42 protein-coding genes are annotated in these 46,390 nt (G+C 60.4%); 11 read left to right on the forward strand and 31 right to left on the reverse strand.

Annotated features, from left to right (window positions below):
- The 8 genes from AB5Z54_RS07750 to tmk form a co-directional block, all read right to left on the reverse strand.
- A partial coding sequence (locus tag AB5Z54_RS07750; RefSeq protein ID WP_368161049.1) for a DegV family protein occupies nt 1–221 on the reverse strand: 221 nt, incomplete at its 3' end.
- Between the two features lie 79 nt (nt 222–300).
- Nucleotides 301–885: a ribosome hibernation-promoting factor, HPF/YfiA family gene (gene hpf / locus AB5Z54_RS07755; RefSeq protein ID WP_035137685.1), complete on the reverse strand. Its 585-nt coding sequence runs from the start codon at nt 883–885 to the stop codon at nt 301–303.
- A 317-nt stretch (nt 886–1,202) separates the two neighbouring features.
- A complete protein-coding gene (locus AB5Z54_RS07760) occupies nt 1,203–2,228 on the reverse strand; it encodes a substrate-binding periplasmic protein (protein ID WP_368161109.1) in 1,026 nt (341 codons plus the stop codon).
- Nucleotides 2,229–2,960: 732 nt separating this feature from the next.
- Entirely contained in the window at nt 2,961–4,070 is a 1,110-nt protein-coding gene (locus AB5Z54_RS07765; RefSeq protein WP_368161051.1) for a hypothetical protein, read from the reverse strand.
- An 11-nt stretch (nt 4,071–4,081) separates the two neighbouring features.
- Complete coding sequence (locus AB5Z54_RS07770) at nt 4,082–4,888, reverse strand: ComF family protein (protein ID WP_368161053.1); 807 nt, start codon at nt 4,886–4,888, stop codon at nt 4,082–4,084.
- A gap of 102 nt (nt 4,889–4,990) precedes the next feature.
- Complete coding sequence (locus AB5Z54_RS07775; protein ID WP_368161055.1) at nt 4,991–6,691, reverse strand: PSP1 domain-containing protein; 1,701 nt, start codon at nt 6,689–6,691, stop codon at nt 4,991–4,993.
- Nucleotides 6,682–7,809, reverse strand: a complete 1,128-nt coding sequence (locus AB5Z54_RS07780) for a DNA polymerase III subunit (RefSeq protein WP_368161057.1) — start codon at nt 7,807–7,809, stop codon at nt 6,682–6,684. Before AB5Z54_RS07780 ends, AB5Z54_RS07775 begins: the two co-directional genes overlap by 10 nt.
- 1 nt (nt 7,810) lies before the next feature.
- Nucleotides 7,811–8,494, reverse strand: a complete 684-nt coding sequence (gene tmk, locus AB5Z54_RS07785; protein ID WP_368161059.1) for a dTMP kinase — start codon at nt 8,492–8,494, stop codon at nt 7,811–7,813.
- Between the two features lie 240 nt (nt 8,495–8,734).
- Between tmk and AB5Z54_RS07790 the strand changes: the two genes are divergently transcribed.
- Nucleotides 8,735–9,718, forward strand: a complete 984-nt coding sequence (locus AB5Z54_RS07790) for a zinc-ribbon domain-containing protein (RefSeq protein ID WP_368161061.1) — start codon at nt 8,735–8,737, stop codon at nt 9,716–9,718.
- A 122-nt stretch (nt 9,719–9,840) separates the two neighbouring features.
- Here the strand turns inward: AB5Z54_RS07790 and AB5Z54_RS07795 are convergent, their stop codons facing one another.
- The 7 genes from AB5Z54_RS07795 to AB5Z54_RS07825 all read right to left on the reverse strand — a co-directional run bounded on the left by AB5Z54_RS07795 (nt 9,841) and on the right by AB5Z54_RS07825 (nt 16,806).
- Complete coding sequence (locus AB5Z54_RS07795; protein WP_368161063.1) at nt 9,841–12,435, reverse strand: DNA topoisomerase I; 2,595 nt, start codon at nt 12,433–12,435, stop codon at nt 9,841–9,843.
- Nucleotides 12,436–12,489: 54 nt separating this feature from the next.
- A complete protein-coding gene (gene hypB, locus AB5Z54_RS07800) occupies nt 12,490–13,173 on the reverse strand; it encodes a hydrogenase nickel incorporation protein HypB (protein WP_055310413.1) in 684 nt (227 codons plus the stop codon).
- A 55-nt stretch (nt 13,174–13,228) separates the two neighbouring features.
- On the reverse strand, nt 13,229–13,585 hold the full coding sequence (gene hypA / locus AB5Z54_RS07805) for a hydrogenase maturation nickel metallochaperone HypA (RefSeq protein ID WP_118256865.1): 357 nt from the start codon (nt 13,583–13,585) through the stop codon (nt 13,229–13,231).
- A 6-nt stretch (nt 13,586–13,591) separates the two neighbouring features.
- The gene (gene tatC / locus AB5Z54_RS07810) at nt 13,592–14,386 is read right to left on the reverse strand and encodes a twin-arginine translocase subunit TatC (RefSeq protein ID WP_250787271.1); all 795 of its coding nucleotides are present in this window, start codon (nt 14,384–14,386) and stop codon (nt 13,592–13,594) included.
- On the reverse strand, nt 14,386–14,967 hold the full coding sequence (locus AB5Z54_RS07815; RefSeq protein WP_368161065.1) for a twin-arginine translocase TatA/TatE family subunit: 582 nt from the start codon (nt 14,965–14,967) through the stop codon (nt 14,386–14,388). The genes tatC and AB5Z54_RS07815 overlap by 1 nt, the downstream gene beginning before the upstream one ends.
- Nucleotides 14,968–15,120: 153 nt before the next feature.
- Nucleotides 15,121–15,435: an STAS domain-containing protein gene (locus AB5Z54_RS07820; RefSeq protein WP_368161067.1), complete on the reverse strand. Its 315-nt coding sequence runs from the start codon at nt 15,433–15,435 to the stop codon at nt 15,121–15,123.
- Between the two features lie 66 nt (nt 15,436–15,501).
- Nucleotides 15,502–16,806 carry an aspartate aminotransferase type Ic gene (locus AB5Z54_RS07825; protein ID WP_368161068.1) on the reverse strand — a complete coding sequence of 435 codons (1,305 nt, stop codon included), beginning with the start codon at nt 16,804–16,806 and terminating at the stop codon, nt 15,502–15,504.
- Nucleotides 16,807–16,955: 149 nt separating this feature from the next.
- Between AB5Z54_RS07825 and AB5Z54_RS07830 the strand changes: the two genes are divergently transcribed.
- On the forward strand, nt 16,956–17,210 hold the full coding sequence (locus AB5Z54_RS07830; RefSeq protein WP_022093864.1) for a hypothetical protein: 255 nt from the start codon (nt 16,956–16,958) through the stop codon (nt 17,208–17,210).
- A gap of 331 nt (nt 17,211–17,541) precedes the next feature.
- Here the strand turns inward: AB5Z54_RS07830 and nhaA are convergent, their stop codons facing one another.
- The 3 genes from nhaA to AB5Z54_RS07845 all read right to left on the reverse strand — a co-directional run bounded on the left by nhaA (nt 17,542) and on the right by AB5Z54_RS07845 (nt 21,213).
- A complete protein-coding gene (gene nhaA, locus AB5Z54_RS07835) occupies nt 17,542–18,900 on the reverse strand; it encodes a Na+/H+ antiporter NhaA (RefSeq protein WP_368161070.1) in 1,359 nt (452 codons plus the stop codon).
- 267 nt (nt 18,901–19,167) lie between these two features.
- On the reverse strand, nt 19,168–20,091 hold the full coding sequence (locus tag AB5Z54_RS07840; protein WP_368161072.1) for a manganese-dependent inorganic pyrophosphatase: 924 nt from the start codon (nt 20,089–20,091) through the stop codon (nt 19,168–19,170).
- Nucleotides 20,092–20,259: 168 nt separating this feature from the next.
- On the reverse strand, nt 20,260–21,213 hold the full coding sequence (locus AB5Z54_RS07845; RefSeq protein ID WP_368161074.1) for an ROK family protein: 954 nt from the start codon (nt 21,211–21,213) through the stop codon (nt 20,260–20,262).
- Nucleotides 21,214–21,549: 336 nt separating this feature from the next.
- Between AB5Z54_RS07845 and AB5Z54_RS07850 the strand changes: the two genes are divergently transcribed.
- A complete protein-coding gene (locus tag AB5Z54_RS07850) occupies nt 21,550–22,269 on the forward strand; it encodes a GntR family transcriptional regulator (RefSeq protein WP_368161076.1) in 720 nt (239 codons plus the stop codon).
- 74 nt (nt 22,270–22,343) lie between these two features.
- Nucleotides 22,344–23,276, forward strand: a complete 933-nt coding sequence (locus tag AB5Z54_RS07855) for a type I phosphomannose isomerase catalytic subunit (protein WP_438265575.1) — start codon at nt 22,344–22,346, stop codon at nt 23,274–23,276.
- Nucleotides 23,277–23,557: 281 nt separating this feature from the next.
- Here AB5Z54_RS07855 and AB5Z54_RS07860 read toward each other — a convergent pair whose 3' ends face one another.
- Nucleotides 23,558–26,458 carry an ATP-dependent helicase gene (locus AB5Z54_RS07860; RefSeq protein ID WP_368161078.1) on the reverse strand — a complete coding sequence of 967 codons (2,901 nt, stop codon included), beginning with the start codon at nt 26,456–26,458 and terminating at the stop codon, nt 23,558–23,560.
- A 332-nt stretch (nt 26,459–26,790) separates the two neighbouring features.
- Nucleotides 26,791–27,771: an undecaprenyl-diphosphate phosphatase gene (locus tag AB5Z54_RS07865; RefSeq protein ID WP_055310402.1), complete on the reverse strand. Its 981-nt coding sequence runs from the start codon at nt 27,769–27,771 to the stop codon at nt 26,791–26,793.
- Between the two features lie 247 nt (nt 27,772–28,018).
- Here AB5Z54_RS07865 and AB5Z54_RS07870 point away from each other — a divergent pair, with 247 nt between their 5' ends.
- Nucleotides 28,019–28,456 carry a universal stress protein gene (locus AB5Z54_RS07870; RefSeq protein WP_006235921.1) on the forward strand — a complete coding sequence of 146 codons (438 nt, stop codon included), beginning with the start codon at nt 28,019–28,021 and terminating at the stop codon, nt 28,454–28,456.
- Between the two features lie 273 nt (nt 28,457–28,729).
- Here the strand turns inward: AB5Z54_RS07870 and AB5Z54_RS07875 are convergent, their stop codons facing one another.
- From AB5Z54_RS07875 to purH, 4 genes are all read right to left on the reverse strand, one after another.
- Nucleotides 28,730–29,773, reverse strand: coding sequence for a sensor histidine kinase (locus AB5Z54_RS07875; RefSeq protein WP_368161081.1), 1,044 nt, complete (start codon nt 29,771–29,773; stop codon nt 28,730–28,732).
- Nucleotides 29,774–29,782: 9 nt separating this feature from the next.
- Nucleotides 29,783–30,454 (reverse strand): response regulator transcription factor, encoded by a 672-nt coding sequence (locus AB5Z54_RS07880; RefSeq protein WP_217750588.1) that lies wholly within the window; start codon nt 30,452–30,454, stop codon nt 29,783–29,785.
- 173 nt (nt 30,455–30,627) lie between these two features.
- Entirely contained in the window at nt 30,628–31,359 is a 732-nt protein-coding gene (locus AB5Z54_RS07885; RefSeq protein ID WP_368161083.1) for a hypothetical protein, read from the reverse strand.
- Between the two features lie 81 nt (nt 31,360–31,440).
- On the reverse strand, nt 31,441–33,048 hold the full coding sequence (gene purH / locus AB5Z54_RS07890) for a bifunctional phosphoribosylaminoimidazolecarboxamide formyltransferase/IMP cyclohydrolase (RefSeq protein ID WP_368161085.1): 1,608 nt from the start codon (nt 33,046–33,048) through the stop codon (nt 31,441–31,443).
- A 277-nt stretch (nt 33,049–33,325) separates the two neighbouring features.
- Between purH and AB5Z54_RS07895 the strand changes: the two genes are divergently transcribed.
- The gene (locus AB5Z54_RS07895) at nt 33,326–33,967 is read left to right on the forward strand and encodes a GNAT family N-acetyltransferase (RefSeq protein WP_368161087.1); all 642 of its coding nucleotides are present in this window, start codon (nt 33,326–33,328) and stop codon (nt 33,965–33,967) included.
- Between the two features lie 138 nt (nt 33,968–34,105).
- Here the strand turns inward: AB5Z54_RS07895 and AB5Z54_RS07900 are convergent, their stop codons facing one another.
- Entirely contained in the window at nt 34,106–36,052 is a 1,947-nt protein-coding gene (locus tag AB5Z54_RS07900) for a DUF2207 family protein (RefSeq protein ID WP_368161089.1), read from the reverse strand.
- A 516-nt stretch (nt 36,053–36,568) separates the two neighbouring features.
- Here AB5Z54_RS07900 and gluQRS point away from each other — a divergent pair.
- Entirely contained in the window at nt 36,569–37,570 is a 1,002-nt protein-coding gene (gene gluQRS / locus AB5Z54_RS07905; RefSeq protein WP_368161091.1) for a tRNA glutamyl-Q(34) synthetase GluQRS, read from the forward strand.
- Nucleotides 37,571–37,584: 14 nt separating this feature from the next.
- On the opposite strand, the gene AB5Z54_RS07910 is transcribed toward gluQRS, so the two are convergent.
- Genes AB5Z54_RS07910 through AB5Z54_RS07920 form a run of 3 tightly spaced genes read right to left on the reverse strand, consistent with a single transcriptional unit; the run spans nt 37,585 to nt 39,225 of the window.
- Nucleotides 37,585–38,310 (reverse strand): metallophosphoesterase, encoded by a 726-nt coding sequence (locus AB5Z54_RS07910; RefSeq protein ID WP_368161093.1) that lies wholly within the window; start codon nt 38,308–38,310, stop codon nt 37,585–37,587.
- The gene (locus tag AB5Z54_RS07915; protein WP_368161095.1) at nt 38,307–38,945 is read right to left on the reverse strand and encodes a metallophosphoesterase; all 639 of its coding nucleotides are present in this window, start codon (nt 38,943–38,945) and stop codon (nt 38,307–38,309) included. Before AB5Z54_RS07915 ends, AB5Z54_RS07910 begins: the two co-directional genes overlap by 4 nt.
- Before the next feature lie 40 nt (nt 38,946–38,985).
- Entirely contained in the window at nt 38,986–39,225 is a 240-nt protein-coding gene (locus AB5Z54_RS07920) for a hypothetical protein (protein ID WP_368161096.1), read from the reverse strand.
- A 168-nt stretch (nt 39,226–39,393) separates the two neighbouring features.
- Between AB5Z54_RS07920 and AB5Z54_RS07925 the strand changes: the two genes are divergently transcribed.
- A complete protein-coding gene (locus AB5Z54_RS07925) occupies nt 39,394–39,705 on the forward strand; it encodes a DUF6788 family protein (RefSeq protein ID WP_368161098.1) in 312 nt (103 codons plus the stop codon).
- Nucleotides 39,706–40,748: 1,043 nt separating this feature from the next.
- On the opposite strand, the gene AB5Z54_RS07930 is transcribed toward AB5Z54_RS07925, so the two are convergent.
- From AB5Z54_RS07930 to AB5Z54_RS07940, 3 genes are all read right to left on the reverse strand, one after another.
- Nucleotides 40,749–41,960 carry a type II restriction endonuclease gene (locus AB5Z54_RS07930; RefSeq protein ID WP_368161100.1) on the reverse strand — a complete coding sequence of 404 codons (1,212 nt, stop codon included), beginning with the start codon at nt 41,958–41,960 and terminating at the stop codon, nt 40,749–40,751.
- Complete coding sequence (gene dcm, locus AB5Z54_RS07935) at nt 41,938–43,113, reverse strand: DNA (cytosine-5-)-methyltransferase (RefSeq protein ID WP_368161101.1); 1,176 nt, start codon at nt 43,111–43,113, stop codon at nt 41,938–41,940. Before dcm ends, AB5Z54_RS07930 begins: the two co-directional genes overlap by 23 nt.
- A 184-nt stretch (nt 43,114–43,297) precedes the next feature.
- A complete protein-coding gene (locus AB5Z54_RS07940) occupies nt 43,298–43,924 on the reverse strand; it encodes a type IV toxin-antitoxin system AbiEi family antitoxin domain-containing protein (RefSeq protein ID WP_368161103.1) in 627 nt (208 codons plus the stop codon).
- A 316-nt stretch (nt 43,925–44,240) separates the two neighbouring features.
- Between AB5Z54_RS07940 and AB5Z54_RS07945 the strand changes: the two genes are divergently transcribed.
- The 3 genes from AB5Z54_RS07945 to AB5Z54_RS07955 form a co-directional block, all read left to right on the forward strand.
- Nucleotides 44,241–44,783: a UBA domain-containing protein gene (locus AB5Z54_RS07945; RefSeq protein WP_215674708.1), complete on the forward strand. Its 543-nt coding sequence runs from the start codon at nt 44,241–44,243 to the stop codon at nt 44,781–44,783.
- Between the two features lie 18 nt (nt 44,784–44,801).
- A complete protein-coding gene (locus AB5Z54_RS07950) occupies nt 44,802–45,581 on the forward strand; it encodes a response regulator transcription factor (RefSeq protein WP_368161106.1) in 780 nt (259 codons plus the stop codon).
- The coding region (locus AB5Z54_RS07955; RefSeq protein WP_368161108.1) for a histidine kinase dimerization/phospho-acceptor domain-containing protein at nt 45,565–46,390 on the forward strand (826 nt) is incomplete at its 3' end. The genes AB5Z54_RS07950 and AB5Z54_RS07955, both read left to right, overlap by 17 nt.

A 46,390-nucleotide genomic window follows, 5' to 3' on the forward strand; every position in this document is an offset into this window, starting at 1 on the left:
GCCGAGGTGGACACGCGGGCACCGGCGCGCATGCGATCGTAAAACTCCTTGGGTGTGATGCTCGACCAGATGTCATCCGTGCGTTCCTCGCCATCGATAATGAAGGGGAAACCCAGGATATCGACATCGAGGTTCGCGGCGACCTCGGGGCTAAAGTCGCAGCAGGTATCGACGACGATGCGGCAACGGTCCGAATGACCGGCGGATGCGGCCTTGTCCATCAAAGCGACTCCTTACGTAAAAAGGCGGCCACCCGCATGGGATGGCCGCCAACCGTTAACTCATGCAAGTTAACGTATTTTACTCGTCAAGTGTTTCGATGCGGGGCTTGATGATGCCATATCCACCATTCTTACGGTGATACACCACATTGATGAGGCCAGTCGTCGCGTTCTCGAACACGTAGAAGTCGTGGCCCAGCAGATCTGTCTGCACCAGCGCCTGCTCCTCAGTCATCGGGGTAACGTCGATAACCTTCTCGCGGACGAGCAGGTCGTCCTCTTCCTCGGGCAGCAGCAGGTCGGCCAGATCCTCGACGCGCTCGACCGGTGCGACATCCGCGGCGCTGGCACCGCCCTGGCGGTTGTCCACAACCTTGGTCTTGAACTTGCGCAGCTGGCGGGTGACCTTATCGGCGGAGAGGTCGATGGCGGCGTACATATCTGCACCGTGCTCGGCAACGCGAATCACCGAACCGCGGGCACGAACCGTAACCTCGACGATTGCCGGGTTGGGGTTCGAGGGGTTCTTCTCATAGCGAAGTACAACGTCGACCGTCATGGGCTCGATATCGAAAACCTTGAGCGCCTCGCCGATCTTCTCATCCACATGCGCACGCAGAGCATCGGTTACCGTCGTCTTGCGTCCAGAAACCTTGATATCCATACGTGGCTCCAATCTGCCTCGGGGACTTACTGTACTGGCTATGTACCCATTGCCGTGCATTTAATCACGCGGATTCCTAAAGACCCGAATAACGATTGCTTGATACCGCATACCGATGTCTCGTACTTTTCCATGGCAAAGTGCGCTATAGGAGGGAGCCCACAGATTTGTATTTGGTCTCGAAAATTGGCTTTGACCTGCTGGTTTTATAGGGATGAAAAAGCCGGGCTCCCCTATTGGGGAAACCCGGCAGTGCGTGTTGAAACCGTGAAGAAGTGTCCTTTCCAACGTATAGGAGACACCACCCCTAGCAATAACTAGCTATTGAGTTTGTTAATGTCGTCGTCGGTGATGGCGCCTTCCTGGCTGGACGATTTGTCCTCGGAGGATGCGGTCTCATTGTTGGAATCGGAGGACTCGCTGCCGGAGGACGTGGTCTCACTGGACTCAGAGTCGCCCGGCTGCACGTTAGCGCCCGAAACCGTCTTAGTGGTGAGGTCGTAGGGCATACTGCCATACCAGACGCAGTGGACCGCCTCGAGCGTACCGTCGACCGTGATGCCGTCGAGGGCATCGCTCACGGCACGGCACAGTTCGTCATTGGATGAGAGGCCCGCAACACCAAGCGTCGAGGGTGCCTCGAGCGCACCGACATAGGAGATCTCGCTCATCAGACGTGCAAGGTAGCCGCCGGCCGTGGAGTCGCAGATCACATAGTCGACCTCGCCGGACTCGAGCGCCTCAAAGCACTCGTTGATGTTGGAGTAGGTCTTTTGGTTGGCGGCAATGCTCTGCTTGGCAAGCGCCTCCTGCGAGGCCGAGGACATCTGGACACCCAGGGTAGACGTGTTAAGGGTATCGGTGGAAACGCTTAGCGACCCACCATCGCTGGTTTTACCGAACACAGAAGCGGCATCGTACAGGCAGGTGCCGAGCGAGCTAACGTCCCCGTCTGTGGAGTTGATCTCGCCGATAAAGATATCAGCCTTTTTGTCGCCGAGCGCGGAACCTGCCGAGGACGCATCGACAAAGGCGACCTTAAGGCCCATGCGGCTTGCGAGGGCGCGGGCGGCGTCGACCGCATATCCCGTGAGCTCGCCGTCGGCGCCCTGCATGGCCTGCGGCGCATCGGAAGTATCGAGGGCAACCGTCAGGGTTCCGGGAGTGACCAGGGCATCGTCCGACACCGCCGGCGTGACCGTCTCGTACTCGATCTGGTCGATCGTGGGAGTCGTGAACGTAGACAGCGGGTTGAACGCGCATCCGCTCAGGCCCAAAACGGCGATGACCGCTGCGGTCCCAGCACCTAACCGAGCCGCGTGCATCAAGCTGCCCCTCACCATGTCCACTACCCTGCCTTCTGTGTCGTATACGATCCGTGCGTTGCGCGGAATATCAGGTTGTTCCCACCAGCTGACCTGGTATTTGACCCCACACTTGCGCACCGGGGTGTTTGCTCGGGAGGCCGCAGCCACCTTCACGACTGGCCCGCTCGCCCGCGAGGCGGTATTGCCCCAAAGAAAGTAGAACGGACGGTGCGGCTTACATCTAGGACGCGCCATGATCGCGCCGCGCGCACGCGGTCGCTTACGTGGATCCCTTTGACCGCGTCTGTCTTGGACTAGGACGGGCATTTCGTCCGCCCGCAACCACAGCCTGGCAGGAACGTAGCGCATTATAGCTAAGTTCAAGCTAAAGTTTAAGGTTAGGGGCGTTATTCGCATCGCGAGTACAGATTTCGCAGGTCAGGACGGGCCGCACGCGCTCTGATTGAGCCCGTCGCTCCCCTATGGAAAGCCCCAACACACCCGTCTTAGGGCGCCGTGGCCAAAAAATAGCAAATATGAGTACTGTTACCAATTTAGTAGCAGGAGTTTTTGGCTCTGCAAGCTGTTTTCACGCTCTATAACGTCAGATTGATGCCGGGATATTCCACATTTGTTTAATAACTTTCTAATTTACGCCATCTTCCAGTCCCAAAATCCCTGATTTTGCTGTTACTGAATTTATAGCAGTACTCATATTTGCTATATTTTGGCCAGAGCATATATCCAACCCCCTGTTTCAGAGCATTGTTAGGCGGGTTTAAGCCCAAAACACGCCCGCAGCGTGTTAAGCAGCGCCTCTTGCTTTTTCCTGCGGGCATCGACACGATTCCGGTACCGCTTTCGCATACGCTGGTGCATGCGCCATGCGAGCGCCTCCATCGCTTCCATGTCACAGAGCATTTCGTTGTTGACCGTCGCGACCTCGATTCCCATAGTAATCAAGCCCGTGTTGCGCTTTTCATCATGGATACGCCCCCTCCGAGAGGAATGGCCCAGCTCACCGTTGTATTCCAGGTCAAACCGGGCTGTTTCCTGATACGCATCGCAAACTGCATGCGGCATCCCCGAGATTGCCTGCGCGCGGTCATCGAACTCGATCTTGTAGTCGGTCTTAAAGGGACCGCAGGCAAATCCGCCATAGGAAAACGGAAGCGAAAACAGAGCGAGCATGATGCACTCCATGGGCGAGCGCAGATTTTCTGACAGGTAGGGACACAGGCGCAGCAGCTGTTTGGCCACATTCCCCTTGCATGCCGCGAGGTAATCTACCAGGCAATCGGGTGTCAGCACGGACTCGACCTCAAAGTAACCGACATCTGGCGGCTGGTCTTTGTCCTTTGCCAATTTGTTCACGACAGGCGATGTGTAGGGAGGTAGATACTGCCCGCGGTCACTCAGCGAAATCTTAGAGCACAGCTCCTGGGCCAGGGCAAATGCCTGGATACAGCCGACCTCGCGGGCGACGGCAACACAAAGGGCCTCGGGAGATAGACTGTACACCCCTGGTTCCACCTCTAGAATCGAGCCGGCGGGCAACTCGGAGCATACGGACCAGCCCACGCCAGGCATGCGGCGGCGCTGCGCCGCAGATCCCACCAGCAAGCAAAGATCTTCTTGCACCTCGCCGCTTGCGGCCCCAATCCGCACCAAGTCGGGAAGATAGATGTCCTCGATCGAGGGCGACGACGCGCGCAGCACACGGCACTCTTCATCGGGACTGAGGTCCCTCCAGCTGATGTAACCCATTTGTCGGCGCTCGGCGCGCATCATGCGTAGCGCCGAGGCGCCCGTCAGAATTACGGAAGCAGCCAGCTGCTCGCTTGCAGGCTTGCCACGCTGCCCGATCTTTATTGCCATCTGAACCACCCCTACCAAACGCGTGCGATAGCGAGGCCATCAACGGCCGTGGCACCGGCGCGCTTGAGTTCCGCCGAAGCCGCTGCCATCGTCGCACCCGTGGTGATAACGTCGTCGATAAGCAGCAGGCGGCGGCCGTGCACGTCCTCAACCGTCTCGTACATACCTCGGGCACGCTCGCGGCGCTCCTCACGACCGAGTTCGCGCTGGTCGCCATGCCCGTACTTGACGAGAGCATCGAGCAGAGGAACACCCGACAGCTCGCAAAATGGGCGCGCAATAGCCTCCATATGATCAAAACCACGCCGCCGAAACGCTGCCGCCGTCGCAGGCACAAACACCACCGCATCCGCACCGGAAAGCACGCCTCCGTAGCGATCGGGAGCTACGACCTGGGCATGCAGGGCGGTGTCGTAGAGCAGCTCCGCCAGATACGGAGCCAGACGTCGCTCGCCCGCATCCTTGTACGCTTTAATGATGCGCGGCAGCGGATGCGCATAGACGGCGCACGCCAGGCAGCGGTCGAGCGCCTCCGCCATTGCCGAGGACGTGCCCTCGACCGAACACTCAGTGCACAGCAAATCCCCAAACGGGGCGCCGCATCGGGTACAGCTATGACGTGGGTCGATGAGCGTGAGCGCGGCCAGGCAGTCTTGGCAAATAAGCGCATCGGCGCGTTCACAGCCGGCACATCGTGTTGGCGACAATGTCTCGAGCGCCTCGCGTGCCACCCGCTCGGCAAACGGTAGTAATTCGTCCGCAAACGGTAGGGCACCGGCACCCTGCAGACAGCTCAATATGTTCAGATGGCTCTTCAAGACACAACCCTCCCTACGTTCGGTCGCAGGGAGGGTTGTTGATTCGGCGCTATGATACCCCGATGTGCTCGGGGCAAGGCGGGCTAAATCCGCTCGCGGGCGTTATTCGCCGGCGGGCGGTTGTGGTGTGGACGAAGACGGGGTCGAGCCCTCGCCACCATCCTGGCGCGGCTTGCGGGAACGGCGACGGCGACGGCGCTTTTGACCCTGGTCGGCCGAGCCCTCGCCACCGCGATCCTCGCGCGGCTCGCGCTCGTCGCGAGCGGCGCCACGCGAAGCCTTGGCAGCCGCTCCCCCGCCATCTCCGGGACGACGGCGCGTGACCTTGACCTCGCCATCCGAGACCTGATCGGCCACGGAGGGCACTGAGGGCTTCTGTTGCGCGCCCGAGGAATGGCGACGGCGCGGACGCGGCGCGCGCTCCTCCTCGCCACGTGACTTGCCGCCCTTGTCGGCAGGCGCGTCGGAGGCCGAGGCGCCCTTGGAAGCGGCACCAGCCTCGCGAGCAGCTGCGGCGCGGAAGGCGTCCTCGCGCTCCTCGCTCGACAGATGACGGCGACGACGACGTGTGGGGTTCATGCCACCGCCGCGATTCTGCTGCTGGGGCTGCTGAACCTCGCGCTCGCGAGAGGCGTTCTTGCCCGCGGCTGCAGCCTCGCCGGCATCGGCAGAGCCCGCACGCTTGCGGCGGCGACGGCCATCAGCCGCCCCCTCGGCCTCGAGCGCCTCGGCCTTGCCACGGCCCTTTCCGCGGCCACGACCCTCGCCCTGACCCTGACCGGAGCGAGCATCGGATTCGGCATCGCGGCGACGGCGCTTGGGCATCGACGTACCGGCCAGACGGTCGGCACTCGACAGGCCATCGCCCACGTCGACGCCGTTCTCGCGATCGAGCTCCATGAGCGCCAGGCGCATCTCGGGCGATTCGATGCGCTCGAGCACGTCGCGCGTCACGCAGTCGGGGCGGCAGTTGCAGCCCTGCTCGGCGGCCTTCTTTTTGCAGCCCTCCGAGCACGTCATATCGGCCAGGTTGACCTTAAAGACTTTACCGTTCTCCAGGCGCAGCACCAGCTGCTCGCGCGGCGTGTCATATTCCTGGATACGCGCCTTGCCAAGCGGCGTATCGATGAGCGTCTTCTTTTTGGGCGCACGGCTCTTAAAGTCCTTGTACGCCTCGAACTCATAGCGCAGGCAGCACATCAGGCGGCCGCATACGCCGCTGATCTTGGACGAGTTGAGCGGTAGGTCCTGCTCTTTTGCCATGCGAATCGAGACGGGCTCAAACTGTCCGCCAAAGCGCGTGCAGCAGAGCTCCTGTCCGCACTGGGCATAGCCGCCCACCAAGCGGGTCTCGTCGCGCACGCCGATCTGGCGCATGTCGACGCGAATGTGCAGCGTCGAGGACAGGTCTTTGACGAGCTGACGAAAATCGACGCGCTCCTCGGCCGCAAAATAGAACACGGCCTTCTCGCCGCCAAACAGGTACTCGACGCCGACCGGCTTCATCTCGAGGTCGAGCTCCTTGACCAGGCGACGGAAATCGACCATGGCCTCGTCGCCTTGGATGGCCAGATCATCGGCAAGCTGCAGGTCGATGTCGCTCGCCACGCGCAGCACGGGCTTGAGCGGCTGGCCGATCTCGCCCTGCGGCACCTCGAAGGGGTCCGCCGTGACCAGGCCGATCTCGGTTCCGCGCTCGGTGGAGCAGATAGCATAATCGGCCTCGAGGATATCCAGATCCTGCGGGTCGAACCACAGGTCGCGCGAGGCGTAGGTAAACTTAACGGGTACGACTAACGGCATTTCAGTGCCTTCCTGATATCGAACAGCATGACCTCGATGGCCAGCTGGGGAGTAACGTTTCTGGCGATGTTGCGCTCGGCGGTTGCGACCGCTTCGAGCGCCTGGGTGGCACCCGCAACATTGGTCGCAGCGGTAAGCCGACCGATTGTGTCGCGCACATCCTCGTTCACGACGGCGGCCGCCTCATCTTGAAGCGTCAGCAGCACGTCGCGCATGAGCGTCCGCGCGCTCGCCAGCGCTTCCATGATACCCGAACGCTCGCGCGCGTTGAGTTCGCGCTTATTGCGGTCCTCAAGCTGCTTCAATGCTCCACGCGACAGGTAGTCGGCATTTTGCTCGAGCACCTTTTCCTGCGTGGACTTGACCTCGGCCAACGGCGCCTTGACGGCGACGATGAGTGACTTGGCGCGGCTGAGCACGTCAGCCTCGTCGGCGGCAATGAGTGAGTCGATGGCACGGACCATCTGACGGCGGGCGTCCTGGCGCTCGGCGCTCTTAAGGAACTCGATGCCGCGCGTGGGACTCCCCGCCACGGCGACCGCCATGCGACAACGCGTGAGATCCTGACCGGTGGCGCGGCTCACGGCCTGCGCGGCCACGGTGGGCGACACCAGCCGAAACGGCACGCACTGGCAGCGGCTCACGATGGTGGGCAGTATCACGTCTGCCGAGGTGCCCAGCAGGATGAACATAACGCCCTCGGGCGGCTCCTCGAGCGTTTTGAGCAGTGCGTTAGCGGTGTTAGCGCGCAGCTGCTCGGCACGGTCAATAATGTAGACCTTGGCCTTGGCGCGGATGGGCGCCAGGGGCACGTCGTCGAGTAGCTCGCGCGTCTGGGCGATGAGGTAGCCCGTAGCGCTTTCGGGCGTGTAATAGTGCACGTCGGGGTGCGTATGACGCGCGACGCGCACGCAGCTGTCGCACGATCCGCAGCCATCCTGCTCGCACAGGAATGCCTGGGCGAGCGCCCATGCGGCATCGAGCTTGCCGGCACCAGGCGCTCCCAAGAACAGATAGGCGTGCGATGCGCGGCCGCTGGCGACGGCGTTGGTCAAAAAGTCGCGCACGCGCTCTTGGGTATCGAGCTTGGCGAGCAAGCTTGTCTGCGCAGGGGCCATGCTACTCGGCCTCCTGGGCAAGCGCGGCGACGACGGCATCCTGCGGGATATCGAGGCCGTACGCGCGAACCTGCTCGACCGTCTGCGCGAAGACGTCCTCGATCGGCGCGGTGGCGTCGATGAGCTTTACGCGGGCGGGTTCCTCGGCAGCGATAGCGCAAAATCCCTGGTAGACGCGCTCTTGGAAGGCTATGCCCTTTGCCTCCATGCGGTCGGCCGCGCCACGGTCTACCATGCGCAGCGCCGCCTGCTCGGGCGTGATGTGGTAGACGAGCGTGAGCGCCGGATGCGTTCCCGCGACGGCCAGGTTGTTGGCGTCGCGCACCATCTGGCGATCAAGGCCGTCGGCAAACGCCTGGTAGCAAGTCGTGGAATCGTAGAAGCGATCGCACAGGACCACCTTGCCGGCCGCGAGGGCAGGCGCGATAACCTCGTGCACTAGCTGGGCGCGCGCGGCCTCGTAGAGCAACAGCTCGCAAGTATCGCCCATTGCCGTGTTGGCGGGGTCGAGCAGCAGAGCACGAATCTTTTCGCTGATGGCGGTGCCACCTGGCTCGCGCAGGGTCACAACCTGGTAACCGGCAAGGTCAAGCGCGCGGGCCAGCAGGCGCGCCTGCGTGGACTTGCCGGCGCCATCGACGCCCTCGAGCGTGATAAAGCTATGTTGAGCGGGCTCAAAAGCCATGGGCGCAGCCCCTTCCTACAAGGCGCGTAAATGCGAGTTATAGCAACCAAGCCATGATACCCCAGTGCTCGGTGCGTCCCCAATGGCTAAAGGTGCCTTTCCAAAGTTGCGGTGAAATAGGGACTGATTGAAGCTCCGAGACCGCCAAACAGTCCCTATTTCACCGCAACTTATGATGGGGAATTTTGGACGCTGGGTATAATCGTCGTATTGCATTGAAATGTGGCGAAAGGAGTGGCAATGTCTCGGTATTGCGCCTCGTGCGGCAAGCTTCTTGCAGATGATGCCAAGTTCTGCACCTCGTGCGGTGCACCCGTTGAGCAAACAACCGCGAGCGATAGCCAGCCCGCTTTTGAGCAGACCGGTTCCCTCGATACGCCGCAAGCCAAGGCGGACGACCCCCTCGCCCATCGCCCCGACCCCGCCGCAGGCCCCGCGGCCGTCGAGACCACGCAGCGCATACCCGTCGCGAGCGGCTCGCCCCAACAGCAGCCGGCTCCCGCATACGCGCCCGCTTCGCCACAGACCCCCGCTCCCAAAAAGAGCGGCACCGGGCCGCTTATCGCCGTTATCGTTGTGCTGGTGGCGATCATCATCGCCCTGGTCGTTTTCTTTGTGATCAAGCCTTTCGACAACGCCGCCACGCAGACGACTGCCGAGGTAGCTAAGCTGCACCATGACGTCGACGACGATGACCTAAAGCCTCTCGGCGATCCCAACAGCCTGTACGACGATGATGACGATGACGACGAGGATGGCGGCGAAGCAACGCTCTCCGAGCAGAACCTCTACCGTCGCCTGAGCGAATACTACGACCTGCTCGAAGACCTCGATAGCCAGGTCCGTGGCTGCGCGCAGAACTTCAACGGCAGCTATCTGGAAGAGGATCGAACCACCCGTCAAAATCTCGCCGACGTCGCCGAGCGCACGGAGGACACCATCGAGCAGTATTACGACATCGTCGAGGACCTAGACGTCCCGACGAGCTCCAAGAACTACAGCTCCTGGAAGGACATCATCGCCCTGTACGACGACCTGGATCACCGCATTGACGCAATCTGTGATGCCTGGGAGATCAGCCTGAAATACGACAAGCCTGCGGACCACAAGAATGAGATTGTGGCGCCGCTGTCGCGCGACAACGTGGCGGGCACCAATGACAATAAGTACCGCCTAGACTTTGAGGAGCGCTATCCCGGCGCCAAGCCTGTCGAGGTGAACTAGTCGCATGCGACGTTCTTAAACGACTAGTCATTAAAGACCGCCCCCAATGACTACGCAAAAAACGAGCGAGGATCATGAGATCCTCGCTCGTTTTTGTTTTGGGCAATGTTTCGACTGCGCCGTTACTTGTCGGCGGCTGCTTTCTTGGCAGTCGACTTCTTCGCGGTCGTCTTCTTGGCGGCAGTGGCTTTCTTAGCCGTCGTCTTCTTGGCCGCCGTTGTCTTCTTGGCCGTGCTCGCCTTGGTCGCAGTCTTGCGGCCGCGGGCGGGCTTCTTCTCCTTGGTCGGGCAGTCCATGTTCACGCAGATGCGCCACGGACCGCGCGCCGTGTTGACCACCACGATGGGGGCGCCGCACTCGGGACAGGTCTCGCCCGTCGCCTCGAGCTTACCGCGCGCCGGCAGAGGATAGCTCACACCGCAGTCATCGTAGTTGGTGCAGCGGATAAAGCGCTTGCCGCTCTTCTCACTCTTGTGCGCGATCAGGTCGCCATGGCGTCCGGCCTCGGCGCACACCTTGCACTCGCCCACCTTAAGGTCAGGCTCGTAGTTGGTGGGGCACGTAGGGTTCACGCAAATCTCGAAGGCCTTCTGGCGGAACGGCTGGCACTTAATGCGCGGCGCGCCGCACTCGGGGCACACGGCTGCCTCGCCCTCGAGCGGGCTTACCTTGACGCCGCTCGGCACCGGATAGGTCACGTCGCAGTCGGGCCAGCCCATGCAGCCGATAAAGCTGCCACGGGTCTTAGCACTCGTCTTCATAACCAGGTCCTTGCCGCACTTGGGGCAAGCGCCCACGCGCGCATCGGCCGTGACGGCGTCGCTGATGGCGTCGCCCAGCTCCTGCGTATGCTTGAGCAGCTCGTCGAGCACGCCAGCCAGCAGCGCGCGCGAGTGCGTCACGACATGCTCTTCGGTATCCTCGCCGCGCTCGACGCGGGTCATATCGCCATCAAGCTCCCTGGTCATATCGGGGCTCGTGATGCGCGGGGCAAATTGCGTCAGTGCGTCGATGATGGCGATGCCCAGCTGGCTCGGCTCAACGGGATCATTTTTGAGATAGCGCACGGCATACAGGCGCTCGATGATGCTCGCACGCGTGGACTTGGTACCCAGGCCGCGCTTTTCCATCTCCTGCACGAGCTTGCCCTGGCTGTAGCGCGCGGGCGGCTCGGTCTGCTTGGCCTCGAGTTTAATGTCGAACACGTCGACCGTATCGCCCTGCTCCAGCGGCGGCATCTGCTCATCGCGCTTAAGTCCATACGGATACGCCTCGCGGAAGCCCGGAGTCACGAGCACATCGCCCGAAGCCACGAACGGCTCACCGTTCACGTCGAGCTCGAGCTTGGTGTTCTCGATGGTCGCGGGACCCATAAGCGTCGCCAGGAAGCGACGGGCGATCAGGTCATAGAGCTTGCGCTGGCCGCCGTCGAGCGTGGACGGATCGCCCTCGCCCGTGGGGTAGATAGGCGGGTGGTCGGTGGTCTCGACTTTACCGCGCGTGGGCTTCATGGGACCAGCGAGTACCTTTTTGCACACGGGCGCCAGCGCCGGGTTGATCTTTGCCAGGTCGCGCACCACGGCGCCCAAATCGAGCGTCGCGGGATACACGGTGTTGTCGACACGCGGGTAGCTGATGAGGCCCGCCATGTAGAGGGACTCGGCGATGCGCATGGTACGCGCAGGCGAGATGCCCTCGGCCGCGGCGGCAGCCTGCAGCGAGGTGGTCGCAAACGGCGTGGGCGGCTGCTGCTTGCGCGAGCGCTTGGTCACCGCGGCGACGGTTGCCGTCCTGGCACCGTCAACGTGACCGTACGCCGTCTCAGCAGCATCCTTGTCAGTAAAGCGCGCCGTCTTGTGCGCAATCTTAAAGCGGTCGTCCTCGTCAGCACCCTGCGCGGCGCCCATGCCGCGGATCTGCCAATAGTCCTCGGGCACAAACGCCATGCGCTCGCGCTCGCGCTCGACCACCAGGGCGAGCGTCGGCGTCTGCACGCGACCGGCGGAACGCACGTTGCCAAAGCCGCCAAACTTGGCTAACGTCAGGTAGCGCGTGAGCACCGCGCCCCAAATGAGGTCGATGTGCTGGCGGCTCTCGCCGGCGTCAGCCAGATTCTGGTCGAGCGAGACGAGATTATCGAAGGCCTGCGTGATCTCGGCCTTGGTAAACGAAGAGTACTGGGCGCGGGCAACCGGCAAGTCCGGCGCAACCTCGCGCACCTTGTTGAGAGCGTCCGAGCCGATCAGCTCGCCCTCGCGATCGAAGTCCGTGGCGATGATGACGCTGTCGGACTTTTTAGCGAGGTTCTTGAGCGAACGAATGAGCTCCTTCTCGGCCGGTAGTTTAATGACGGGCGCCCAGGTGAGGTAAGGCAGACTCTCGAGCTTCCAGCCCTTGATGGAAATGCCATCGGCAAGGAACGGCTTACGCTTGGTGTCGTAAGGCGGACGAGCCAGGCCATCGGGCATATCGGCCGGCAGCATCTCACCGTCCTCGGTGACCGAATACCAGCCCAGCTTTTTATCGAACAGCACGCTGTCGCAAAAATCGGGCGCAAGGATGTGACCGGCAAGGCCGATCGTCACGCACTCCTCGCCCTTCCACTCAAAACGGTAGATGGCGGTGTTGTACACCTTGTCCTTTTTGGGCTTACCCGTGGACAGCCGCTCGGCAATCTGACGCGCGGCGTCGTTTTTCTCGGCGATGATGAGCTTCAAAAGAGGCTCCTATCTCGTATCTCTGCGGCTACGCCCGCCCGTATGGCGGCCGACTTACGCCCTTGCTTGCTCAATCTGCCCGATGAGCCAATCGCACCAGGCATCCATGCCCTCGCCCTTGCGCGCGCTCACGGCAAACCGCGGCGCCTGCGGATTGAGGTCATCGAGTGTCTTAGTATACCTATCCATGTCAAAATCGAAAGCCGGAGCCACGTCGACCTTGTTGAGCAGCTGCGCGCCGGCGTGTTGGAAGATGCCCGGGTACTTGATGGGCTTGTCGTCGCCCTCGGGCACCGAAAGAATCATGATGGACAGGTTCTCGCCCAGGTCAAAGTCGACCGGACAGACCAGATTACCCACGTTTTCGATAAAGATGACGTCGATGTTTTGAAGACCCACAGCCTGGTCGAAGGCGTCGACGGCCTCCATGATCATATTGCCCTCGAGGTGGCACAGGCCGCCCGTGTTGATCTGGATGGCGGGCATACCGGCTTCCTTCATAGTGATGGCGTCGACGTCCGAGGCGATATCGCCCTCGATGACGGCGCAACGCAGGCCCGCCTTGTCGCGCAGGCGCTCGTTGGTGCCCAAAATCGTGGTGGTCTTGCCCGAACCGGGGCTCGACAAGACGTTAATCACATAGGTGTTTGTCTCTTTAAATCGCTGACGCAGCTGATCTGCCAGGCGCTCATTGCGCGACAGAATCGGCGACGCGATATCAATCGTTTTCTCGGCCATACTCGGCACTCCTTACTTTGGCCCCTTTATACCCCATCACCAGATGGCTAGCGGGCTAATCGTCGGGGGTTTCGATTTCGATACTTGCGATGTCGAGCTCGCGACCGTGCAGCAGGCGCACGTTGGCGCCGCCACACTGGGGGCAGCGACAATGAAAGCGGTCGTGATCGAAGACCTCGCCGCAGTCCAAGCATTCACTTTGCGGATGGACCTCCTCCACGGCAAGCTCGCAGCCGCGCGTGAGCGGGTCCTCGTCGCGAAACGTCTCCCATGCAAAGTCGAGCGCCTCGCGCACGACCTCGGTCATATCCCCGATACGCAGCGTTACCAAAACGGCGCGCGAGGCCCCCGCCCCACGCGCCGCGCGAATCACTGTATCGAGCATGCCGTTGACAATGCCAACCTCGTGCATACCGATTTACTCCTCGCTGTCCTCTTCGTCGTCCGAGAACAGGTCCAGACGACTCACGAACAAGCCCTCCTTGCCCTCGCGCGCGGTAATGACCACGCGAGCGATGGCGAGCGAAATCTCGTAGAGCGAGAGCAGGGCGCCATACATGAGGCCCAGCGTAACGGGCGAGCCGTCGGGCGTAATCACAGCCGAGCCCACAAGCAGACCAACGTATACGTAACGCCAGGCACTGCGGAAGGCCGCATAGGACACGATATGGAAGACGGACAGATAAAAGATAATGAGCGGCAGCTCAAACGCCACACCAAAGCCGATCATAAAGAGCAGCTCCATGTTGACGTAGTTCTCCAGATCGGGCAGCGCCGTGGCGACGGCCGAGGTCTCGCCGATGAGCCACTCAAAGCCTGCAGGGATGATGATGAAGTAGCAAAAGATTGCGCCCAGGAAGAACAGCACCGTCGAGGCGAGCACCGTAGGCACGACCCACTTGCGCTCGTTAGGGCGAAGCGCCGGCAGGAAAAACGCCAGAATCTGCCAGATGATCATGGGCGTGCACATGACAACAGCCATCTTGATGGCCAACGAAAAGCGCAGACCAAAGCCGCCGAGCGTGGTGGTGATGTAGAACTTACCGTCCGGCACAAAGGAGCGGATGGGGTCTTCCAGGATATCGAGCACCACGGGCGTGGCGAAATACAGCACGATAGCGGCGGCAAAGACCGACACGACCACGATGGTCAGGCGGCGACGGAGCTCTCCCAGGTGATCGAAGAGCGGCATTCGCGCAGGTCCGATAGGCATTACTCATCGCCTCCCTTCGGGGCGTCAGCGGCAGCGGCGTCGTCCTCGGCCTCGAGCTCGCGAGCGAGCTGGTCGACGACGGCCTTGCGCTTGCGGGGACGACGGGCGTAGAGGTCAGCCGTCGTGGGCTCTGCCGGCTCGGGCTCGGGCTCCGGCTCTGCAGCAGGCTCGGGCTCGGCTGCGGCAGCAGCAGCGGCGGCAGGCTCTGCACCCTTGGCCTCCTCGGCAATACCTTCGCCCTCGGTGGCACCCTCGCTCGCGGCCTTCTCGGCGGCAAGGCGGGCACGGCGCTCGGCAAAGGTCTCCTTCTTTGCGGGAGCAGCCGTCCCGGCAGCATCCTCGTCCGCATCGGAATCGTCATCGACGGCAGCCTTCTTGGGCTTGACCGGGGCCGACGCGGCTTCGCTTACCGGATCGATGATCTCGGACTGAACAACGGCCGTCATCTTTTCCTGCGTCTCGCGGAACTGACGGATGGCACGGCCGATCGTGCGGCCCATCTGCGGGAGCTTATCCGGGCCAAACAGCAAAAAGCCGAAGACCACGATGATTGCCAGCTCACCCTCTCCAATACCAAACACACATACCTCCAAGGCTCGATGTGAGTCGAGCCCGCACCGCGCCATTCGGCCGGAACTCGTCTATTCATTCGGTCAAGTATAGCGCCCGGACGCCAAAACGTCCGAGCGCATCACAAACATATGCCAAACGGCACGCCCTTTTGGGGGCAAAGATTATGCCGCCGTGATCGAAATCTCCTGGTCGACGCCCAGCAGCTGAACCACGCGCATCACCTGGGGCTGCACATTGACGCAGCCAAAACGCTTACCGTGATCGGCTGCATGATGAGCGGCGCCCACAAGCACGCCAATGCCCGTCGAGTCGATATAGCTCACCTGGGCAAAGTCAAGCTCAACGGCCTCGGTGGGCTGCTCGAGTGCCAAGTCGATGGCATTACGCAGGCTATCGGCGTTAGAGATATCAATCTCGCCGGCCACCTTGATGGTGTAGAGCTCCGGCGTGGGGTTAGTGGAAATACCCAAATCCATGTATACGCTCCTTTACGTATCGAAAGTGCGGATAGTACTGGGCGCGGACTTGCGGGGTCCTACGCGTTAGGCGCGCTCGGCACGAGCAAGCTCGGCAGCGACCAGCTTCACAGCCAGCACCAGAACATCGAGCGCGGCCTCCAGGTCCTCGACCGTGGGATAGCTCGGCGCGATGCGGATGTTGGTGTCGCGCGGATCCTTGCCATAAGGCCAGGTAGCACCAGCCGGCGTGAGCTTGACGCCCAGGTCAGCACAAAGCGCGGCGACCTTTTGGGCCGAGCCCTCGGGACCATCGAAGCTCACAAAGTAGCCGCCGCGGGGATGCGTCCAAGTGGCGCAACCCGTATCGCCCAGGCCCTCGGTGAGCTTGCGCTCAACGGCCTCAAAGCGCGGGCGCAAGAACTCGGCATGCTTTTTCATATGCTCCTTGACCGCCTCGATGGTGGGAAGGAAACGCACGTGACGCAGCTGGTTGAGCTTGTCGGCGCTGATAAGGCCAGCCTTCAGGCACTTGGAGAACTCCGCGATAACCGCAGGGCTCGCACCGATAAAGCCGATGCCGGCGCCCGGGAAGGTGATCTTGGACGTCGATGCAAAGGCCACCACGCGGTCCTCGGTGCCCGCTGCGCGAGCGAGGTCAAAGATGTTGGCGAGCTCGTCGGTCTCGTCGTACAGGTCGTGCACGCAGTAGGCGTTGTCCCAGAAGATGCGGAAATCGGGTGCAGCCGTGGGCATCTCGACCAGGCGGCGCACGGTGTCCTCGCTAAAGGTGATGCCCGTGGGGTTGGAATACTTGGGCACGCACCAGATGCCCTTGATGGAATCGTCGGCGGCAACGAGGCGCTCGACCTCGTCCATGTCGGGGCCGTTGTCAGTCATCGCGACGGGGACGTTCTCGATACCCAGATCGGCGGTGATGCCAAAGTGGCGGTCGTAGCCGGGAACCGGGCACAGGAACTTGACCTTCTTGCCGTCGTGCGCGGCCTCGTAAGCCTCCCAGGGCTCGCTGCCGCACGATCCGCAGCGCCAGAACATGCCGGCGATGTCGTGCTCGATCAGCAAGCTCGACGAACCCAGCACGAGCGTTTGCTCGGCGGGGCAGCCCAGGAACTCCCCCGCCAGCTTGCGTGCCGAGGGAATGCCCTCAAAGCAGCCGTAGTTGGAACAGTCGACATTGCCGTCGTGCAGATCGGCATCGGCATTAAGGATATCGAGCATGGGTCGAGAGATGTCCACCTGGGAGGGCGACGGCTTGCCGCGGGCCATGTCGAGCGCCAGGCCCTTGGCCTTGACCTCGGCGACCTCGGCCTTGAGCGCCTCAATGGCGGCATCGAGTTCGGTGGTTTCCATCTTCTGGTAGATCGTCTGCATGGGTGCGACCTTTCACGAAGCGGTACGTTGCAATTCTTCTAAGTATAGACCGCCACCGTCGCAACGTTATGAAGCCGTGATAGATTAAGTCCATCGCAATGAATTACGAATCGCCGCGCATGCCGGCGTGGAGCGCTCAAGGAGGCACTATGGAGTACGGATCGTTCCAGGCCGAGGAATTCGGCGACCTGCAGCGCCTGGTCGACGGGCTGTTTTACGACCGCCACGCCATCGACCGCCTGGATCTGATCGTACAGGCCGAAATCTTGGACCTGGCGCCCGATCTCATGGAAATCGTCAACCTGCTACCGCCCGGCTATTACGACCGCCAGTCACTTTGCGACCAGCTCAACTCCGCCTTGGCCGCCCACGGCTGGGGCGCCGTCTACGGCACCGTAGAATAAACCTAGTCATTGGGGCCTGTGGTCAAAAAATAGCAAATATGAGTATTGTTACTTTTTTAGTAACAGCGATTTTGAATTAAAAAGGCCAGTCTTGGCCTTTTGTGTCCGGTTTTGGAAGGATGCATCGGCATTTTTCGTCCAGCCACACAATCGTTAATGCACAGACAAAATAGATTTGTACATTATTTTTCGCGCCTAAAATGAAACGCCGTTTGTGACAGTACTCACAAACGGCGTTTTTTGCCACTGGGGTGTCCGGCAGGTGGCAAGTACCACTCAAAACCGCATTTCACACGCGCTCGAGCAGGCTCTGGCGTCTGTTTCTACGCGCCTACTCGTCCTTGGGCGCCGGGTGCTTGCAGATCACACTCATGTAGATCATGCCAAGTACGGCCGCGGTGACAGAGCCGGCGAGAATAGCGGCCTTGGCAGCCAGAACCTCAAACTGGGCCGTCGGGAAGGCGAGGCCGCTGATGAGAATCGACATGGTAAAGCCGATACCGCCCAGAATGCCCACGCCGGCAATCATATGCCAGTTGACATTGTGCGGCAGCTCGCAGGCCTTGAGCTTGACCAAGGCGAACGTCATGCCAAAGATACCGATCGGCTTACCCAGCAGCATGCCAAAGTACACGCCGAGCGTCACCGGGTCGGTGAGCAGCGTGCTCATGTCCACGCCCACTAGGCGAACCTGTGCGTTGACGAACGCAAAGATCGGCAGGATCACAAAGTTGACCGGTGTGGAGATCAGACGCTCCATGCGGATGAGCGGCGGGGTCACGCGGTGCATGACGCGCTCGACCTTGGTGGTCGAGACGGTAAAGTCATGCTGGCCCAGGATGTGCGCCTCGTCGTCGTAGCGGTCATCGAGCAGCGGCAGGCACTCGCCCAACCAATCGGTGAGGCTATCGAGCTTGACGCCGCACTTGGCCGGGATGGTGAAGGCCAAGATGACGCCGGCAAGCGTAGCGTGCACGCCGCTCTTGAACATGCAGAACCACAGCAGCAGGCCCAGCACCGAATACGGGGCAAGGCGGTAGTGCTGCGTCTTGTTGAGCCACACGAGCGCGCACGTCACAAGCGCGGCGGCGCCCAACCAAAACGGATTGGGGCTCTGACCGTAGAAGATGGCGATGGCGGCGATGGAGATGAGGTCGTCGGCGATGGCGAGCGTCGAGAAGAACACACGCACGCCGTTGGGCACGCGATTGCCCAAAAGCGACAGCACGCCCAGCGCAAAGGCAATATCGGTTGCCATGGGAATGGCCCAGCCGTTGTGCGCGCCGGCATGGTTAAAGATCAGATAGATGCAGGCGGGAACGACGACGCCGCCCACGGCCGCCAGCATGGGAAGCATAGCCTGGCGCGGGTTTTTGAGCTCGCCGACCGTCATTTCATATTTGAGCTCAATGCCCACCAGCAAAAAGAAAATCGCCATGAGGAAGTCGTTGACGAAAAGCTCGACGGTGAGGCCAGCCGTCAAATGCCCCAGACCCACATACAGCGGGGTCTCCAAAAAGTGATGGATGGCCTCGTAGGCATCGGTATTAGCGCAAATGACGGCGGCGATGGCGGCGAAGACCATGACGGCGGCGGAAATCGTGCCGTTCTCGGCGATGCGCTCCCAGATGTCGTGACGTTCAAAGCGCTTGCGCTCGCGAACGTTGAACAGCTGCTCAGTTGCTGCCATGGGCGGCTCCTTTCACGGGATGGCTCCCGTCTTAAAAAAGCACGGCCCGCCCAAGTAGCGGCGCCGCGCTCTAACGTATTACGCTTGCATCTAGCCTACCCTGTACGACAAGCGCGCAAGCGTGGCCGAAAAGCGGAACCACAGGTTGAACATTATTTGCTCAACGGCACGGGCACGCCTGTCCAAGAGACGACGCGGCGCCGTGCACAAAAAACGACCGGAGCGCGGGGCTTCCGCGATCCGGTCGTGGCGTTTGGTCAACTAAACCTAGCAGGCGGCCATGATGGGGGCAGCGACCTGCTTCTTACGGGAGAGGACGCCCGGCATCCAGACGCCGTCGTGCTCGTCGGCAATGCCCAGGCCCTTCTGAGCAGCCTCGGTCTCGCCCTCGAGCAGGACCTGCGAGCCCTCCTCCATGATGTCAGTGATGCACAGGACGATGCCGTCGGCACCCTTCTCGGCGGCGTAGGCGCGCATGGCCTCGCGAATCTCGTCGATCATGCCGAGTGCGCGAGTCTTGTCGACAGTCTCGTACTGGCCGATGAGCAGCTTCTTGCCGGCAGGCTCGAACATCTTGATGTCGTTGCCGACCATCTCGGCTGCGGTGAAGGAGCCGGACGGGCGGGTGAGGAAGACCTCCATGCCAAACTTGACCGGGTCGACGCCCACCTGCTCGCCGAGCTTGGCGGCGACGGCGCGGTCGACATCGGTGGTAGTGGGGCTCTTGAGCATGAGCGTGTCGGTCATCATGGCCGAGAGCAGCAGCTTGGTCTGAACGTCGGAAAGCTCAACGCCGAGCACGCCGGCGAGCTTGGTGACGATGGTGCAGCTGGAGCCCCAGGGCAGGCAGATGTAGTGCAGCGGGCCGGCGGTCTCGAAGTCGCCGATGCGGTGGTGGTCGACGACGCCAAAGACCGTGGCGTCCTTAAGACCGGCGACGGACTGGGCAGACTCGTTGTGGTCGGTGAGGACGACGAGCTGACCGGCCTCGACGGACTCGATCACGCGGGGCTCGGCAATGCCGGCGTCGGCGAGCAGCTTGGCGGACTCGGCCGGAAGCTGACCAAGGGCGCAGGCCTCGTAGGTGTTGCCGGCATACTCAACCTGGTTGAGCAGCTGAGACAGGACGACGGCGCTCATGATGGCGTCGTTATCGGGGTTCTGGTGACCAAAGACAAGAACGTTTGCCATGGATATCCTCCACTTGATATGTGTGCTTGGACGTAGCTATGGTAGCACGCCGATGCCGAGCCTTCGCAGACGGAAGGGCCACGGCATATTTTGGGGCGCAGGCACGGGGGCCAAGGCTGTCCCTTTTGCACCATGTTGGTGCAATGTAACCTGTCCCCCTTGCACCAGCTATTTGCCGGCGGCGCGCAGGGCTACGTAGGCGGCACCGATAATGCCGGCGTCGTTTCCGAGCGAAGCGACCTTAATGGGCGTCTCGCGCGAGGCGGAAAGCGCGTACTGCTTAAAGTGCTCGCGAACCTTGTCGAGGTAGACATCGGCCGAGGCGGAGGCGCCGCCGCCGATGAGGAACATCTCGGGATCAACCACGTTGGCAATAAGCGCCAGTGCGCGGCCGAGATAGTCGGCCATGGTATCGGCCGCGGCCAGCGCGAGCTTGTCGCCCTCGCGACAAGCCTGGAACACGTCCTTGGAATCGGAGGGGCCGGTCAGCTCGATGGGCTCGACGCCCGCCTTCTTGCACTCGGCAAGGTAGTTGCTCACCACGCCGGTGGCGCTGGAATACTGCTCCAGGTGGCCATGGCCGCCGCAGCCGCAGGTGCGCTCCTCGGCCGGGTTCAGGCACATGTGGCCAATCTCGCCGCCAGCACCCATAACGCCCGATACCACGTCGCCGTTAACGATAACGCCGCCGCCCACGCCGGTACCGATGGTGACCATCACCACGTTCTGCACGCCCTTGGCAGAACCGAGCCAGGCCTCGCCCATAGCAGCGGCGTTAGCGTCGTTCTCGTACTTAACGACCGCGTCGGGGCAGTGCTCCTGGATGGCGATCTTGAGCTCGGGCAGGTTGATGGCGATGTTCGCCTTAACCTTGGCATCGCCCGATGCCGGGATGGGGCACGGAACGGCCAGGCCAATGCCCGACACAAAGGCACGCGGAATCTGGGCCTTGGCGACCACCTGGTCGATAGCCTCGGTCACCGCGGCAAAGCCCGCAGCGTCAACGATGGGAGGCGTGGGCACGCTGGCCTTGGCAAGCAGGTTTCCGTCCTCATCGAACAGACCCTCCTTGACCGAGGTGCCGCCGACGTCGATGCCGATGTAATACTGCTTAGGTTCCATGGGAGCCCGCCTTTCTCGTTTAAACATTGCCTGTATGGTACCGCTCCCAAGGCAAAAACCTACCAAAAAGGACAGGTTTGTTTTGGCAGGTTTTATCTGGGGAAGCGCAGAGTACGAGATTCGGTTCGCTGGGTGTTATATCGGTTCGGCCCCGTCCTCGGACCGATCATTTCTCAACACGACACTACTCAGATGTTTATCATTTAAAACGCTCTAATATTACAAGCGGGGCGACTTTTAATTTTATCTTTCTCGAACTTTTCAATAACTCAATAGAGATACTTAGGTGTTGACTATACTTTCTTTTATTCTCAATCAAGTTGGAAAGGAGGTTCCTTGATTCCCAAATACGAGGCGATAGCTGCAGATATTCGTCGAAGTATTGAGGGTGGCGCTCTTAAACCGGGCGACAAGCTTCCCACCGTCGTTGAGTTCTGCGAGCTCTATAACGTTTCCAAAATCACCGTCAAACGAGCTATTGAACAAATCACCGAGGAAGGCCTTATTACCAGCCGGCGCGGATCGGGCACCTACGTCAAGGACACGGCGGGGCTTCCCGGCCAGGTGTTTTTTCAAGGCAAAAACGACCGTGCCCAAGGCTTTTCGTACGAGCATCGCGGGGAGAAAGTGACCTCGGTGGTCTACGATTTCTCGATCGTCAATCCACCGGCAGAGGTTGCGACCCAGCTGGGAATGGCCGAGGATGACTTTGTCTATCACGTCGTGCGCGTGCGTCAGGCCGATGAGAAGCCCATCGTTATCGAGTACACCTACATGCCCCTCGAGCTGATTCCAGGCCTTAAAAAGAAGGACCTGTACGGATCGGTCTACCGCTTCATCCGCGAGCAATGTGGGCTGAAGATTTCGAGCTTCCACCGTACCATTCGCGCCGTGGCAGCAACCGAGGAAGAAGCCGAGCGTCTGGACACCAAACTTGGCTCTCCCCTGCTCGAGCTCACCCAGATTGGCTTTTTGGACAGCGGCGCCGCCTTTGAGTATTCGATCTCGCGCAACGTTGGCGATCGCTTTGAGTTGCACAACGTAACGTTGGCATAGGTTTTTGTAGTCACGCGGGCGCTCGTTTTGAGCCGTCTTACGCGGCACCCGCACAACCTTATGGGAGTATGCACATGTCCGATTTGATTAAACTCACGCCGATCTTCCACGAGAAGATCTGGGGCGGCCGCCAGTTGGAGACCGTGTTTGGCTACGACATTCCCGAGGGTCCCATCGGTGAGTGCTGGGCCATCTCGGCCCATCCCAACGGCGACTGCCAGATTGCGGAGGGACCGTACGCCGGCCACACGCTGTCGTGGCTGTGGGCCGAGCACCGCGAGCTCTTTGGCAACTGCGAGGGCAAGGAGTTCCCGCTGCTCATCAAGATTCTGGACGCCAAGGACGACCTTTCGATCCAGATTCATCCCAACGACGAGTACGCCGCCAAGCACGAGAACGGCAGCCTGGGCAAAACCGAGTGCTGGTATGTGCTGGACTGCGAACCCGGTGCCACGATTATCGTCGGCCAGCGCGCACACGACCGCGCCGAGGCTGCACAGATGATCGAGGAGGGCCGTTGGGACGACATGCTCAACGTGCTGCCGATTCACAAGGGAGACTTTTTCCAGATCGACTCCGGCACCGTTCACGCCATCAAGACCGGCACGCTGATTCTGGAGACGCAGCAGTCGAGCGACGTGACATATCGCCTGTACGACTACGACCGCCCCGGCACCGACGGAAAGCTGCGCCCGCTGCACATTAAGCAGAGCCTCGACTGCATCGACTTTGATGTTCAGGCTCCGACCGACGGCACGGTGAACGCGCCTGAGGTCGACGGTGTGACCGAGCTCGAGTCCAACCCCTGCTACACCGTCGATCGCGTGCGCGTCGACGGCAGCAAGACCTTGGAGCAGCGCTGGCCCTTCATGTGCCTGTCGGTCATCGACGGCGAAGGCACCGTCTGCGGCGACCCCGTCCACAAGGGAAGCCATCTGCTGGCCCCCAGCACCGTCAGCTCCATCGACCTCGAAGGCAAGATGGAACTGATCATCAGCCACCTCTAGTTCGCACCAACAACCCAAACGCAACAAGGGGCTCCCCCGTCCACCAACGGAGGAGCCCCTACTCGTATCTACATATCAGCCCACCCGGTTCTCCAAATCAAAAAGCGGACGAGCGGAGCGGCGTTCGCAAGCAACGTTACCCAAGGACCTGGGCGGGCGTATGGGACAACATCGATCGCGAGTTCCGCACGCAAAGGAGAGCACTTAATGTGCTCTCCGTCTTGCGCAGGACTGCCCGAGCAGGCGATGTTGCCCCATACGCCCGCCCAGGTCCGCCGGGATCACGACAGCTTGACGATCGGTGCAAAACCTTTCATTAGCTTTTTGGTCTGGCCGGTCTTTTCGAATTGAACCTCGATCATGTCTCCGGCGACCGAGATCACGGTACCCGTACCAAAGGTCTTGTGGCTCACGGTATCGCCCGCGGCAAAGTCCTGCGATGCGCTGGCGCGATCGACCTTGCGTTCCACCGTTGGCGACACCTTAGATGACGGCTTTTTGGCTCGCGGCGCGCCCGAGCCAAAAGTCGAGGCAACACGGCCGGCGTCGGGCGAGACCCCACGATGGCGCTCGGTCCCGTAGCTGCTGCCGCCAAAGAAATCGTCGAAGCTCGATCCACCACGTGAACCAGAACCGCCGGTCGAGCGCGTATGCGAACCAAACACCTTGCCGCCGTACATATCCGAGCCCATGCCCGAACCAAAGGTGCCGCGACGGTCGCCGCGCTTCTCCCAGCCCGTGCCCTCAAAACCGGCAGAACCGATACCGCTAAACTCGATATCCTCAAACGGAATCTCGTTGAGGAAGCGCGAGCGCGGGTTGGCAGAAGTCGAGCCGTAGGTGCGACGCGTGGCCGCATAGGTCAAGAACAGGCGCTTACGGGCGCGCGTGATGGCAACGTAGGCCAGGCGACGCTCCTCCTCGAGCTTGCCCGGGTCATCGCTGCCGCCAAAGTCGTGTACGTGCGGGAAGATGCCCTCCTCCATGCCGGCCACGAACACCGCCGGGAACTCCAGGCCCTTGGCGGAGTGGATGGTCATCATGGTAATGGCATGCGTCTCGCCGGCCAGGGAATCCAAGTCGGAGCGCAGGGCCAGCCACTCCATGAGTGCCGGCAGCGCCTTACAGGTGAGCGGACCGTAGGTGCGCTCGATCTCGTCGGCATGCACGGCACCCGCCGGCATCTCCGTCGGCGCGGCATACGCGTTGCCCGCGATGGCGGCGGCCAGGGCATCCTGCGGCGAGAGCGCCGGGGCGGTTAGGCTATCGAGCGGATTGGAACCTGCGGCATCGCGCGCGCCGACGAGCGCCTCAAACGAGGATGCCGGGGCAGATGGCCCCGGTTCGGGCGCGGGCGCGCTCACCACGACGGACTCGGGCTCGGCGCCGGCAGGCACATCGGCAACACCGGCTGCGCGCAGCTCTTCCAAGCTCTCGAGCGTACCCTCGATGTCCTCGTGCGTCTCCTCAAATTCGGCAGCGACGCCCAGGAATTCCTGGATGTTCTCGGCGCGGCTCTCGGACTCCATGGTACCCTCGGCGCGGAAAGCCTGCAGCAGGCCCGTCTTATCGACGATCATCTCGACGACGTCCTTGAGTTCGCCGTCCATGCGGCGACCCTCGCGCACTAGCGAGACAAAGCTCGACAGGCCATTGCGCACCTTGGCGCTAAACATGCCCGTCTCGGCTGTTGCGATCTCGCAGGCTTGGAAGAACGAGCAGCGGTTGTCGCGCGCCAGTTGCTCGATCTTTTGGATCGAGGTGGAGCCGATGCCGCGGCGAGGTGTGTTGATGACGCGCTTGACGCTCATCTCGTCGGCCGGGTTCACAATCATCTTAAGATAGGCCATGACGTCGCGGATCTCGGCACGGTCGAAGAATCGCGTGCCACCCACGATCTTGTAGGGCACGCCTGCGCGCAGGAACATATCTTCGAGAATACGCGACTGAGCGTTGGTGCGGTAGAACACGGCGATGTCGTCGTAACTCGTGCCCTTGGAGTGCAGCTTCTCAATCTCGCCGGCAATCCAGCGGCCCTCGTCGCGCTCATCGCTTGCCTGGAAGGCCTGGATCTTCTCGCCATCGCCCTCGGCCGTAAACAGGCGCTTGTCCTTGCGCTGCGAGTTGTGACGCACCACGGCGTTGGCGGCGCTCAGGATATGGCCCGTGGAGCGGTAGTTCTGCTCCAGCTTAACGGTCTTGCAGTTTTTAAAGTCCTGCTCAAAGTCCAGGATGTTGGTGATGTCGGCGCCACGCCAGCTATAAATGGACTGGTCATCGTCGCCCACGACCATGAGGTTTTGGTACTTGGCGGCCAGCAGGTTGGCGATCTCGTACTGGACGTGGTTGGTGTCCTGATACTCGTCGACGCTAATGTAGCGGAAACGCTCTTGGTACTTGTCGAGCACCTCGGGGCGGGTGCGCAGCAGCTCGAGCGTGCGCACGAGCAGGTCGTCGAAGTCCATCGCGTTGGCGGCGCGCAGGCGGCGTTCCAGCTCCAGGTAGACCTGTGCGGCCTTTTTGTCGTTGGGGCTGTCGGCGGATTTGAGCATGTCCTCGGGGCCGATCATGGCGTTTTTGGCCGAGCTGATCTTGCTGCGGATCATGTTGATGGGGAACTGCTTTTGCTCGATACCGAGCGCCTGCATAATGTCGCGCACCATGCGCTTTGAGTCATCGTCATCGTAGATGGTGAACTGACCGGTGTATCCCAACAGGTCAGCGTCCTCGCGCAGTATGCGCACGCACATGGCATGGAAGGTGCACACCCACATGCCGCGGGTACCGCTGGGAATGAGTGCCGCCAGACGCTCACGCATCTCGGCCGCAGCCTTGTTGGTAAACGTGATGGCAAGGATCTGCCAGGGCTTAACGCCCAGGTCGCCGAGCATATGTGCGATGCGGAAGGTCAAGACGCGGGTCTTGCCCGAGCCGGCGCCGGCGAGCACCAGCAGCGGGCCCTCAGTGGTCAGGACCGCCTCGCGCTGAGCGGGATTAAGGCTGTCGATGTCGACGAGCGGCTTGGCGGGCTTGGGCGCCGGCGCGGGAGCGTCGTAGATGTCAAGCGGGACGAGCTCGGGCTCCGGCACTGCAGGGGCAACATATGCATCGAGCGGCACGGGTTCCGGCGCGGGCGGCACGGGCACCGCGGCGTTCTTTTCCCAGGGCAAGGGCTGGGTCATGGGCGACTCCTCATCTGACGGACGGCGCGCCTGCGGGCGGCGCCATAGTTTGAGCCGTACCAGTATACCGAGCCGCGCGGACACCGACGCAAATCACACCACGACTCCGTGCGCCACCGTCAGGCCCGCCCAGCGGATTTGGCGCAATGGGGTCAGGTTACTTTGCACCAATCTATTGGCAATCACGAAACCGCCGATGTCATGGCAGCAGCAGCGAGCGACGGTCAGGGCGAACAAATTGGCATGAAAGGGGGGCGGCATAGACCTTTTGGTCATGCCGCCCCCTTCGAATGACAAGTTGTCGCTCTGGCCGCCGCGCAGCGTCAACCAAGTTACAGGCCGAGCATAGGCTCCAGAACAAAGAAGTATGCGAGCACTACGATGCCCAGGATAATGCGGTAAACACCGAAGCACTTAAAGTCGTGACGGCGGACGAAGCCCATGAGCCACTTGATGGCGATGAGCGAAACCACAAAGGCCACAACGCAGCCCACACCCAAGATAGCGACCTCGTTGGCGCCGAACGTGCCGCCCTTGATGAAGTACTTGACCAGCTTGAGCGCACTCGCGCCAAACATGACAGGGATGGCCAGGAAGAACGTAAACTTGGACGCCACCGAACGCGTGCAGCCCAAAAGCAGGCCGCCGATGATGGTAGAACCGGAGCGAGACGTACCAGGCACCAGCGAAAGAACCTGGAAGCAGCCGATACCCAGTGCAGTCTTCCAGCTCAGGTCCTCGAGCGTGGCGATGGAGCCAAAGTCCAGATTCTCGTCATCGTCCTCATCCTCAGCGGTAGCCGCGGCGGGCGCTGCAAAGTGCGCACCGGCGGGACGTCCACCCGACACCACAGCACGCGAACCAAACGAACCGGCAACGGCCATTTCCTCTCGCTTGCTCGCGCGCCAGTTCTCGATCACGATAAACAGCACGCCGTACACAATGAGCGCCAGCGCCACGACGGGAGCGTTGTAGAAATGCTCCTCCATCCAGTCGTTGAGTGGCAGGCCGATTGCCGCGGCGGGAATGCAACCGAGCACAATCTTGCCCCACAGCACCCAGGTGTCGCGACGGCCCTCCTTGCCCTTGCTGGGCGAGAACGGATTGAGCTCATGGAAGAACAGCACACAGACGGCCAGAATGGCGCCGAGCTGAATCACGACCAGGAACATATTCCAGAACGTCTCGCTCACGTTCATCTTGACGAACTCGTCCACCAAGATCATGTGACCGGTCGACGAAACAGGCAGCCATTCGGTGATGCCCTCGACCAGGCCCATGAAGGCAGATTTTAGAAGCTCGATAATATCCAAAGGGACCCCCTCATTAGACACCCGCCGATATTGTTCTGCGGACGGTGCGGGCGATGTCCCATTATCAACCGTTCGAGCGCGTCTGCGCCTACCCTTACCAAAAAACTCGTCCGTTCACAGAATTGCGAGCGGTCAAACCGAAATCCTTGGGTATAACTGCAACAAGATAAAGTGTCCGGCGGCCAACGCGCCCGCGCCCGCCCGATGCACGAGCCCCGCGCCCGTGCGATAGACCAAGGAGGAAACCATGAACGAGGGCTACACCAAGGTATTTGTTTCACTCGATGGTACTGAGCAGCAGGATTTTGTGCTCGCACGCGCCATCAAGGTCGCCGCGAACAACGGCGCCAAGCTGATTATCGGCCACGTTATCGATTCCACGGCACTCGAGAGCGCCGGTTCCTATCCGGTCGATCTGGTCAACGGCCTAGAGGAGGCATTTAAGAACTCCATTGCCAAGCAGCTCGAGGAGGCCAAGGCCAATCCTGACATTCCCGAGGTCGAGGTCATGATTCGTGCTGGCCGTATTCGCGAGACGCTCAAGGACGAGATGCTCGACGTAGTCAAGCCCGACCTGGTGCTCTGCGGCGCACGCGGCCTGTCCTCGATCAAGTATGCGCTGCTGGGTTCGATTTCGACGTTCCTGCTGCGCAATACGGACTGCGACATTTTGGTCGTGAAGTAGGTTCCTTCCCGCCGGCGCAAGGCCTGCGGGGTTATCACGCCGACGTCCTCGCCGCTTCGCGGCTGCGGGATGTCGGCTTTGATAACCCCTCCCGGCCTTGCGCCTTCGTCACCGTACTTCAGCGAGTTATCTGAATAGAGGAATGGCGTGCCGCCCTGGTTGGGGCGGCACGTTTTGTTTGGGCTGCACGTTTTTGTTATGGGAGATTCATTTGAGCCCCATGGCTATGTTTACGTTCGGGAACATAGCCGTCCGCACCGCCATACGGGCTAACTACTCAAAGTATTGAAACTTGTTGGTTGAGAAGGCAAACGTGACGACGAAGCCTTCGCCGGAGTCGGATGCCGCGGTGACGTCGATGCCCATCTTGGAGCACAGGCGCGCCACCAGGTAGAGGCCGATGCCCGTTGCACGCTTGGTGGTGCGGCCGTTGTCGCCGGTAAAGCCCTTCTCGAACACGCGCGGTAGGTCTGCCGCACACACGCCGCAGCCGTTGTCCGCGACGGTAAGCTCGATGCGCTCGCTTGCCAGACCCTCGTCCAGCAACGCACCCGAAAACACAATCTTTGCGCCGTCCTCACGCGCATATTTAATGCTGTTCTGAATGAGCTGACCCAGAATAAACTCGAGCCACTTCTCGTCGGTAAAGACCTCAAAGTCGAGGTTCTCGCACACCGGAGCCACGTGCGCCGCGATGAGCTCACGCGCGTTGGCCTTAATGGCACCCGTCACCAAGGTCTTGAGGCTCCAACGACGGATCAGGTAATCGCGCTCCACAACCTCCGAGCGCGCATAGTAGAGCGCCTGGTCGATATAGCGCTCCACGCGGGCAAGTTCGCGTGCCAGGTCGTCCACGCGCGACAGGTCGTCTTCGCCGCTGTCTAGGTTTTCCAAAATCAGGTGAGCCGCCGCCAGGGGCAGCTTGGCCTCGTGGACCCAGCTCTCGATATAGTCGCGATAGTCATCGGTCTGACGCCGGCCTTCCGCCACTTCATCGCAAGCGGCTTTGCCCACCCGGCGCAAGACCTCGTATTCGAGCTCGCCCTCGGCATAGGTCGGGCATTGCACCATCTCCTGCGCCCATGCGGGACTCTCGAGCTCCTCGGCCGCACGCTCCAGCTGGCGCAGAAAACGACGACGGCGCGCGTACTCGATCACGATGCCGAGCATACCAAAGATAAAGGACACGCCGACCGCCACGACCACGATAGAGACGGGTGCGCCGGCGACCGTCAGCACAAAGCAGCTCAGCAGCACGCCGCACGTCCACACGGCGACGGGAAGCAGCGCATCTTTGAAGAATTTGGCGAACGACATAGCCGGCCCCTAGACCGAATAGCCTTGGCCGCGGTGCGTCGTCAAATACCCCTTGATGCCGATTTTTTCGAGCGTGGTGCGCAGGCGGTTGATGTTGACGGTCAGCGTATTGTCGTCCACGAAGGCGTCGGAGTCCCACAGGTCCTGCATGATGGCCGAGCGCGAGACGATCTTGCCCGCGCGGCTCAGAAGCAGCGAGAGGATACGCAGCTCGTTTTTGGTGAGCTCGGTGCTGGTGCCCGTTTGCGTGTTGGTGACCATGGAGCGTGCGAGGTCAAGCTCCAGTCCTTTGTGGACGAGCGTGCTGCGCTCGCCCGCCGCCGCGGTGCGACGCAGCAAGGCATTGATGCGCGCCACGAGCACACGGGCGCTATAGGGCTTGGGAACAAAGTCGTCCGCGCCGAGCGTCATGGCCATGACCTCGTCAATCTCGGTCGCGCGCGACGTGAGGACGATGATGGGAACCTCGGATTCGCGGCGAACCTCATGGCAGATATGCTGGCCGTCCTTGACGGGAAGCGTCAGGTCGAGCAGCACCAGGTCGGGCGCGGCGGCGAGAATATCGCGCGAAACATGCTCGAACGATTCGCAGGCCTCGACCTCAAAACCGGCACGGGCAAGGATGTCGGCAAGCTCGCGACGAATGGGCTCGTCATCCTCAACGATATAGATTAGCGCCATGGATTCCGCCCCCCTCTTGGTTGTCTTGCCCCATTATGACCGCGGATCCGCAGATACGCGCCTCACGCGGCACCAAAGTGACAGAACTGTTCGCGAGTGGCAGAGGCTTGCCTCTCGCTCGCGACGAGCACGGGAATTAAATGAGTTTTTAATCCCCGTCCCAGAAACATCATTTAGCGGCGGGCACGGAGCTTTTCGTAGCCTTCGGCGAAGAAGGCGACCGTGGCGGCGTCGGCCTCGGCGGCGTCGGCCTCGGTTGCGGGGACCACGCCGTGCTCGTCGCTCACCAGGAACAAGGCGCCCTTGAGCTGTGCGGGAATATCTACGCGCGTGACCGGGATGCCCTTGGTCTGGGCCAGCTGCTCAATGAGCGTCGCCGTGCCACACAGGCACTCGTCCGCCGGCGCCACAAAGGCAAGCTCGCCGTTATCGACGGCGGCGAGCAGCTCGGGCGCCACGCCGGTTTCGTCGGCCTCGGAGCGGGCCTCGGCGGAGCGGGCACGCAGCGCCTTGGCCGACGTATCGGCGAGCGGTTCGTACTCCCCCACCGTCATGGCGGCGTTGCCGTTAACGTCGATCACCAGCATGAGCACGCCGTCGTGCGCAGTGTAATCACCCTCGGCAAGCGACCACTCAACGTGCTGCTTGGCCCAGCTGAGCATGTTATGGGTAAGCGGCTCGCCCTGCACCAGGCGCTCGGACAGCGCGCGAATGTGGCGGTTGAGCATGGGCACCTTTTTATTGGACATGCGCCAACGGCAGACAAGCGCGGGCTTGTCGAGCGTAAACTTCTCGACCGCCTCCTGATTGGCGCAAAAGTCCTCGTACGCACGCTGATCCTCGGCATTGCCAAACAGCTCGGCATCATCAATCTGGGGCATGGTCATACCTTTCGTGTTAGTCATTCCGTCCTCTTATACCAAAAAGACGGCCCTCCAAACGGAGCAGCCGTCTTTTGCGGAGATTATTTTGTCCCAAGGCGGAACTTAGTGGCGGAAGTGGCGAGCGCCCGTAAACACCATAGCAATATTGTGCGCATTGCAGGCCTGGATGCTCTCATCGTCGCGCTTGGAGCCGCCGGGCTGGATGATGCAGGTCACACCATGCTCGGCAAGCACGTCGACGTTGTCGCGGAACGGGAAGAATGCGTCACTTGCGCAGGCAAAGCCGCCCTTCTCCACGCCCTCGCGCTCGCAGAAGTCCTCGGCGCGTTCGCAGGCAAGCAGTGCGGAGTCAACGCGGTTGGGCTGACCCGGGCCCATGCCAATGCCGGCCTTGCCCTTGGAGACCAGGATGGCGTTGGACTTAACGCCCTTGCAGACCTTCCAGGCAAACTCGAGCTCGGCCATCTCGGCGTCGGTGGGCTTGCGGTCGGTGGGGAACGTAAAGGTCGCGGGATCCTCGGTCACGTGGTCGACTTCCTGCACCAGCATGCCGCCGTCGATGGAGCGCAGCTCCACCTGGGCACCGTGGTCCACGCCACCGGTCGCCAACACGCGCAGGTTGGGGCGCTTGGCCATGCGCTCGAGCGCCTCGTCGGTGTAGCTCGGGGCGATGATAACCTCGACGAACTGCTTGTTCTGATCGGCAAAGTGCTCGACCAGCTCATAGGGAACCTCGCGGTTGCAGGCGATGATGCCGCCGAAGGCGCTCTTGGGATCGCAGGCGAAGGCGCGGTCGTAAGCAGACGTAATGTCCTCGGCAACGGCGGAGCCGCAGGGGTTCTGGTGCTTGAGAATCACGCAGGCCGGCTCGTCGAACTCGCGGACCAGGTTCCAAGCGGCGTCGGCATCCAGATAGTTGTTGTAGCTGAGCGGCTTGCCCTGGATCTGCTCGGAGCCAACGAGCGGGAACTGCGAGCTCGCGGTGTTCTCGCAGCCCTCGGCAAAGCGGTAGACCGTAGCCTTCTGCTGCGGGTTCTCGCCATAGCGCAGGTCGTCGACCTTCTCCAGCGAGATCTCGAGCTTGGCAGAGGTGTCCGCCACGTCGCTTGCCTGGGCGGCAAGCCAACGGGAGATAGCCGTGTCGTAGGCGGCGGTGGTCTGGTAGACCTTCACCTGCAGGCGACGACGGGTGGAAAGCGTGGTGCAGCCACCGGTCTCGTGCATCTCGGCCAGGACGGCATCATAGTCGGCCGGGTCGGAAATGACGGTAACGCTCGTGGCGTTCTTGGCAGCAGAGCGCAGCATGGAAGGACCGCCGATGTCAATGTGCTCGATGGCGTCCGCGAAGGTGACCTCGGGATTGGCGACGGTCTTCTCGAACTCGTACAGGTTGACGACGACCAGGTCGATCAGCTTAATGCCGTGCTGAGCGGCCTCCTGCATGTGCTGCTCGGAATCGCGGCGGGCCAGCAGCGCGCCGTGAACCTTGGGGTGCAGGGTCTTAACGCGGCCGTCCATCATCTCGGGGTAGCCCGTGAACTCCTCGATGGGGGTTACGGGAACGCCCGCGTCCTCGATGGCACGAGCCGTGCCGCCCGTAGAGATGATCTCGACGCCAAAGTCATCGACCAGCGTCCGTGCGAAATCGACGACGCCCGTCTTATCGGTAACCGAGATCAACGCGCGTGCGATCTTCACATCAGATCCCATGCAGTCCTCCTGTCTGGTACGCCGCCGTGCTCTGTGAGTCGGTGATACGTCGATCTGCAGCGCTCGCGCAGCGGCATTGAAAATACTGATTCAATGTAGCGCATCGAGCGCATCGATGCACCCCGCAACGGGCGCATGTGCAGAAAAAGTTTGCGAGCGGAGGGGATGGGCACGGCACCGGGCACGGTGAGTTCATGGAACACAGGGGCACCATAATTAGATGCCAATGGCGTGGTAGAACTGTGCTCGATATGCATCCGCAAAAGAAAGAGGCACCATGGTCTCGCGGGTTCTCTACCGACCGTTTGATACCGAAGACTTCGACGCCATCGCGCTGATTCTGCAGCAGCTTTGGCATAATAATTCGGATAACGATGAGTACAACCGCCTTGAAGCCGCGTGCGACCTCGCCTATTGCCTTTCGTCATCGACGTTTTCACAGGTTGCCGTAATCGACGGTCAGGCGCGTGGCATTTCGCTCGCGCGTGCGGGACAGAGCTCCGGCGCCACTATCAACGAGCATTGGATGGATACCGAACGCGCGCTGCTATCGCAGATGCGTGAGCTAGAGCCCGATGCCTGCGCCGAGTACCTCTCGTTTGTGCGCGCAACCATTCGAACCAACAACCGCCTGCTCGAGAGCAGCCCGTTGCCGCACGACAACGAGGTCACGCTGCTTGCCGTGGATTGCGATGTCCATGGCCTGGGCGTTGGCACGGTTCTGCTCGATGCCGCCGTCTCGCACCTGTCCTCGCTTGGAGCGACGAGGGCGCACCTGTACACCGACTCCAACTGCTCGTGGCAGTTCTACGAACTGCACGGCTTTAAGCGCACGGCCACGCACCGCGCCAACCGCGAAGAGCGCCGCCACGACATGCCGCGCGAAAGCTTCCTCTACGAACTCGACCTAACAGCCTAAACCTGGCAGCCATACCTAGTCATTTAGGAACGTTCCCAGTGACTAGTCGTTGGGGACAGTCTTCGTAGGTAGCGCATAAAAATGGGATGGATCCGTCGGCAGTCGCCGGAGAAGATCCATCCCAAAAATCAGAACTCGCTAGAACGTTCCGCCGCCGCCTCCGCCGACGCCGCCACCGCCGCCACCGGAAAAGCCGCCGCCGCTGCCGCCGCTCGAGCTATCGGAACTCGAAGCCAGCTCGCGGATGGTCTCGTGGTACACGTCGTTGAACGAATCGAGCGGAGACTCGTTGCCGTAGTGATGGTAATACCACCAGTAGCAGGGGTAGTTGTCGTAGAAATCGTCGCTGTTGCGCAGGTCCGCAGGCACGGCCTCGGCCAGCTGTCGCAGCACTTCTTTCGAAACGCCCAGGGCAACGCCCATCACCAGCAGCTTGTTCCACAAGATCAGGTCGCCGGGGACGGCCTCCTTCAGTCGCGTAAAGTCCTCGAGCCAATGCTTGAGCGCCTTGCAGCGAGCAGCCACCTCGGCGCCCTCCGGCGTGTAGCGACGGAAGGTGCAGCTCAGAACAAAGCCCGCGATCGTAACGGGGATCGAGATCATAGCGGCACCGACGTTGGCGTCCGCAAAGTCGGTATAAAACAGAGAGCCCAAAATGCCAAAGACAATGATGATGCCGAGAACCAGGCCGGCCACCATCGCGATAGTGCCGTCCGATGCGATAAACTCGCGCTCCTCCAGCTTGCCCTTAACTGTGCTCTGATAGTCCTCGAGCTTGTCGCCAACAGATGTGGTGCGCTCGCTAGCGTACTCCTCCAGTTCGCTAAACGTGCGCGAACGGACTCCGTCCTTATCGGGCTTAACGCCGGCGAAGAAGACCTTGAGCACATCGCGATCGATGCCGTCCTTCTTGGCAGCCTTCCAGGCCTCGTCGGTCACTGTGATGCGATACGTCTGCTCCTCTTTTTCGCGACGGAGCAGACCCTTCTTCTTGGTCTCGGTCGCTTCTTCCAGCTTGATCACGCGGTCGTCGGTCAGCTTCATCAGTGTGGCGATATATGCCTGATCGGGCACGTCGTTCCAGCTCATAAGAGCTGCAAGCACCGCGGGATGGTCGGCGGAGGGTACATCGCGGAAGTACTCGTCCTGGAAGAGCGGCTTGGGCTTGGGCCTGCGCAGCTTGAGCATCACGATCACACCGGTATAGGCAACCGCCACAACAACACACACCACGGCAATCGCGCTGGCAATCGCACGCGCGTGCTCACGGCGGGCGTTAGCTTCGTCGGCCCATTCCTTCTCTTCGCTCAGGATCGTTGACATGCGCTCTTCGACCGAGGCGGCAAGCTGCGGCACCCAGTCGCTGGGGAAGGCGATGCGTGCCTCAGCGAATTCGCCCTGATGCACGCAGGGAATGGTATAGGTGACCATGGGTTCGTCCGCATCGAGCGATACGTCGCCCGTCAGCGGGCCGTGGCCCCATGCGCGGAAGTTCTCACCCTTGACGGCCGCCGTCCCGGCAGCGGCATTTGCGAAGTACACTTCCATCTCGACATCGTCGGAATCCGCGGACCAGCCGTCGCCCACGAACTTCCAGTAGAGCTCGGCGGTATCGGCCCAGTTCATAACCGCACCGGTCATGGTGTAGCTCACGTAATAGATCGCGCTGTCGCCGCTCTCGTGGGGGCTGAAAACCTTGATCTTTACGCCGCCGTCGGACTGCTCAACCGTATAGACGCCAGAGTCGCCCTTGTTCGCGCTATCGACTTTGTTAAACGCGGTGTCCTCTTCCTCGACACTCTGCACATCGACGCCCGCCGTGCCGCCCTGCTGGTTGGCTCCCGTATTGATCTCCCAAAACACGCCGTTGATGTCGTCATCGAAATCAAACTGGCGCCCCTCGACAACGGTCAGCGATCCATCGGCTTCAACCGTGGCACCGATATAGGTTTGGGTCATGGAATACCCGTCGGCACGTGCAACGGCGGGCAACAGCAGCAGCGCGCACGCGACGAGCGCGCAAATGGAAGCAAATCGCGCAAACGGGCGGCGCTGCCGACAGGCATTGGCAACGGGGGCGTTCATAGGCACATCCTTTGTCTGTAAAACCAACATCGCCATTGTCCCACGTTTGCGGGCACACATGACGAACATCTAGGCGACCGGAGCGTCAAACGGGATGAAAGTCACGCCCGCACCCCGGTAGCTAGTCATTGGGGACGTTCTTAAATGACTAGTCATTAGGGACACCCTTGGCATGGCCTGCGCCGGCAATAGATACCACTTCATAGCTCCGTCACAGGTGTAGCGGCTTTGTGTTGCCGCGGCACGCGCTGATTGAGCCGCCAGCCGAGGGGCATAAAGCAGTTGAGCGAAAACGGTTTGCCCCTTTGCCGTTCGCTCGAGGATCATGTCCCCCTTTTCCGCGGAAACCCCGGCAGTTGCGAAGAGCTGCCGGGGTTTCTGTCGTTTGAGGGGTTGGGCTGGCGGGCGGCGATCGAGCTGTCGAGCCGGTGGTCCGGCACGCGCAACGCGCGGCCACGGCAACTTGCAGGCCACGGCAGCGTCTCCCCCACCGCACCCCGCGCTATACTCGTCCGCATGGATATCAACGCACGCAACATAGCAACACACGCCGCGGGCGCACCAGCAGCGGCCGCTCCCGTGCCCGTCGTGGGCCGCTTTGCCCCGTCGCCCTCGGGCCGTATGCACCTGGGCAACGTGTTCAGCTGCCTGTGCGCGTGGCTTTCGGCCCGCAGCCAGGGCGGCAGCATCGTGTTGCGCATCGAGGACCTGGACGATCGCTGTAAGCGCCCGGAACTTGCCGCTCAATTGATTGACGACCTGGCTTGGCTGGGGCTTGAGTGGGACGAAGGCCCCTACTACCAGCACGATCGTCTAGATCTGTACGAGAGCGCCTTGCACCAGCTACAAGACGCCGGCCTCACCTATCCCTGCTTTTGCACGCGCGCCGAGCTCCACGCTGCGAGCGCGCCGCACGCCAGCGACGGCACGCCCATATACCGCGGCGCCTGCCGAGGCCTTTCTCCCGAGGAGGTTGCCCGCCGCAGCATCCTGCGCGCTCCGGCCACGCGCCTGCGCGTGCCCACCGTCGACGACCTCGCCAGCGACGTGATCGAATTCGTGGACCGCACGTACGGAGCCCAATGCGAAGCACTCGCCACCGAATGCGGTGACTTTTTGGTGCGCCGCAGCGACGGCGTGTTTGCCTATCAGCTGGCCGTGGTGGTCGACGACGCTGCCATGGGCGTCACCGAGGTCGTGCGCGGATGCGATCTGCTGGGCTCCACACCCCGCCAAATCTACCTGCAGCATCTGCTGGGACTTCCCACGCCGCGCTACGCGCACATTCCACTGCTCATGTCGCCGGACGGCCGCCGCCTTTCCAAGCGCGACCGCGATCTGGACCTGGGCGAACTACGCGCCCGCTTTGGCACGCCCGAGGCACTGCTGGGATGGCTCGCCGGGCAAACGGGCATCGCACCGGACACCACGCCGCGCACCGCCGAGCAACTGGTCGAGCACTTTAGCTGGGACGTCATCCGCGCGCACCGCGAGAACATCACTGTAACGGTCGAGTAGCCAGCCGCCCGCCTCTACGCAACATCCCAGGGCTGGAGTTCGTCGCCCAAGCGAACGATGCAGTCGTAGAGCACGGTGTGGCGCTCGGCCGGGTTGGCGTCGCGATGAAAATGCCCGTAGTACCAGCGCTTGTAGTCCAGGCGGTCCTCCAGCTCGTCGAAAAACGTGGTGAGTCGATCGACATCGGGATAATTCCAGCCGGGCGCCGGATAGAGCGTGGGCGATAACATGCGCGTGGAGCAGGTATGGGTGATCACGTAGTCGACCTTCCAACCCACATTGTCGAGCTTTGTCCGCGCCTCCTCAAAGTTGCGCTCGTCCGGCAGCTCCTGCGGCCACCAGCTGGAATACGGAATGCGGTATTCCTTGTCCACGCTCGCGGCGCCGCCCATGGTAAAGATCGTTGAGCCGTCGAGTTCAAAAACCTCGCCGCGCGTCAGGCGCCGTATGGGCGAGGTGTCCGACAGGCGCTGCGTCAGCCCACCGTGCCACAACTCCATGGGTCGCTCCGCCCAGTGATCGAAACGCTCGTGATTGCCGTCGACAAACAGCACGATATAGGGGCGCGACTCCAGCCAGGCGATGTCGGCGCACTCCTCGGCAGAGAAATCCCACGGAAAGCCAAAGTCGCCGGCGACGATGAGATAGTCGTCGCTCGTCAGACTATCCCCAAGCTCCCAGTCGCGAAGCTTTTGCATGTCGGCACCGCCGTGAATATCGCCCGTCACATAGACCGTCATCGGATCACCACTTCCCTCTTGTAAGCTTCGAGCTCGTGCTCGATCTGTTCGTCGCCCGTAGCATTGACCCACCGCGGCCACTTAACGCAGCACACCGGATCGTCTACCTGTGCAAACCACGTCTTAAATTCCTCCAAGCTCACCGGCGCGTAGTCGTTGGCGTCAACACCCACGTCATAGCGCAGGAGCCCCTGCCTGCGGTTAAACTCGTTGTACGCACCACCGCAGCTGTGGATATGTCCGTGAAGATGCCGGCCGCCGTGCGACATACCCTGCCAGTCGACCATGGGATAGTGACTCAGCACGATTTTCTGCCGATTGATTTTGAGAACGCAAATGGGCGGCTCAACGATAAAAGCGCCCGCTACCGCAGGCTGCGTCCAGTCTTTGTCGTGGTTGCCGGGGAGCAGATGAACGCGCTTGCAGGCAATCCTTTTGCGCAGATCGTAGGCATCTTGGACCGTCATTTTAAAGCTAAAGTCGCCCAAGATGTAGAGCTCGTCATCCACAGCAACCTTGCTATTAATGCTGGCGACCATGGCATCGTTCATCTGCGCAACAGTCGACCAGGGCCTATCGCAAAGTCGTAGCATGCTCTCGTGCCCAAAGTGCGTATCGCTGGTAAACCAGATCACGGGGACCTCCTGTTGCTGCGGGGTATCCATCCCTTAGGGCTTACCCCTCGTTCTTCCATCCAAACGGGTCGAGCACCCAAAAGATCAAATCGAGCGCGCCACCGGTCATCATGGCGCCGGCAAGGGCCATGCAAACGTGCAGGGAACTGGCACTTCGGAGCACGTCGAATGGCCCCAGAACAGCCAACAGCGCGACCGCTGCACCGGCTACGCACAGCGCAAGGCACGGCCCCGCGTCCTTGGCGCACTTCTTTGCGAGATGCTTGGTGTTATCGCTCATTGGTATCGAACTCCTTAGAGGATTGTTGTTCAGACTCTTGCCGCCGCGACAGGGTGAGCGGCAGGTTAAGTGTCACATGTCGTGCGGACACGTGCGGACACCGCCGAGTTACCCTACATTTTTAAGATTTTGATATGTTGTTGGGCAACTACTCAGAAGGGAGGCATCGTGTCCGTCTTAGAAGATGTCCTGGAAGAGGAATACGCACGTTCGAGGCGCCTCCTCAACCTCATGGAGCAGGAGATTTGCCTCCTTCCAAAGGGCAGCATCCGCATGCGAAACATAAAGGGCCACGAATACTGTTATCTCAACTATCGAGTTGGCGACAAGGTCAAAAGTGACTATGTCCCTGCTAAAGAGGTTGATGAGCTGCGAGCCAAAATCGAACGCCGAAGGGCTCTTGCGGCCGCCATCAGAGAACAGAAGCAATCTCAAAAGCAAATCATACGTGCGTTGGGGAGGGTGCCGAATGTTGACTGAGCAGCAACGAGCCTTCTTAAAAGTACTCGACCTAGTCGAGGAAGCAGGGTGCATCGACCACGTTATCCTCATCGGGTCCTGGGCGGAATTTGCCTACAGGCAGGCAATTTCGCTGCCAAAGTGTCCATAAACCCACAGAACACCCTAAGCTCAAAGCCTACCCATCAAGAAGTCGACTGCAGAGACGATTTTAATGCCGTCGATGTCGGTCGGATGGCTCCCCCGGCGAACGATAATGATCTTCTCATAACCACCGGTGATCTTCTCGAGCGACCTGAGCTCAAATGGACGCAGCTCGCGCTTGCGCGTCGCCTCCTCGTCAGTCGACTCTGTAACTTGGATGTCACGAAAGGCAATCAGCTTCTCGAGATATCTCGATTTTCAAGAACCGTCCAGCCGTTCATCACTCGCCCCAATTTGCAAGTTTTTCTCATGGGATGATAAGAACTTGCGATTCTTGCAAGTTTTTCTCACGTTATGGCACGATCTTGCATGCTCACCGCGGTCCATTTGCAGCCGGATTCTAATGAGGCAGCAGCCAGCAGCAGGCAACGTAATTGACGGCACAGACCGGCTCTTCGTAGTCACCCCTCCAGAGGCGCCAGACGAACTGTCGTGAAGCATCTCGTTTACAAAAGGAGAGTCGGAGAGTTCAAGAACGCAAGGCTAGTCTCTTTGGTAAAGATGGGGATGTTGGTAAGCGGGCGAATAAGAGACTGCTTAAGCATCGGAAAATGTAGGGTGAGTTATTTCATAAAACATGGCAGCCGTATGGCGAAGTGGGAATCCTAAAGGGAGGCGCGACAAGGCACGACTCAAATGTCGCAACTGCGAATGCGGGCGCACTAACACGCTCGCGGCGGAATAGATATCGACGATGAAGGCCAACGCCGGCGCGCACTCCAGCACCTCGCCAACATAGAACAAAACCAAGTTCGAGCTCACTCACTTCAGCAGAGCGACGGCAAGGTGGCCTATTTTATTAATGCAACTCGATCAAATAATCAATGCCCAAAAGAAGTAGAACCTCAGTATAGAATTGCCTACCGACGTTCTTTCTCGACCAACAGTTGACAAAACTCGCCGACATCCATCAGCCAGTTTTGCTGTTCAGTGGTATATGAGCCAAATACAGGACGAGGCACAACCAGTTGAAGATTATGTTCACGCATCGAGTCTGTATATTCGGTGCTCACCGCCACATCGAGCGTGATTAAATGCTTATTCTCAATTCTATTCGCCTCTTCCAATACTTGACGCCAGCGTTCTTTTACAGTCGTCTTTGCACCAAGCATAGTCAGTTTTTCGACAGGATATAGCGGATTTTTATAGGCATCAATCGACGGCATAATGAAATCCGGCCTTGATTTGCCCTCAGTATACGGCTGAGCAGAATAGCTTATGCCCCATCCCTTAAACAAGTACTCAAGCTGATGCTCGAACGCAGTCCCCGCACGCGATTTCCTTCGCTGGAAAGCCGACATCGTAGTCCGCAACACGCCATCAACATCAAGGTCGTTCCCTAAATAGGGAGCCAAATCACGCTCAAGGAGATGCCTCTCGAAGACCTTAAAAAGAACTTCTTCTCGCTCATAACAATCAAGAAGGCACTTATCGGGTTCGTTTATCCAATCAAGCTCACCCAAAGTCAAAATTGAATACCTCGTAAATTCAATCCCTTTGGGGAAAGAGTCTCCGAACTTTTCGACCATTTCGTCCAAATACGCAACAGCCGATGTGGGAAGCGAAACCTCGATGCCGATCGCTTCAAGAATAGACGCGGCGATTGCATCTATGCGCCTATCATCCGCAGTTGATCGCGAAAAGCCGCTATCTTCAACATCGTTCAAGCCGAAAAGCCATCTCAACTGGCACTCAGCATTTGACCCCTGTCTAGCAAATACGATCAAAAGGCCATGCTCGTCTGAAGGCGCAATGACCATCAGATCGCCTACCCTTGAGGCTCGTATCGCTTCGCTATCGTTGTAATAGAGCCTGTATTCCGTCCTAGTCGGATGCTTCCTGCGCGCGTCGTACCAAGTCGTAAACCCGTGATCAAACAAAGGGTCTGCATCGTCGCAAAGAAATACGAAGGTCGTCGGTATATTTCTTATATCATCGTCGCCAAACAGGGAACGGAGCTCCGCAGTTCCGTTGAATTCATGCTGGTTGCTGCGTTTTCTATCAATATCAACAGCAACGAGTTTCTTCGCAACCGCGCCGTCAAAATAGCTACTCAGAACTCCGTAGTCCATCGAAATACGCTCCCATCATCAGCTTGGCCACTGCTCGCACAGCCGGTACGGTGACAGAATTACCAAATTGATGATATGCCTGCGTATCCGAAACCGGAATAATGAATTGATCGGGGAACCCTTGAAGTCGGGCGCATTCACGCGGAGTCAGCTTGCGAGGGTTCTTCCCCTCGCCACGTGAAACAAGAATCTCACTTCCGTCCTTGTGATAGCGTGCTGAAAGCGTCCTTGTCGTGTCATTGGGGCCAACCGTGCTATAGCCAAAGCCATTGCCTGCCGCCTGATGCTTTTCCTTATATGCACGCAAATAAGCCCACAGTTTGTCGGAAAGAACGTATCGATCATCAGGAGCATCTTCAAGAATCTCCCCGACGGTGTGCCCACCGCCCCCAAGCTCTAGTTGGTCCCAATCAAAATTAGTTTTTTTCTTAAAGCCAACAATGTAAATGCGCTCACGATGCTGGCAAGTCCAATTCTTACTATCAAGAACCTTGTAGTGCACATCGTAACCAAGCTCGTCCTTAAGGGTCTGCATAATAATCCTGAAGGTCTTGCCGCGATCGTGACTCGTTAGGTTTTTAACGTTTTCCAGCAGGAAAGCATCAGGTTTTTTGTCGCGAATAATACGAGCTACTTCGAAAAATAATGTCCCCTGCGTCTTGTCTTCAAAGCCAGTAGCACGTCCCATCGATTTTTTCTTTGAGACACCCGCGAGCGAGAACGGCTGACATGGGAAGCCCGCTAACAAAACGTTAAATTTAGGGATATCCTCCGAACGAACATTGTGAATATCTCCAGCAGGCTGGTCACCGTAATTCATGCGATACGTCTTCTGCGCATATTTATCCCACTCACAAGAAAAAACGCATTCGCCGCCAAGCTCTTGAAACGGCAAGCGAATTCCACCGATGCCGGCAAATAGGTCAATGTAAGTAAAGGGAGCGTCCTTTCGATCACCCTGTGCAAATGGCGCTTGATAACCCAAAGATCGTATAAAAGCGAGTTCCGTAGCAGAAGGACTGGTCTCACCAGTCTCCCAACGCCGGACAGTTCTATCGCCATTGGGCCCCATCCCAAGAGCAGCGGCGAACTCCTTCTGAGTAAGCGCGAGCTCCTTACGTTTGGAGGTTATCTCTTCCTTTACGTCTTTCATGCTATCCAATCGGAACAAACTACGGACGAACTGTCCGCTAATTGACACAGCGACATCAAGCTTAAATGCGAATCGCACCGGTTGCAATACTTCGATGCAGGCCTTCAATAGTCACTTAGATTAAAGAACCGTGCGGACAAACAATTGTCTCGACTTGCAGTTAGCCAACATCAGGCCTGCGCACTCAGGTACAACCCAGCGCAACCAGCAATGGCGTCATCAGTTCACGTCGTTTGGCAGTTTTAGAGTTCTCCTTTATAAGATCCTTCAGCCGTTGCGCATCGAGCCCACGTCCAAGCGCGTCGTGATAGGCATCGATAATTAATGAGGGGTCCTCGCAATCGAGGCAAAGATCGACAAGCGTGCGCTCGGGTTTAGTTACCGGCAGGCCGTCGAACCAAACGATGTCCTGCTCAGCGATCTCGCGCTTTGCAAAAGAAAGGGATTCGTTTCTTGTATTGATGCGCATGGGCGCGGTCATCCTGTAGGGGGACAGATAGAAATCGCCCATTTGCTGCAGGTTCGCCGCAGTCGTACCGCTCACGGCGATGCCATCCCACTGGCGTTTTCTCTCCCACGCGCAAAGGGAGGGATTGGTGAGCTTCCAAAAAGCGTTGAGCTCGTCGGTGTCTCGGCGCTGCGTTCCAGACATCCGGTAGGCGCCGTGGCATATCCGTTCAAGACGCCCCGCACGACATGAATGTGCCAGTGCGTCTCGAGAGATATCCATGCGAGCCGCCTGGGCTGTGGTAAACACGCCCTCACTCTCGGAAAGCTCGCTTATCGCCGCTATGTTGCTAAAGTACTTCATGTTGCAATTGTAGGATATATTCATACTTTTGCAACGTGATTTTGATCTTATATGATCGGTGTGCTTGCTTGTCCCATTTCTGCCGCCACTTTACTACCGGCTCGCCATCCCCTGCTATCGAGGTCTAATACTTTTCCCACCGCCACCCAAAAACTCATCCAACGTTAATCTTGGCTCAAGAATCGCTTAATCTATAACCTGCACTATAGAGTTCGACCAAGGGCGGGGCGGCGCCGCGCAACGCAGACCGCCGAACGCAACGCTCGCGCCCGGGCAAATCGCCCGGCGTCGCGCCCATCGAACGAAAGGACAGGTCATGGACGACCTCGAAAAAGTTGAAACCATCCGCACCAAGTGCAACGTGAGCTACACCGATGCCAAGGCCGCGCTCGACGCCGCCGACGGCAACGTTTTGGACGCCATCATTTGGCTCGAGTCGCAGGGCAAGACGCAGACCACGTCGGCGCACGCCGCCACCGAGTCCGTGCCGGTCGATGAGCCCTCGGCCGAGATGGTCGCCGCGCAGGCAGCCTACGAGAAGTCGAGCGAAAAGACCGACTTCTCCAAGAAGATGGACAGCGTGTGGGAGTACCTCAAAAAGCTCTTTCGCCTGAGCCTGGACACCAAGTTTATCGCCACGCGCCGCGATGCGATCATCCTCAACATCCCCATCCTGATCCCCATCATCGCCCTGTTTGCCTGGGGCGCTACGATTTGGCTGATGCTGATTGGCCTGTTCTTTGGCATGCGCTACCGCATCGACAGCGACGGCGACGTGCCCGGCAGCATCAACAACCTTATGAATCACGCCGCCGATGCCGCGGACGACATCAAGCAAAATCTGAACGACGACAAGTAATCGCAGACGGGGGCACGCATGGCACGGATCCTAATCGTAGAGGACGAGGAGAAAATCGCCCGCTTTGTGACGCTCGAGCTGGAGCACGAGGGCTACCAAGTGGAACACGCCGCCGATGGCCGCACCGCCGTGGACCTGGCGCTGGAGCGCAACTACGATTTGATTCTGCTCGATGTGCTGTTGCCGCAGCTCAACGGCATGGAGGTCCTGCGGCGCGTCCGCAAGCACAAGGATGTGCCGGTGATAATGGTCACCGCGCGCGATGCCGTGATGGACAAGGTGGCCGGGCTCGATGCCGGCGCCGACGATTACCTGACCAAGCCGTTTGCGATTGAGGAGCTGTTCGCACGGATCCGCGTGGCGTTGAAGCGCTCGGAGGCCGTGCGGGCGGCTTCGGGCGTTGGCGGCATCGGGACGGGCGCGGCAGGCGGCACGGGTGTCGGCGCCACTGCGATGCCCCCGGTCAGTGACTCGACCCAGGTTTCCGCCTCGCTCTCCCCCGCCGCGCTCACCGTGGGTTCGGTTGCGCTCGACCCCGACCGCCGCGAAGTCACGGTCGGCGGCTCGCCCATTGCGCTCACGGCCCGCGAGTTCGATGTCCTCGCCCTGCTTATGGCGCATGCCGAGACCGTGCTCACGCGCGAACGCATCGCGCACGAAGCGCTGGGCTACGAATACATGGGCGACACCAACAACGTCGACGTGCACATCGCGCATCTACGCGCCAAGATCGAGGACGCCGGCGGCGCCCGCATCATCCAGACCGTGCGCGGGGTGGGCTATGTCTGCCGCGCGTAACGCCGAGGCCAAACGCGTCACCTCCATCGCCCGCGCCATCAACTGGAGCTATATGTGGCGCCGCCTGATGAGCTACGTTTGGCTCGACCTGCTGCTAGTAGTGATTGTGGCGGCGATCCTTGTCTATGGATACAACCAGACGCTGCCCAACGGCGCGTTTACCGCAGGATGGATCCCCGGCGCCACCGTTCGCGGCATGTCGCTGAAGCCCGCGCGCGGCTGGGACCTGACAACGCTCACCTATACCGTCGAGCTTGCGCGTACCACCAAGACCTTCCCCCTCGCGCAGGACCTCATCGCACTTTGGCCCCTCTATATCGTTGTTGTAGGTTGGCAGGTCATCAGCATGCTCGATATGCTCGGCGGCGCTCGCCGTGTGCGCCGCACCATGGCGCCGCTCAACGACCTGGCCCTGCGCGTGGACGAGCTCGGCCGCATGCAGCTCTCCGGCGGCAAGATGGAAACGCTGGAGCAAGCCATCGAGCGCGCGAGCGTCGACTCGCCGAGCGTCACCACCGGCGACGCCGACCTGGCAAGCATCGAGGTCGCACTCAACCGCCTGCTGCGCCAGATGCAAGAGGCCAAGCTGCAGCAGATGCGCTTTGTCAACGACGCGAGCCACGAGCTGCGCACGCCCATCGCGGTGATTCAGGGCTACGTGAACATGCTCGACCGCTGGGGTAAGGACGACCCGGACGTGCTGGCGGAATCCATCGCGTCCCTTAAAGCCGAAAGCGAGCACATGCAAGAGCTTGTGGAGCAGCTGCTGTTTTTGGCGCGCGGCGATGCCGGGCGCACGGTCCTACGGC

It is taken from the genome of Collinsella aerofaciens (assembly GCF_040910185.1).
Lineage (GTDB): Bacteria > Actinomycetota > Coriobacteriia > Coriobacteriales > Coriobacteriaceae > Collinsella > Collinsella aerofaciens_BF.

What these genes read in the sequence shown, in the direction of transcription:
- AB5Z54_RS07790 (WP_368161061.1), top strand. Translation starts at nt 8,735, where the DNA reads ATGTCTCGGTATTGCGCCTCGTGCGGCAAGCTTCTTGCAGATGATGCC.
- AB5Z54_RS07765 (WP_368161051.1), bottom strand. Translation starts at nt 4,070, where the DNA reads ATGGCAATAAAGATCGGGCAGCGTGGCAAGCCTGCAAGCGAGCAGCTG.
- AB5Z54_RS07880 (WP_217750588.1), bottom strand. Translation starts at nt 30,454, where the DNA reads ATGGCGCTAATCTATATCGTTGAGGATGACGAGCCCATTCGTCGCGAG.
- hypB (WP_055310413.1), bottom strand. Translation starts at nt 13,173, where the DNA reads ATGGCCGAGAAAACGATTGATATCGCGTCGCCGATTCTGTCGCGCAAT.
- AB5Z54_RS07840 (WP_368161072.1), bottom strand. Translation starts at nt 20,091, where the DNA reads ATGGCAAACGTTCTTGTCTTTGGTCACCAGAACCCCGATAACGACGCC.
- AB5Z54_RS07900 (WP_368161089.1), bottom strand. Translation starts at nt 36,052, where the DNA reads ATGAACGCCCCCGTTGCCAATGCCTGTCGGCAGCGCCGCCCGTTTGCG.
- tatC (WP_250787271.1), bottom strand. Translation starts at nt 14,386, where the DNA reads ATGCCTATCGGACCTGCGCGAATGCCGCTCTTCGATCACCTGGGAGAG.
- AB5Z54_RS07845 (WP_368161074.1), bottom strand. Translation starts at nt 21,213, where the DNA reads ATGGAACCTAAGCAGTATTACATCGGCATCGACGTCGGCGGCACCTCG.
- AB5Z54_RS07860 (WP_368161078.1), bottom strand. Translation starts at nt 26,458, where the DNA reads ATGACCCAGCCCTTGCCCTGGGAAAAGAACGCCGCGGTGCCCGTGCCG.
- AB5Z54_RS07875 (WP_368161081.1), bottom strand. Translation starts at nt 29,773, where the DNA reads ATGTCGTTCGCCAAATTCTTCAAAGATGCGCTGCTTCCCGTCGCCGTG.
- hpf (WP_035137685.1), bottom strand. Translation starts at nt 885, where the DNA reads ATGGATATCAAGGTTTCTGGACGCAAGACGACGGTAACCGATGCTCTG.
- tmk (WP_368161059.1), bottom strand. Translation starts at nt 8,494, where the DNA reads ATGGCTTTTGAGCCCGCTCAACATAGCTTTATCACGCTCGAGGGCGTC.
- AB5Z54_RS07855 (WP_438265575.1), top strand. Translation starts at nt 22,344, where the DNA reads ATGTCCGATTTGATTAAACTCACGCCGATCTTCCACGAGAAGATCTGG.
- AB5Z54_RS07930 (WP_368161100.1), bottom strand. Translation starts at nt 41,960, where the DNA reads ATGGACTACGGAGTTCTGAGTAGCTATTTTGACGGCGCGGTTGCGAAG.
- AB5Z54_RS07760 (WP_368161109.1), bottom strand. Translation starts at nt 2,228, where the DNA reads ATGGTGAGGGGCAGCTTGATGCACGCGGCTCGGTTAGGTGCTGGGACC.
- purH (WP_368161085.1), bottom strand. Translation starts at nt 33,048, where the DNA reads ATGGGATCTGATGTGAAGATCGCACGCGCGTTGATCTCGGTTACCGAT.
- AB5Z54_RS07910 (WP_368161093.1), bottom strand. Translation starts at nt 38,310, where the DNA reads ATGACGGTCTATGTGACGGGCGATATTCACGGCGGTGCCGACATGCAA.
- AB5Z54_RS07950 (WP_368161106.1), top strand. Translation starts at nt 44,802, where the DNA reads ATGGCACGGATCCTAATCGTAGAGGACGAGGAGAAAATCGCCCGCTTT.
- AB5Z54_RS07945 (WP_215674708.1), top strand. Translation starts at nt 44,241, where the DNA reads ATGGACGACCTCGAAAAAGTTGAAACCATCCGCACCAAGTGCAACGTG.
- dcm (WP_368161101.1), bottom strand. Translation starts at nt 43,113, where the DNA reads ATGAAAGACGTAAAGGAAGAGATAACCTCCAAACGTAAGGAGCTCGCG.
- hypA (WP_118256865.1), bottom strand. Translation starts at nt 13,585, where the DNA reads ATGCACGAGGTTGGCATTGTCAACGGCATGCTCGATACAGTGATTCGC.
- nhaA (WP_368161070.1), bottom strand. Translation starts at nt 18,900, where the DNA reads ATGGCAGCAACTGAGCAGCTGTTCAACGTTCGCGAGCGCAAGCGCTTT.
- AB5Z54_RS07775 (WP_368161055.1), bottom strand. Translation starts at nt 6,691, where the DNA reads ATGCCGTTAGTCGTACCCGTTAAGTTTACCTACGCCTCGCGCGACCTG.
- AB5Z54_RS07885 (WP_368161083.1), bottom strand. Translation starts at nt 31,359, where the DNA reads ATGACTAACACGAAAGGTATGACCATGCCCCAGATTGATGATGCCGAG.
- AB5Z54_RS07940 (WP_368161103.1), bottom strand. Translation starts at nt 43,924, where the DNA reads ATGAAGTACTTTAGCAACATAGCGGCGATAAGCGAGCTTTCCGAGAGT.
- AB5Z54_RS07920 (WP_368161096.1), bottom strand. Translation starts at nt 39,225, where the DNA reads ATGAGCGATAACACCAAGCATCTCGCAAAGAAGTGCGCCAAGGACGCG.
- AB5Z54_RS07825 (WP_368161068.1), bottom strand. Translation starts at nt 16,806, where the DNA reads ATGCAGACGATCTACCAGAAGATGGAAACCACCGAACTCGATGCCGCC.
- AB5Z54_RS07895 (WP_368161087.1), top strand. Translation starts at nt 33,326, where the DNA reads ATGGTCTCGCGGGTTCTCTACCGACCGTTTGATACCGAAGACTTCGAC.
- AB5Z54_RS07830 (WP_022093864.1), top strand. Translation starts at nt 16,956, where the DNA reads ATGGAGTACGGATCGTTCCAGGCCGAGGAATTCGGCGACCTGCAGCGC.
- AB5Z54_RS07820 (WP_368161067.1), bottom strand. Translation starts at nt 15,435, where the DNA reads ATGGATTTGGGTATTTCCACTAACCCCACGCCGGAGCTCTACACCATC.
- AB5Z54_RS07780 (WP_368161057.1), bottom strand. Translation starts at nt 7,809, where the DNA reads ATGGCCCCTGCGCAGACAAGCTTGCTCGCCAAGCTCGATACCCAAGAG.
- gluQRS (WP_368161091.1), top strand. Translation starts at nt 36,569, where the DNA reads ATGGATATCAACGCACGCAACATAGCAACACACGCCGCGGGCGCACCA.
- AB5Z54_RS07870 (WP_006235921.1), top strand. Translation starts at nt 28,019, where the DNA reads ATGAACGAGGGCTACACCAAGGTATTTGTTTCACTCGATGGTACTGAG.